We start from the raw sequence: 54,956 nt of genomic DNA on the forward strand, positions 1-54,956 counted from the left end.
AACGAACGGGGTTTCGGGCTGGCAGCGTGAAATTGAAATTTCAAACCGTGCCGCCCGCCGCAACGCGTCCGGTTGCGCCTGGGACGGCAATGGCAACAAAAAACCCGCCTTGCGGCGGGGCATCGGCGCAAATCAGCACCATGTGAAAAACTATAGCACAAGTGCCGGCACAAATGAAGATCGCCGAACGGATTTCGCCCGCAATCGCTGGTCAAAGCCATGCCGGCTTGGCACAGTCGGGCAAACAGGAGTCTCCGATGGCAAAGACCGCGCACGCGACGAAACCCAAGCCCTGGACCGAGATGGCGACGCATCTGGTCGACGTCGCGACCGGGCGCAAGCCGGCCGATCTCGTCATTCGCAACGGCCGCTGGGTGAATGTGCATTCGGGCGAGATCATCGCTGGCACCGACATCGCCATTGCCGGCGGACGCTTCGCCTATTGCGGGCCCAATGCCAGCCATGCCATCGGCCAGGGCACCAAGGTGGTCGATGCCGGCGGCCGCTATCTGGTGCCTGGCCTTTGCGACGCGCATATGCATGTCGAGAGCGGCATGGTGACGGTGACCGAGTTCTGCCGCGCCGTCATTCCGCACGGCACCACCTCGATGTTCATCGATCCGCATGAGATCGCCAATGTGCTTGGCCTGCCCGGCGTGCGGCTGATGCATGACGAAGCTGTCGCCATGCCGATCAACGTGCACGTGCAGATGCCGTCCTGCGTGCCTTCCGCACCTGGGTTGGAGCATGCCGGCGCCGAACTGACGGTTGCCGATGTCACCGAGGCGATGACCTGGGAGAACATCATCGGCCTTGGCGAGGTGATGAATTTCCCCGGTGTCGCCGCCAACGATCCGGTGATGTCGGGCGAGATCGCCGCGACCGTGAGGGCCGGCAAGACCGTTGGCGGCCACTATGCCTCGCGCGATCTCGGCCTGCCGTTCCACGGCTATGTCGCCGGCGGACCGGAGGATGACCATGAGGGCACGCGCGCCGAGGATGCGATCGCGCGGGTGCGCCAGGGCATGAAGGCGATGCTGCGACTCGGCTCGGCCTGGTACGATGTCGCTGCGCAGATCAAGGCGGTGACCGAGAGTGGCATCGATCCTCGCAATTTCATCCTGTGCACCGATGACAGCCATTCCGGCACGCTGGTGCATGAAGGCCACATGGACCGGGTGGTGCGCCACGCCATCCAGCAGGGGCTGAAGCCGGTGACGGCGATCCAGATGGCGACTCTCAACACCGCCCAGCATTTCAAGCTGGAGCGCGAGATCGGCTCGATTGCGCCGGGACGGCTGGCCGACCTGCTGATCGTCTCCGATCTCGCCGCCATGACCATCGACGAGGTCTATGGCCGCGGCATCAGGCTGGCCAAGGGCGGCAAGCTTGAGATCGACATTCCGGCCTATGACTATCCGAAGACGGCCAAGAACACGGTCAAGCTCGGCAAGAAGCTCAAGTCAGGCGACTTCGACATCGTGGCGCCCAAGGGCGCCAATGAGGTGCGGGTCAGGGTCATCGGCGTCATCGAGAACCAGGCGCCGACGCGGGCGCTGGAGGCCGATCTGCCGGTCGAGGACGGGCTGGTCGCCATGGACCGTCGCAACGACATCTGCCAGATAGCGCTGGTCGAGCGCCATCGAGGCACAGGCGGCGTCACCAACGCCTTCGTCTCCGGCTTCGGCTATATGCGCGACTGCGCCATGGCCTCCAGCGTGGCGCATGACAGCCATCACATCATCTGCGTCGGCACCAACAAGGAAGACATGGCGCTGGCCGTCAACCGGCTGGGCGAGGTTGGCGGCGGCGTGGTGCTGTTTTCAAAGGGCAAGGAACTGGCGCTGGTCGAAATGCCGATCGCCGGGCTGATGTCGGACGAGCGCGCCGAAATCGTCGCGGCCAAGGCGGAGGAGCTGACCGAGGCGATGCGCAAGATGGGTTGCTCGCTCAACAACGCCTATATGCAGCATTCGCTGCTAGCGTTGGTCGTCATTCCGGAGCTGAGGATTTCCGATGTCGGCCTGATCGACGTGACGACGTTTCAGAAGGTCGATCTTTTTATATAAGCTGTTCGGGGTATCCAAGCTCACTGTAGCTCTGCGTGGACTTTTGTAAGCGGAATTAGAAGAGATAGTTTTCAAATAAGGACACAGCAATCCCTAACACAATAGATCCAAAAAACGCGATATAGGCGCACATGTCGTTTCTATTTTCTATTTTTCTCCATCGTTGCGTATCCTTATCAAGGAGGTTGAAATAGACTAGAATACCAATAGCGCCTAAGCCAAATATCCACATCGAGTACGGCACGAGATAAAGTCCTTCACCCGCCGGTGGCGATGGTCAGCACCTTGAACGGGGTGGTGATGACGACTTCGGCCATGGAGCCGACGGCCTTGCCGATCCCCTTGCCGATATCGTCAAACTCGCCCGGATCGTTCGATCGCAGCGCAGCTGGTGTACGCAGTCGGTCACCGAGCAATTGCACCAGGATCGGATTGTCCGCGAACTTGGCATGGTTCAAACGGTCACCGCCCTTGGTCTTGGTCAGATCCGCCACGACCACGCCATAGCTGGCGAGGTCGGCCGCATTGCCGTAGTCACCGACGCGCGGCTTGTCGCCGGAGATGATGGACGACAGCTTCAGCGCACGGTCGTCTCCCGAAAGCAGGATGGCGAACGGCTTGTCGGGTTTGCCGTAGCGGATCATCTGTTTCTTGAAGACGTCGACATCGATATCGGGCGAGGCGAGGACGACATAGCCGAGCTTGCCGCCGAGATCGCGGTCGCCGGTGATGGCGAGCTGGCGCAGCGCCTCCATGGTCAGCCAGGTTCCCATCGAATGGGCGATGATGTCGATGCTCTTGACCTTTGTCTTGGCGAGCATCCTGAGCGTCGCTTCTAGATCGTCGCGCGCAGCGGTCGAGCTGTCCTTGTCGTAGATGTAACCGGTCGTCTTGCCGCTCGAGGCCCAGGAAAACAGCACCGGAGTGCCTGGGTATTTGGTGTCATGGGCGATCTGCGTCAGCCGGAAGACGCCGTCGTCGAAACCGTTGTTGAAGCCGTGCACGAACACCAGCGCGCGGTCGCCACTTATTGCGATGTTGCCGCCGACGGCGTTAGCAAATTGCTGCTGGTCCCCGTAGTGGACGACCTCGGTGGCGGTAAACTGCTTGGCCGGGTTGGAGTTGGCCGAACCCTTGGCGCGTTCGATGGCGCCGACCTGGTGAACCTTCGGCACGGTGACGTCGACGCGGGCGTAGTTGGTGGTCAGCGAACGATCGCCGTCGAACACCTGGCGCGGATCCTTGGTCGCCGGCTGGCGGGTGGTGGCGACGAAGATTTCGTGCGTGGCCGCGATGTCGGAGGCGGGCACCGACACCGTCGTCTTGTTCAGGAGGTCATGCGTGTTCCGGCCGGCGCAGCCGGTGACGGCGAGCGCGAACGCAAGGACGAGGACAGTCTTCCAACGCACGTTCACGCGAAATTCCCTCAAGGCGGCAAATATTAACGCCTCCGGCTATTCCGATAAAGCCAGAGGCCGGTCCGGTCCAGTTCAAAGTGGGCGCGGGGGGCAACTGCACGCTGCCCAATGAAGCCGTCAACTATTGCCCGAGCGCGCTGATGCGGTCGGTCACCGTCTGGTCGCTGGCAAAGCCGTCATCCTCGCGCAGCCGCTGGCCGATCATCTTCACCAGTTCGGGATTGTCGGCGAATTTGGTGTGGTTGAAGCTGTCGGTTCCCTTGACCTTGGAGAGGTCGACCACGGTGACGCCATAGGCGGCGAGGTCGGCGGCATCCTTGTAGTCGCCGACGCGCGGCCGCGAGCCGGCGATCAGGCCGGAGAGCCGCAGCGCACGGTCATCGTCGGAGAGCAGCAGGATGAACGGCTTGTCCGGCTTGCCGTAGCGGCGCATCTGGCTCTTGAACACGTCGACATCGATGTCGGGCGAGGCCAGCACCACATCGCCGAGCTTGCCGCCGAGATCGCGGTCGCCGGTGATGGCCATTTGGCGCAGCGTTTCCATGGTGACCCAGGTTCCGAGCGAATGGGCGACGATGTCGATGCGCCGCGCGCCGGACTGCTGCAGCATGCGCAAGGTCACTTCGAGCTGGTCGCGGGCGGCGCTGGCACTTTCCTTGTCATAGACATAGTCGGTGGTCTTGGCGCCCGAGGCCCAGGAAAACAGCACCGGGGTGCCGGGATAGCCGGAATCATGGACGATCTGGGTCAGGCGGTAGACCGCGTCGTCGAAGCCGGTGTTGTAGCCATGCACGAAGACCATGACGCGGCCACCGCGCGCGGCGATGTCGGCGTTGAGCGCACTGGAGAATTTCGGCTGCGCGTCATAGCCGACAACCTCGGAAGCCATGAAATATTTCGCCGGGTCGTTGGAATTGCCACGCGAACGGCGTTCGATCTGGCCGGTCTGGTGGATGCCGGGAACGGTGACGTTGACGCGGGCGTAGTTCAGCGTCGCCGAGCGCTCGCCGTCGAAAACCTTGTTGGGATCATCGGATTTCTTGCGCGTCGTGGCGATGAAGATCGAGTGATTGCCCGAGATTTCGGTCACCGGCGTGGACATGACGGCGCTGCCGAGCAGTTCCTCGGTTTTACGGCCGCCGCAGCCTGCCACAAGCAAGGCAAGCGCAAGAATGCAAATCGTCTTCAAACGCACGTCAAAATTCCACTTAAGCCCCAAAAGGGCCATCCACCCTCCGCGACACCTCCCGGACAGTGAGAGTGCGGCGGAAGTAAGTCGTGTCCAGCCTAAATGCGTTCAGCGCCGGGCCACAGTCATCGCACTGTTGCGCGAAAGCCAAAATGGCGGCAGGAACGCCGGTATGTTTGAGAAGGGCAGCACCTCGGGCTTCAGCCTGATGCCGAGCACATCGCCCATAAAAGCGCGGCGCGCCTCGATCCGGTGCCAGGCCTCGGGGTAACGGGCGGCGATCTCCTCGCGCAAGGCCTCATCCGCGAGCGCGATGCCGTCCTCGATGTTGGTGGTGAAATAGCTGGTTCCGGTCGCCGGAATGATGTCGACCTGCAGCGCCATGCCCGACCGCAGCTTGATGTCCGAACCGGAAAACACCGGCGAATGCATCCATTCGTCGATATGGACGAGATGGCCGGGATTGAGTGAGACGCCGAAGAACGGATCGCCTATGCGGTCATGCACGGCTTTCCACAGCGCACCGCCGGTAACGCCAATGCCGATGGTCTCGTACCAGTCGACGACGGCAGCGAAATAGGGCGCGACCAGTTTTTCGACATAGTCGCTTATGTCGTTGGGAAGCTCGGCCGCACTTTCGACCAGGAAGCCGGCGCGGGCATTGAGCGACCCCTGGATGCCATAGGCCATGGTGATCGGATCGCCGCGCTTGATGATGTCCAGGCGCGGGCTGGGCAGGCCGTAGGGCGCACGCTTGCCGGCGGACAGCATCGGGTGGCAGCACAAGGGCAGGCCGTTCATCCCCATCAGCTTCGCGGCCTGCAATTCGGTCATGCCGGGCTCGATACCGCTCAGCACGTTGCGCAGGCCTTGCGAGGAAAAGGTGGCGGCGAATTCGAAGGCTGCCAGCTGATCGGCCTCGTTGATGGCGCGCAGACCATCCATCGGGTTCATCAGAAGGTTGGCGGCGTTGATTACCGCGCCCTTGTCTCCGGCCAGTGTGCGAAGCGTGTCGGCGATGAAGGATGGCAGGTCGAGCGTCGCCTCGCCAAATCCGCCATCGCCGGGGCCGAACGGCTTCCAGCCGATGGCGCCGATTTTCTGGCCGCCCTTCAGGCCGCAGGCGGCAAGCGTGTCGGCGAGCGTGGCGGAGCGGTCGCGTGGCTGCGCCGGCAGCGAGAAGGTCTGGTAGAGGACGCGCTCATAGGGCCCGCCGCAGATTTCGGCGTAGCCCCAGCCCTCATTGCCGACGAGAAGTTTTGGCTGGCTGCCGGGGACGATAACCAGCAGCGTCTCTTCGAAACGCGGATCGTAGCCGCTGAGATAGGCGACATTGGCCGCATGCTCGCGGTCGCCATAGACGGCGAAGGCGTCGAGCCCGGCGTCAGTGCCGCGCGCCAGCAGAGCCTCGATGCGCGCTTCGTAGGTGCGGCGCTGAAGCAGCGGCATCACGGTCGACTCGCCGAACTCGGGAAGCGTGACGGTTTTCAKGGCGACAGCCGAAACAGGCATGGAACGGCGCTCCAGTGATTTTGATGGCGCATCGATGAAGGATCGAGCGATCGCATCGGTGGCTGCAAACGGCGAATTATGCAATAGGCGTTCGACATGTTCGGGTTCAAACGCCGCAGCTTCGCAAGCAGTGATTTTCTAGACCTTTCCAGGATCGAGCCCGGATCGCTGCTCGGCATCACCTGCGCCGGCAAGACGGACGGCGGCGGCGCCCAGGTCCATGCCGTGATGTCGGCGATCCTGTTTTCGCGGGCGGCTGGACTTGCCTATTTCCATTCGTCGTTCACTTCGGTCGATCACGGTGAGGAGCCGAAGGTTTTTGCGGCAAGGTGGGAAGCGGCCTTCAATCTCGGGCAAGGTGCTCCGGGCGTTCCCGATGGCGTGCCGATCATTTCGGGCGAGACCTTCAGCCAGGGCTATCGCGGCGCTCCGGCCGTTGTCGCACAGCAGCACTTCCACGGCTTTGCCGAGCGCAATCCTGATCTTTACAGCCAGCTGGCCGATGAGTTTCGCGCGCGGCTCGCCTTGCCGCAGCGAAGATTCGAGGTTCCCACGATCGCCGTTCACGTCAGGCGTGGCGATGTCGCCGGTGACGCTGCCCTTGCATCCCGACTGACCGACAACGCCAGCATCCTGCGAAACATCAGCCACGTGCAGCGCGACCACCCGCGGCACCGCGTCGTCATCTTCTCGCAAGGTGTCGAATCCGACTTTGGGCCATTGGCAGACAGCTGTTCGTTCGAGCTGAATTCAGATGTGTTTTCCACGATCTCGGCATTGATCGCGGCCGACTGCCTGATCATGGCGAAAAGCTCGCTGAGTTATGTCGCCGGCTTGCTGTCCAAGGGTAGCGTGTATTACGAACCGTTCTGGCATGGGCCGCTGTCGTCCTGGCGGGTTCTGCCGAAGCCGCCGGGCGCCTTGCGCCAGGCGATCTGGGGATGATTTCATGAACAGCTTTTCCGCCCGTGTTGGCGTCGCCGCTGCAGCGATCCGCGAAATCTTTCCCGAAACGCCGCTGCAGGAAAACGACTATCTGTCGAAGAAGACCGGGGCGCGGGTGCTGCTGAAGCGCGAGGACCTTTCGCCGGTGCGCTCCTACAAGATCCGCGGCGCCTTCAACTTCTTCCGCAAGGCGCTGGCCGCCGGCAACGAGGCCGAACTGTTCGTCTGCGCCTCGGCCGGCAACCATGCGCAAGGCTTTGCCTTCGTGTGCCGCCATTTCGGCAAAAAGGGCGTGGTCTTCATGCCGGTGACGACACCGCAGCAGAAGATCGACAAGACGCGGCTGTTCGGCGGCGATTTCGTCGAAATCAGGCTGGTCGGCGACTTCTTCGACGACTGCTATCGCGCCGCCTTCGAATTCACCGAAAGTTCGGGCGCGCATATGGTGCCGCCCTTCGACCACAAGGATATCATCGAAGGGCAGGCCACCGTTGCCTATGAGATCGCCGACCAGATGCCCGGCGCGCGCATGCCCGACATCATCATGCTGCCGGTCGGCGGCGGGGGCCTGGCGGCCGGGGTGACGCACTATTTCGCCGACCAGCAGCGCGAAGCCCGCTACGTCTTCTGCGAGCCGGCCGGCGCGCCGAGCCTGCATGAGAGCCTGGCCAGCGGCAAGCGTATCAAGCTCGCTAATGTCGACAATTTCGTCGACGGCGCGGCGGTGGCCGAGATCGGCCGCGAGCCATTGCGCCACCTCAAGGAGTTTGCCGCTGATGCTGTCCGTCTGATCCCCGAGAACCGGCTCTGCGCCACCATGATCGAAATGCTCAACATCGAGGGCGTGGTGCTGGAGCCGGCCGGTGCGCTGGCGATCGATGCGCTGAAGGATTTTTCGCGCAAGGAAATCCGCGGCAAGACCATCGTCGCGGTGGTGTCGGGCGGCAATTTCGATTTCGAGCGGCTGCCCGATGTGAAGGAGCGGGCGCTGCGCTTCGAGGGGCTGAAGAAGTACTTCATCATCCGTTTCCCGCAGCGGCCGGGTGCGCTGCGCGACTTCCTCGAAATGCTCGGTCCCGACGATGACATCGCCCGCTTCGAATATCTGAAGAAATCGGCGCGCAATTTCGGTTCGGTGCTGATCGGCATCGAAACCAAGGACCGGCGCAATTTCGACCTGCTGAAGGCGAATTTCGAGGCCGAGGGCGTGCACTACCAGGACATCACCGACAACGAGACGCTGGCCGGGTTCATCATATGAGCAGCACTGTGTTCGTCGCGCTGTTTTCCGGCATCAATGTCGGCGGCAACCGTATCGTCAAGATGGCGGAGTTGCGGGCGTTTTTCGAGGCGCTCGGCTTCACCGACGTCGCCAGCTATGTGCAGAGCGGCAATGTCGTGTTCCGCGCCAGGAAGGGCGACCCAGCCGCACTGACCAAACAGTTAGAGGCCGCCTTCGAGAAACAATGGGGTTTTCATTCGCGCATCATGGTGCGCGACCTCGGCTGGTTTGAGCGGCTGGTGAGCGAAAACCCCTATCCGGAAGTGGCCGGCGATCCGAGCAAGCTGCACGCCTATACGCTGGAGCGTGAGCCGACGGCGGACGAGATCGCCAGACTTGCCGAAAAATGCACCGGCCCCGAGAGTTTCGAGGTCAAGGGCGACGTGCTCTACCTCAAGGCGCCGGACGGGCTCGGCAAATCGGTGTTCGCCAACCTTCTTCCGCGCGTGCTCAAAGTGCCGGGCACCGCGCGCAACTGGCGTTCGGTATTGGCGCTGCTGGAGATGGCCGGCCAGGCCGGCGCAAAATAAGGGCTAAGTCGCCGAAGCCTGCTTCCATTCGAAGATCAGTTCTTCGCGGAAGGCAAAGCGCTTGATGTGATCGGCAACGACGCTTTCCAGCCGCTCCAGCGATCCGCCTTCATCCGTCGACACGGTGATGTGCAGCGCTGCCGCGTCGGCATCGAGAACCGTGCGGCCCAGCGTCAGATCGATGGTGCCATGGTTCGGATCGAACTCGACGGGAAATTTGTGTGCCCAGTGTTTGCACAACTGCTGCAAATAGCGGCTGGCGTGTTCGGTGGCGACATCGGCATGGCTGGACGGCATAAGCGAATTCCTTGGTCTGAGCGCTGGCTGTCGGCTGGGCGCGATGACCGCCTACATAGGTGGCGTGAGCCGGAATCGCAAAGGCGGCCGGCTTTAACCCCGACCGCCTCGCTTCAAGATGACGTGATTGCTTACCAGGTGCCGGTGTTCGGCATCGACGCCCACGGCTCGGCCTTGGGCTTGGCCGGTCCCTTCTGCAGCAGCTCGAATGAGATGCCGTCGGGCGACTTGACGAAAGCCATGTTGCCGTCGCGCGGCGGCCGGTTGATGACGACGCCACTGTCCATCAGATGCTGGCAGGTGGCGTAGATGTCGTCGACCTCATAGGCGAGGTGGCCGAAATTGCGGCCGCCCTTGTAGTCCTCCGGATCCCAATTGTAGGTCAGCTCGATCAGCGGCGCCTTTTCGGCGATGCCGCTCGCTTCGTCCTCGGACGCAGCGAGGAAGATCAGCGTGAAGCGGCCCTGCTCGTTTTCATAGCGGCGCACTTCCTTCAGGCCGAGCTTGTTGACATAGAAATCGAGCGAGACATCGACGTCGGCGACACGGACCATGGTGTGGAGGTAGCGCATGGGATTTCCTCGGGGATGTTTGGGTTGCGAGGCAACATAGAGTCCGCCCCGCCGAAGGGCAACGAGCATCGGACTTAAAAGCGCTCGCCGGTTCTGGAAAAGTCGGATTGCTCTGACAAAAGCACCCTGCCGACAAGTGGTTGCCGATTCCGGCAAAATCCGGCGCAAATTGCCGACCGGTTGGAGGTGCGATCGACCAGCGGTGCCGCCAACCGGCAACGCCGGCAAACAACTAATTAGGTATTCTTGTATCGAACCGTGAAAAAAGGCACGGCAGGTCTTGCACACCCCGGAAGCGGCGGTGTTAATCTGATGTCAAGAATCACTTGCGGTTTTCTTGAAAAAAAGGGGGCGTTCTTATGGGGGATAGGGCCTCTTTCACGAGGCGGGATGAGAACCTTGACGACGCCCTGAAGCGCGACAGTGGCGGCGACACCGCCGATCTGGTCGAAATCGCCGGCGCCATCAAATGGTTCGACGTGGCCAAGGGCTACGGCTTCATACTTCCCGATGACGGCTCTTCGGGTGACATCCTCCTCCATGTGACGTGTCTTCGAAAGGACGGTTTCCAGACTGCGCTGGAAGGCGCGCGCGTCGTGTGTCTCGTCAAGCATGGCGACCGCGGTCTGCAGGCGTTCCGGGTGCTGTCGATGGACACCACCACGGCGATCCACCCGGCCGAGATGCAGGAACAGCGCACCCATGTGTCGGTGACGCCGGAAAGCGGCCTCGAGCGGGCGCTGGTGAAGTGGTTCAACCGCACCAAGGGCTTCGGCTTCCTGACCAGGGGCGAGGGCACCGAGGATATCTTCGTCCATATGGAGACGCTGCGCCGCTACGGCATCACCGAGCTCAGGCCCGGACAGGTCGTGCTGGTGCGTTTCGGACGCGGTGACAAGGGCCTTATGGCTGCCGAGATTCACCCCGATATGGGCACCTTGCCGGTCGCGCATTAGGACGCGAGCATTCTGAGGAATTCGGGCCGACGAATTCGGGACGGCTCTCTTTCCTTGTTTTCTTGCTTTCACCACGATCTTATCCGAATACCTGAGGCCGCTTTGGGGATCATGGTTTCCGGTCGAGGATTTCAGATGGCGCACAGGAACTGGCTGACTGCGGGCGCGCTCTGCGTCATCGTTGCCGTGGCCGCCGGCGCCTACTTCTATTCGGGGCGGCCGACCGCGTCCCAGCAGGCTGCCGCCGGCGACAGCCAGGCGATGATCCTTCCCGTCGATCCGACACCGCTGGTGGTGGCGACGAAAGGCGGGGACAAATCCTTCACCATCGAAGTCGCGAACACCGAAGCGGAGCGCGAGGCCGGCCTGATGTACCGCCGGGACATGGCGGACGATCATGGCATGCTGTTCGTCTTCGAGATGCAGAAGCAGGTCGGCTTCTGGATGCGCAACACGCCGATGCCGCTCGACCTGATCTTTGTCGGCCAGGACGGCAAGATCCGCGCGGTCAAGCATGGCGAGCCGTTCTCCGATGCGGTCATCTCGCCAGGCGTGCCGGTGCGCTTCGTGCTCGAGCTCAAGGCCGGCATTGCCGCCAAAAACGGCATCGAGTATGGCGATCTGCTGCGCCATCCGGCCGTCGGCACGGCGCCCGGGCCTGGCATGCCGCCGGCAGACAAGGGTGACTCGCCAACGCCCGGCGCGGGTTGAATGGTGTCGATGCAGTTCTTTTCTCATGACGGGTTCGACCTTGCCTTTCTCGACCGCCAGCCGGCGTCGGGCAGTGGTGATCCGGTGCTGATGATCCACGGCTTTGCCTCCAGCCACTACGTCAACTGGGTGTCGCCGGGCTGGTTCAAGACGCTGAACGACGCCGGCTACCGCGCCATCGCCTTCGACAATCGCGGCCATGGCTCGTCGTCGAAGAGCTATGACGAGGCCGACTATACGCCGGCCAAAATGGCATCGGATGCGGCAGCGCTGCTCGACCATCTCGGCATCGGGCGTGCGCATGTCATGGGCTATTCGATGGGTGCGCGCATCTCGGCGTTCCTGGCGCTGTCCGATCCCGACAAGGTGGCGACACTGGTCTTCGGCGGCCTCGGCATCGGCATGGTCGACGGCGTCGGCGACTGGGATCCGATCGCCGAAGCGCTGCTGGCCGATGATCCGGCCGCCACCAGCCATCCGCGCGGCCGCTCGTTTCGCGCCTTCGCCGATCAGACGCGCAGCGACCGCCGGGCGCTGGCGGCCTGCATCGCCACCTCGCGCGAACTGCTCAGCGAGGATGACATGACGCGCATCGCCCAACCGACGTTGATTGCGGTGGGAACGACAGACGATATCGGCGGTTCGCCCGACGAACTGGCCGCTCTCATGCCGAATGCCAGGGCATTTCACATCGAAGGCCGCGATCACATGCCGGCGGTCGGCGACAAGACCTTCAAGCAGCGCGTGCTGGAGTTTTACGCCGAAAATCCGCTCTAGAGCGGATGGCAATTTTTTTGTTCACGCATGATCTTTTCCGAAAACCGGTTCCCACTTTTCGGGATCATGCCTAGGGGGCACTATGGCGCAATGGGGAAGGGGCGCGGACGCCGTGCCAGGCACGGTCGCGCGAACGACGTTCGGCAAACGTTCCGTTATACTGGCGCTGGCTGCTTTCGCTGCCGGAGCTGTTGCGATCGCCATCATGGTGGCGATGCCGAGCGACGCATCGCAACGCGCCCAGAACATCGGAACGGCTATCTTCGCGGCGGTGTTTCTGCTCGCCGGACCAATAGCGCACATCACCGGCGTGGTCTTCGGCGTGATGGCGCTGGCACGCGCCAACGACAGTCGCGGGCTTGGGCTCTTGGGGATTGTCCTGAACGGGCTGTCGGTGGCGGGCGGGCTGACGCTGCTGGCGGCAATGGCATCGACGATCGGCGCTTTTACGTGATTGCGCGCGACCCGCCGCCTTGCTGCTTCTCGCGGTGGTGCCGCTTTGGTTGATCTTCTCGTTACCTACATGGAAATGCGCCAGGCGGATCCGGCGCCCGCCCGCGCCAAGCCGGCTGCCGGCGCCTCGGTTGCGCTGGAGAGGCTGGACAGCGCCAGTTACATCAGCCTCTACCGCGCCGTCGGCGAGCCGGTGCAGTGGGACCAGCGGCTGCGCATGCCCGCAGCGGAGCTGGAGCGCCTGCTGGCGCTGCCCTCGACACACATCCACGTGCTGCGCGTCGAGGGCGCGGCCGCCGGCCTGTGCGAATTCAACGGCGTCGGCCAGCCTGACGTCGAGCTGGTCCATTTCGGACTGGTTCCCGCTTTCCATGGCCGCAGGCTCGGGCCGTTCCTGCTCGACCAGGCGCTTCGGGCCGTCTGGTCGCATGCGCCGCAAAGGATCTGGCTGCATACCGACACCTATGATCATCCGGCCGCACAATCGGTCTACAGCCGCGCAGGCTTCAAGGCTTACGCACAGCGCATGGAAACTTTTCCGGACTAATGCCGCGACAATGATCAGCCGGTCAGAGCTTCGATCGAGCGCGCTATGTTCTGCCTCGCCTGCGGTTCGAACCGCTGCCGGAATTCATCCGTGTGGAAAATGTGGTCTCGAGCGAGGAAAGTCTTCAGGACAGCGCCGCGGCCGGCGCGCCACATCGGCTCCTCGACCCAGGCATATTCGCGTCGGACCGCACGCTCATAGGCGTCGAACGCATCGGGCGCGGCGCCCAGGATCGACAGATCCATGTCGAGGAAAAGGCTGGCGTCCCGCAGCCCCGCCGCATCGTCGAACGACGGCAGCTGGTGCGTCGATGTGGCGAGGATCATCGCGCTGATGCGGCTCAAGCGTTCCGCATCGGTGCGTCCGGCCAGATCTTTCTCGGCAAGGGCCGCGCTTTGCGCCTCATTGTCCTTGGCCTTGCTGTCATAGACGGCGTCGTGGAACCAGATCGCGGCTTCGACGGCTTCGGGATCATGCAGCGACGCGCGATAGTCCTCGGCCAGCGCCAGCATCGCCTCGATATGTCTGAGGTTGTGGTAGTGGCGGTCCTCGGCCCGATAGAGCGCCGAGAGTAGCCGCTTCAGCGGTTCGTCGATCAAGGGCTGGTCTTTCAAGTTTGTCATCCGTCCAGTTAACCGATCTCAGCCCCCAGGAGTCAAAACCAATCATTTCAAACCTTGCGCGGGCAGGGGCTCTGGGGAATGTTGCCAATTCCATCCAACTGAGGAGGCTGACATGACGAATACCGTGCCGGGGAAGATCGACATGAAGCTCGAGGCCGTCATCATTGCCGTTGCGGATGCTGAGCGGTCCAAACAGTTTTATGGCGGCCTGGGTTGGCGGCTCGACGCCGACTTCGTCGTCGGCGATGCGTTCCGGGTCATTCAGTTCACCCCTCCGGGCTCGCCGTGCTCGATCCATTTCGGCAAGGGCCTGACGACAGCCGCGCCGGGTTCGGCCAAGGGACTTTACCTCGTGGTGTCCGATATCGTGGCCGCACACGCCGAACTCGTGGCGCGCGGTGTCGAGGCGAGCGAAGTGTTCCACCGTGCGGGGCCCGGGCAGCCGCCGGTCAGCGGCCGGCATCCGGAAGGGCGCAGCTATTCCTCCTATGTCACGTTCAGCGATCCCGACGGCAACAGCTTCATCCTGCAGGAAATCACCCAGCGTCTGCCTGGGCGCGTGGACGCCGGGGACACGATATTCACCTCGGTGGGCGAAGTTGCGACTGCACTGCGGCGCGCGGCGGCGGCCCATGGCGAGCACGAGAAGCGGACCGGCGGGCAGTATGATGTGAACTGGCCCGACTGGTATGCCGAACATATCGTGGCGGAACAGGCTGGAAAGCCGCTGCCGACCTGAAAGGCTCGGCATCGCGCGGGTCCGCTGGCCCGTTTCCTGGGAGGGCGGCGATCAAGGGTTCGTTTTCCATGGCGGCTTGAATCCGCGTGAACCAAATCCATTTGATGAAGCACTAAGGAAAATTGAGTTCAATCGTGCTATGATCTGGCCTATATGTGCGGCCGGATAACAAGCCGGCAGGCCGGAGACGTCGATGAACAGCATTACGATTGCCCGCCCCACAATGGTGCAGCCGGTCGACCCGATCTGGCGCTCGATCCGCGACGAGGCGATGGACGCGGTCAACCGCGACCCGCTTCTGGCGGCGTTCCTCTATTCGACCATCCTCAACCAGGAGAGCCTGGAAGAGGCGGTCATCCACCGTCTGGCCGAGCGGCTTGCGCATCAGGACATCGGTTCCGACCTCATCCGCCAGACCTTCAAGTCGATGCTGGCCGACGACAAGGAATGGTCGTCGATCGTGCGTGTCGACATCCAGGCCTATTACGACCGCGACCCGGCCTGCGACCGCTTCATCATGCCGGTGCTCTATTTCAAGGGTTTTCACGCCATCCAGACGCACAGGCTGGCGCATTGGCTGTGGAACCAGGGCCGCAAGGATTTTGCGCTCTATCTGCAGAGCCGCTCGTCCTCGGTGTTCCAGACCGACATCAACCCGGCCGCCCGCATCGGCAAGGGCATCTTCATCGACCACGCCACCGGCCTTGTCGTCGGCGAAACGGCGGTGATCGAGGACGATGTGTCGATCCTGCACGGCGTGACGCTGGGCGGCACCGGCAAGGCCGGCGGCGACCGTCACCCCAAGATCCGTTACGGCGTGCTGATCGGCGCCGGCGCCAAGATCCTCGGCAACATCGAGGTTGGCCATTGCTCGAAGATCGCGGCAGGCTCTGTGGTGCTGTCGCCGGTGCCGCACAACAAGACGGTTGCCGGCGTGCCGGCCCGCGTGGTCGGCGAGACCGGCTGCGACCAGCCTTCGCGCCAGATGGACCAGCTTTTGCCGTCGCAGTCGATGGACCAGGTCGTCAGCTTCGACATCTGATTTGCACGATCCGGTGTGCCGGGCTTGAAGTCAGGCTGCCGGGGGTGTTGCCCCTTAACTTCGCGTTCTATCCAGCCGGCTTGCCTTTACATCGCCATTGTCGACGTGCCAGAAGCGCGTTCCAACGAGCAAGCCCGACGATCGGAGAAGACTTTTGAAGCCGGACGAAATCAGAAAGCTGGACGCCTATTTCAAGCGCGTCTTCCAGAATCCCAAACTCGAAGTGAAGGCGCGGCCGCGCAAGGAAGATTCGGCCGAGGTCTATGTCGGCGACGAGTTCCTCGGCATCGTCTTCAAGGACGAGGACGACGGCGACTATAATTTCTCGATGGCGATCCTCGACATCGATCTGGCCTGAGCCAAAACTTTGCGGCTGACCGGACCTGCCATGGTGCAGGCCCGCGGCTTTCACAATCAGAAAATATGCAACGAATTCAGCCGGCTATCTCGCGGCCTTGAGGACGCGCGTGGCCTCGGCGACGATGGCCGCGTCGAGCGCCTGCCAGTTGCCCAGAAGTTCCCGGGGAAATCGGTAGGTCAGGCTGAGGCTGTCGCCGACCTGGATGTCGCGTTCGCAGGGCGCCAGCGATTCCTCGGCCGTCGGTCCGCTCAGGCAGCGGGCGACGAACGGATCCTTGCCGGGGCGGCCGGCAACCGCAAGCACCTCGTTGAGATAGCCTGATTTTTCGCTGAAGCCGTAAATCATCGTGCCGCCGGGGCCGGGCGTTCCGGGCTGGTCGATCAGCGCGCTGTAGATCGGCGCGAAACGGCCGCTCATGTCGCGCGACATCATTTGCGGTTCGAACGACAGGAAGATGATGTTTTTGGCCGTTCCCGTATGGTTGAAGTCGTCGCGGGCGGCTTGGCTGTAGCCGTCCATCTGAGGATAGCGCAGATAGAGGTCGAGGCGCGAAGCGAGGCCGTCGCGCCGCGCCTGCAGGAAGCGGATGGCATTGGACGGAACGGCAATGACATTGTTGCCGATCACCACACGATGGATCGTGGTGTCGTCGGTATAGCCGGCCATGGCGATCGAGCGGCCGAACCATGTGCCACCAAGGCTGATCGCCAGCGACAGCAGCGCAAGCGCGGCAAAGGCGTAAAACACCCGCTTCATCAGCACGGAATCGACGACGTTGAACTCTTCGGCGGTCGCTGCCTGCTTCATCGCAATCCCCACAATCGCCGCCCCTGTCCTTGGACGGCACACATGCCGCGGCATGGCTCTTGCAACGCGGCTGTCGGATGCGACTGTGCGATTTCATGGTAAACGGAAGGTAAAGATGAGCCTGCTGCTGCCCGTTCTCTTCGCTTTTGCCGTCGGGCTCACCGCCTGCGGACTTGCCGGCTCCGTGATGGAGCTGGCGGCGGGCCGCCGGCTTGCCTTTGCCGAGCCCTATGTGTCGCCAGCACACATCCTGCGCTCGCTGGCCGCAACCGCTTGCGCCGGGCCGTTCATGCTCGCCAACGATGCGCTGGATGCGCGGCGCGAAGGCCGTATTTCGACGCTGATGCTGATGTCCTGCGGCTGCACGGTGATGGCCTGGGCGCTGGCGCTGGGCATCGTGCTGATTGCCATTGCCTCGTGGGGCGTCGATTCACCAGGCGCGGTTCAGCTTCTGGTGGAAGCGCTGGACCGGTATCCCGTCTTGAACTGAAAACCGGTGCGCGGTTTCCTAGGAGAAACCGTTGCGCGATTTTCCCGGCTTTGTTTTAGGGTTCGTTCCGGCCTGAGACGAATCGGAGACGAAAAATGCCGACCTACGCGATCGACGGAAAGGCGCCTCGTTTCGAGGATGCCGACTCGAACTGGATTGCGCCCGACGCGACGCTGATCGGCGACGTCAAGGTCGGCCGCAATGCCGGATTCTGGTTTGGCGTGGTCATCCGCGGCGACAATGAGCCGATCGTCATCGGCGCCGACAGCAACGTCCAGGAACACACGGTGATGCACACCGACCCCGGTTTTCCCCTGACGATCGGGCAGGGCTGCACCATCGGCCACCGCGCTCTGCTGCATGGCTGCACGATCGGCGACAACAGCCTGATCGGCATGGGCGCCATCGTGCTGAACGGCGCCAGGATCGGCAACAACTCGCTGGTCGGCGCCGGCGCGCTGGTCACCGAAGGCAAGGAATTCCCCGACAATTCGCTGATCGTCGGCTCGCCCGCACGCGTAATCCGAACGCTGGACGACGCCGCAATCGCCAGGCTGCGCGTCTCGGCCGCGCATTACGTCGCCAACGGCAAGCGCTTCAAGGCCGGGCTGAAGACGGTTTGAGGCCGGCGTGACCGGTCTCCCGGTCGCGGGCGTTCAACTCACTGTCAGCCGCGTCCGGCCATCGCATCGCGCAACAATGAAGCGCCGTCTTCAAAGCCGGCTTTGTCGGCCTCCTCGAGGGCTGTCGTATAGTGATCGATCCGGGTTTTCAGCGCCGGGTCGGCGCCCATCGCCAAAAGCAGGCGGATCGCCTCGACACTGCGGATGGCCACCGCATAGTGAAGCGGCGTCCAGTCGTTCACGCCCCGCATGTTGGGGTCGGCGCCACCGTCGATCAGCACGCTGACGATTTCCAGCCTATCGGCTCGGTCGGTGGACAGCGCAGCAATGATTGCCGGAAACCCGCCGTCATCCCCGTAGTTCGGATCCGAGCCCGCATCCAGCAAGGTCGAGATAAACCCGACCGGGCTCCAATAAATCGCATATTCCAGCGGATGTCCGAGGCCGAGTTCGAACTGCATGCGCTCGTTAAACCATCCGGGCGAGCCGCCCAATGCCACGCCGAGCCCCTCGAAATCGCCGGCCTTGAACGCGTCGTCGATCGCCTTGAACAGGCGGTGGCGCTCGCACCGATCTTCCGGGATTTCCAACATCGCCGTGATCCAGACCAACGGCACATAGTGCTTCGATCTGGGTTGCGTGAAAAGGCGTGTCGCGATCTTCAGGTGCGCCTGGCGGCTCGATGAGATCAGTGACCTTTGGAAATCAAGCGCTCTTCGTGGTCTTCGTGGCGCACTTCTTGGCAACATTAGTGCTCAAATTGACATCGGACGGGTATTGGTCGCTTATTGTTGCAACTGAGACATGATCGTCAATCCGTAAATCTATGTCTTGGAGGTAGCTTACTAGCATGCCACCTGAGCTTGTCGTGCTGGCAGTTATTTTCCTTGCCGGCGTCCTTGCGGGCATGGTCTTGGAGCGTCGCCTGTCGAGGAAGCGGCGGCAAGCATGGAGGCAAAGGAACCGCGCGCGCTGGGCAAGAGAGCGCAGTGGAGGTGACATCCTTAGTGGATTGTGGGTCGCGCCGAAGCCTGTTTCAGCGCCGCCGAAGCCGACCGATGCCGCTGACCAGTTGCGCATTGTTATGAAGGCGAACTTCACTATTCAGCCGCTTCTCAACAGGAGCGAAGTGCGGGTCTTCAAGGAACTGGATCGCATGGTGATCGCCTGCAATCCGGGATGGCAGGTGATGGCGCAAGTGTCATTAGGCGAAATTCTGCGCTGCAAGGATGCCGACGCCTACAGCTGCATCAACTCGAAACGGGTGGACCTTCTTCTTGTAGATGAGAATTGTCTGCCGCGACATGCGGTCGAATACCAAGGCCATGCTCATCATCAAAGTGCGGCCGCAGCGCGCGATGCAGTCAAGAAGGAAGCATTGCGGCGAGCAGGCATCACCTATCACGAAATCGTTGGCGGCCAAACGACACCTTCCGAACTTAGGCGGCTGGTGGAGAAGCTCGTGGACAAGCCTTCGACGGCACAATAGCTCGCCCATGTTGGCGGCGTGATGCTCCCGTCTCGGGTTCGACCAAAACTGCTGCGGTAGAAATGGTGGAGCCGGCCCGGGGACGGGGCCGGCTCCTAAAACCCGGTCGTTGGGGACGGGGAGGGTGGGGACTCGACCGGGCTTTCTCGTTGCGTCCTGAGCGGACGTGATTGTTGTCGCGCGTCCTTGGTGGGCGCGATTTCTTGTTTCCGCGTCCTAGCGGACGCTGGCAACCGCGTCGGCGCGGCCGTCGTTGATCGTTACCCAGACGCCGGAATTCGTGTCGGACTGGCGCTTCAGATAGGTGTAGTCGGTGTCGGTCCAGGACAGCACCTTGGATTCCAGGTTGTCGAGGATGAACTCGCCGAGGCTGGTGCGCACGGTCAGCACCGCATGGCCGTCGCCATTCGGCTGGCGCGCCACCGTCATCAACAGATTGCCGGCGGGAACGCCGAGCGCCATCAATTCGCGGCGCTTCTCCAGCGCATAGTCCTCGCAGTCGCCGAAGCCGCTGTCGGGATAGGACCAGACCTCTTCCTTGCCCCACATCTCCATGTCGGTGCGCGGCACGATCCGGGTGTTGACCGAATTGTTGACGTTGACGATCGCCGCCCACAGCTTGCGGGTCAGTTCGACCGGCGCCTGCTTGGGCGTGCGCTGCGCGCATTCCTGCGGCAGCTTCTGACAGAATTCGTAATGACCGACCGGCTGTGTGGTGCGGCCGCCAGTGTGCATGTAGGCCGGCCCTGCTGCTTGCGCCGTTCCCCAAGCGGAAAGCTGCATCGCCATTGCCAAGAGCAACAGCTTGCCCCACGTCTTCGCCATTCGATTAGTCTCCCCGTTTGAGGAGACAATGACACGGGTCGATTTATTTCACGCAAAAACGCGAAGTAGACATTGAGTAAAACCCCAATAGAATAAGCGTAAAATTTGATCTATTTTAATATAAAATCGTTCAGGTCTCGACGCAAAAGCGGGGTGTCGGGGCGCGGATTTCAGCCGGAGCCGTGGATTTGCGAGGTGCCGAACCGCTACAAGAAGAAGCAGGCAAAATACCCGGCAACAAAAAACCGGCCGCGAAGGGCCGGTTCGTTTTTACTCTGTGTTTGCCGATCGTTCAGGCGCGCGGGGCGTTGAACTCGGAATCGAGCGTTTCCGGGCGCTGGATGACAGCGAATTCGATGGCGACGCCGTCCTCGAAATGACGCACCACCTGGCCACGCATGGTGCCGAGCATCACCTGGATGCCGAGCGCCGGCTTGACGTCGATTTCGATTGCCGCGCCCGACAGGGACAGGTCGATGATGCGGCACTGGTACTGGCGCCCGTCGGTGAGTTGCAGCACGCTGGTCGGGTTGCGCGGCGCCACGCGTTCGTGACGACGGTCTTCCGGCAAATCGAGCTCGTGCTTGTTGGCGAGCCAGGTCAATTGCGCGGCAAGCTTGTCCTTCTTGCGGTCCGAGGCAATGACGGTCATGGCAAAGCCGTCCTGCGAGGTGCGCGTCACCACGCCCTCGATGCGGCCGATATGATCGATATAGGCAATGATTTTTTCGCCCGGCATGCCGATACGCTCGGTGCGCAGTGCGACATTGCCTGGCGACATGTCGATCACCTGGCACGGGTGTTCGGTGCGGTCCTCCAGCATGAACCGTCCGTAGATCTTGACCCGGACGCGCTGAAAGTTACGCCTTTCGGCGCGGGACGGCGCATATTCGACCGCCGCTGACCTCATGACTGCCTACACCCCGTTGGCATTCCCGCGTCGTGCGTGGAACTTCACGCCGAAACGCTACAGCAAATCAGGTTAACAAAGGGGAAAAGCGGGTCGCCAATACTTAAGATCGTGCCCCTGGATTTGGGCCTAAAGTACGCTGCGTTTGAACGGATTCAGGCCACGCGCTTTTAGGCTTCTATTTTCATGCGTGCCGTTTTCTCAAAACCGGAGCCAGTTTTGAGCGCCATGCATTACCCCTCACGCCCTCCCTCGAACACGACGAGGTGGCGGATGCGCCGCGACCGACCGAGCGCCGAGATGGTCTCCGGTGCTCCGAGCTCGGTGGGAGCCAGCGAAGGAACGGATATTTCCGGCCGGTTTTTCAGGAACATCGGTTCCTTGTCGGGATCGATAACGCGGATAGTGTCGATCAGCGCGTCGGTGATCGGGTCGGCGCCCAGCCAGAACGGCTTTTCGACGGCGCTGATAACGCCGAGGCAGCGCGGGTTCTCGACGCCGCCGTCGAGCGGTAGCGCAAGCAGTTCGAAGCGGTTGGAACGGCCGTTGCGGCTGAACCCCTCATAGGTAATGAGCACCACGGACTTCTGCTCGAAGACGCCGTGAATGAGCCGCGACACCAGCCGCTGGTCCTTCCCGCGCCACAGCGAGGGAAACGAAAAACCCTTGAGTTCGCGGCCGTAGCCGGCGCAAAGCCTGGTGCCGGCAAGGCGGAACACCGCTTCGCCGCGCGTATCCCGTTCCAGGATGAACGTGTCGGCCAAAAGCGTCTTAATATCAGCCGGTTCGACCTCCGAACGCCTTGGGGCAGGACGCCGATCACGCAGCCGGTTCCAATAATGGAACAGCGTGATTGATCCGTTCTGGTTCATGGTAGTGAAACTCCGCGCAATCTGCCGTCTGATGGTCCCATCGGTGAACAGAAAGGGCGCCCTCCGATGACCTACATGCGTTCCGGAGCAGGATGCGTGCCAGCGTCGTTAACACTTGTTCACGGGTCGGGGACGTTAAGGTTAACAAGTGGTTTACGTTGCGCGCCGACGGCGGTCGTGGCACTTAGAAACCACTCCAGAAGCGGTCGTTTCGCGACGATCGACAGCACTTCGGTCAAGAATTTTAGGGGAGTAGGGGCCTCGACCAGCCGTTCAAGGGAAACCTTGGACGGCTTCTTTTTGATTCGCGCCCGGTGATTCGCGGTCGAGACGCGTTGCGGCCAGCCAACAGCTGCCAATCGCGCTCTTCGAAACGGTCGAGAGGGTGTACCTGTCTTCCCTGGCCTAGCCGCCGCTGATTGCCGTCAGGATAAAAACCTCGGTGCCGGGCGCGAGCCTGGTTTCCAGGGTCGCCTTCTCGCCATCGACGAAGACGTTCATATGGCGGCGGATGGCAGGGCGGGAATCGCACATCCGGTCGCGCATGCCGGGCCAGAGCGCGTCCAGCCCGTCGATCATTTCCTTTACAGTCGAGGCCGGCAGTTCGACCCGGCGCGGCGCGCCAGGAAACAGGTCGACGAGCACGCCCGGGAGCCGCGCGATGACATGGTGCACATTGCGGGCGGGGTTGTTCAACATTTTCGCTACTCGCCCACCACCATCGTCTCGACGGACAGAATCGTGGGCAGATGCTGAGCGATCTCCGACCAGTTCTCGCCTTCGTTGGCACTGGCAAAGAGCGAGCCGCCGCTGGTACCGAAATAAACGCCGGCCGGCTCGAGGCTGTCGGTCGCCATGGCCTGCCGCAACACGCCCGCATAGCAGTTCTCCTGGGGCAGACCCTTGCGCTCGTCGAGCCATGTGGCGCCCGCATCCTGCGTCTTCCAGACCGCCGCCTTCGCGTCCGGCACGTAACGGCCGGCGCTGTCGCCGTTGAGCGGCAGAAGGAAGAGCGTGTCGGCGTCGCGCGGATGCGTGGCCGCGGGAAAACCAAAGGTCGAGGGAAGGCCCTTCTCGATGCTCTGCCAGTTCTTGCCGCCATCGTCGGAGCGGTACATGCCGCAATGGTTCTGCTGGTAGAGCCGGTCGGGCTTGCCGGGCGCCATCACCAGGCAGTGCACGCACTGGCCGAACTCCGGATAGTTTTGTCCTTCGGGCAGGAAGTCGGCGCGGGTGCCGCGGTTGCGCGGCTCCCACGTCTTGCCGCCGTCCCAGGTGTGGAATACGCCCGCGGACGAAATGCCCACCCAGATCTTCTCCTCGTCTCTGGGGTCGGTGACGATGGAATGGAGGATGAGGCCCGCGCCGCCCGGGTTCCAGTCCTTGCGGCTCGGGTGGTGCTGCAGGCCCTCGATGTGGCTCCAGGTGGCGCCGCCGTCGTTTGAGCGAAACAGGCCGGCCGGCTGCACGCCGGCATAGAGGCTGCCGTTGCGCCTGGCGAGGCTCCACACTGCCTTGACCGGTTCCTCGCCAGCCGCATAGGCGAGGCCCTCGCTGGAATGCGTCCAGGTCTGACCAAGGTCGTCCGACTTCCAGACCGCGGGACCGAACCATTCGTTGCCGCCGGCGCCGTAGATCGCGCCGGTCTCGGGGTCGCCAACGACATGGTTCATCGGCCAGTGCTCGCAGAACGGACCGCGCAGCGTCCACGACCCGCGCTTGCCATCGCTCTCAGCGATGAAGGCGCCTTTTTTCGTGCCGATGAGCACGAGGATTTTTTCTGGCATTTTCTCCTCCCGATTGTGTCCCTTTCATCAAGGACGGCGGAGCGCGGGCCTAGCCGACAGGGCCAACGACTTTTTTTGCAGTCTAAACCCGTCAAGGCCAAGGCGAGAAGATCTGCAGCCCAGGGCAGTTTCAACCGAAGCATCCTTGCTCTAAAGCTCGCGGAACGAATCCCTGGACCCAAGCGAATGAGCGAACCGACAAGCCCCGCCGAGACCGAACACAGCGAGGAGGCGCCGCCGCCGCGCCGCGAGCCGGTGTTCAACCTGCCACCGGTGGTGCTGGCGGTGATCGGCATTTGCGTCGCCGTTTTCCTTTTGCAGCAATATGTGCTGACCGAAGAGCAACAGATAACATTGCTCACCGACGGCGCCTTCATCCCCGTCCTCTACACCGGCCAGTACGGCTTCGACTGGTTTCTCTTCACCCGCCCTTTCACCTATGCCTTCATGCATGGCGGCCTTGCCCACATTGCCATCAACATGGTTGCGCTGGCCGCCTTCGGTTCGCCGCTGGCCAACCGTCTCGGCTGGTTCTGGTTCGCCCTGTTTTTCGCCGCCACCGGATTGGCCGCGGTGGTGCTGTTTTGGGCTGTCCATCCCTACGGCGAAGCGCCGCTGGTTGGCGCTTCCGGGGCGATATCGGGCATGATGGGTGCAGCGGCGCGTTTCGGGTTCCGTACCGACCGCTCGTCCGGCAGGGCCGCCTTTGCCGGTCCCGTGCTGCCGATCGCAATCGTTCTGCGCATGCGCGGCGTCGTCAATTTTCTCGGCGCCTGGATGGTCATCAATCTCGTCACCGGCCTTTACGGTCTCGGGCTCGGTGAGGCCGGCCAGATCGCCTGGGAGGCGCATATTGGCGGCCTCGTTGCAGGCTTCTTCGGATTGCGCTGGTTCGACCGGCGCTGGCAGGCGCCTGAATGGGAAATCCCCAACGACCAGCACACCCCCGACGAGCGCTCCCCCCACTAGCGCACTTGAAATGCAGCCGATCACGGCGCACGATGTTCACTCTTATGTGAAGCCGGTCAGGGGGGAGCTGGCTAGCCAAGCAGGAGGAGGAGGACGCCATGACGGTTAAGGCAATTCTCGAGAGAAAAGGCCATGACGTGTTCACGCTCGGGCCGAATGAAAAGCTGAGCGAGGCCATTCGAATCCTGGCCGACCACAAGATCGGTGCACTGGTCATCACCAATGGCGATCGCAAGATCGTCGGTATCCTTTCCGAGCGTGACATTGTGCGGGTCGTTGCCAAGGAAGGCGCTGCCGCACTCGACATTGCGGTGCGCTCGGCGATGACGCCGAAAGTGAAGATCTGCAATGAGAACCATACGGTCAACGAGGTCATGGAGATCATGACCAAAGGCCGTTTCCGCCATCTGCCGGTGGAAAAGGACGGGATGCTCGACGGCATCGTGTCGATCGGCGATGTGGTCAAGCGCCGCATCGAGGATGTCGAGCGCGAGGCCGACGAAATCAGGGCCTACATCGCAACGGCTTGACAAAGAAACCGCCGACCGGAAGGCCGGCCGGCGGTATTTTGTGTTTGTTTTACGCAACTCCGGACGGAAAACCGCTCACACTTTTCCTGGAGTTGCTTATCGGTTGTCGAGTTCGGAGCGGACGAGTTGCAGTCCGCGCCTTGTGATGCGGTAGGGCCCGCCATCGCAAGACGAAACCGCCTTCCTCCGCCTCAGTTTCCGAAACAGATCGAGGTCGACGCCTGGATAGTGCCAGCCGTCTCGCGTCATGCATTTGACGTTGGCGATGCGTTTCTTGTCGTTCTTTTCAACTTCTATGCGCCCGCCCTGTGCGAGCAGGTGCAGGATGCGCTGTTCAGTGCGCGAAATGTCCATTGGAGAAATTCCCGGGAAAACGAAAAATGCCGCCGCCGCGAAGCTTCGCGGCACGGGGTTTCAGGTCTTCTTGCCCTGCCTCGCTACGAGGTCAGGGTCTTACCGGGACTGAGCGTAAGTGGACATCCACTCTCCATTGGGATGTGCGTCCTATAGGCGAGAGCGGCTGAAAAGGCCAGACTGCGGCTTTGGCCTTGTCTCTTTTGGCGGTTTGCACTAGCGAAGTTTCACATCCAAATATGCGTTCGCGCATATTCCAAAGTTTCCAATTCGCAGGCCACCATGACCCTCATCGACACCCGCACGCCCGACGCCAAGCGCCTGATCCCCGGCGCCACCGGCGATTGGGAAATCATCATCGGTCTCGAAGTGCACGCGCAGGTCATCTCGGAAGCAAAATTGTTTTCCGGCGCTTCGACCGCTTTCGGCGCGGCCCCCAACGCCAATGTCAGCCTGGTCGATGCGGCCATGCCGGGCATGCTGCCGGTGATCAACGAGGAATGCGTCAAGCAGGCGATCCGCACCGGCCTCGGGCTGAAGGCGCAGATCAACCACAAGTCGGTTTTCGACCGGAAGAACTATTTCTATCCGGATCTGCCGCAGGGCTATCAGATCTCGCAGTTCAAGCAGCCGATCGTCGGCGAGGGCACGGTGATCGTTTCTGTCGGCCCCGACCGCCAGGGCGAATTCGAGGACATCGAGGTCGGCATAGAGCGGCTGCACCTGGAGCAGGATGCTGGCAAGTCGATGCACGACCAGCATCCGACCATGTCGTATGTCGACCTCAACCGTTCGGGCGTGGCGCTGATGGAGATCGTCTCCAAGCCTGACCTGCGTTCCGGCGACGAGGCCAAGGCCTATGTCACCAAGCTGCGCACCATCATGCGCTATCTCGGCACCTGCGACGGCAACATGGACGAAGGCTCGATGCGCGCCGACGTCAACGTCTCGGTGCGCCGGCCCGGTGGCGAGTTCGGAACGCGCTGCGAGATCAAGAACATGAACTCGATCCGCTTCATCGGCCAGGCCATCGATTTCGAGGCGCGCCGTCAGATCGCCATCCTCGAGGACGGCGGCAAGATCGACCAGGAAACGCGGCTCTACGATGCGGTCAAGGGCGAGACGCGCTCCATGCGTTCGAAGGAAGAGGCGCATGACTATCGCTATTTCCCCGACCCGGACCTTTTGCCCCTGGAATTCGACCAGGCCTATGTCGATGCGCTGGCCAAAGACCTGCCCGAACTGCCCGACGACAAGAAGGCGCGGCTGGTCTCTTCGCTCGGGCTGTCGACCTATGACGCCTCGATCCTGGTGTCGGAAAAGCCGATCGCCGATTATTTCGAGCAGGTGGCCTCCGGCCGCGACGGCAAGCTCGCCGCCAACTGGGTCATCAACGATCTGCTCGGCCAGCTCAACAAGGCCGGCAAAGACATTGAAAATGCTCCTGTCACACCCGAGCAGCTCGGTGCCGTCATCGACCTTATCAAGGAAGGCACCATCTCCGGCAAGATCGCCAAGGATCTGTTCGAGATCGTCTGGAACGAGGGCGGCGATCCGCGCCAGCTGGTCGAAAGCCGCGGGATGAAGCAGGTCACCGACACTGGCGCCATCGAGAAGGCGGTCGACGAGGTCATCGCCGCCAACCCCGACAAGGTCGAGCAGGCGCGCGCCAAGCCGACCATGGCCGGCTGGTTCGTCGGCCAGGTGATGAAGGCCACCGGCGGCAAGGCCAATCCGCAGGCGGTCAACGACCTGGTAAAGGCCAAGCTCGGTATCGAGTAGGGCGATGTTCGTCCGCACCGCCAGCGAGCGCGACCTTGCCGCCGTCCGGGCGCTGCTGGTCGAAACTTGGCATGCGACTTACGACGCCATCTATGGCGCCGAGCGGGTGAGAGAAATCACCGACGACTGGCATTCGATCGCGTCGCTCAAGGCGCGGCTGACACGGCCGAACTCCGAATTCCTGGTCGCCGATGACGGCAAGCGCATTGGCGGCATGGCTTTCGCCGCCGCCACGACGGATCCAAAGACCGTGTTGCTGAATCAGCTCTATGTGCTGCCCGCCTGCCAGCGGCAAGGCATCGGCCAGGCCTTGCTGGACGAGGTCGAGGCCAGCTTTCCGGAGGCACAAACGCTGCGCCTTGAGGTGGAAGAAGCGAATATAGCGGCCATCGCCTTTTACCGCTCGCAGGGGTTTCTGCCTGTCGGCAAGACAGCCGATTGCGGCGGCAATTCAGGGTTGCCGGCGCTGGTCTTCGAGAAGTCGCTGGGATAGGTGGCTGGCGGCGCGGATCAGGCCGAGCGCAGCGGCGGCGTCAATTCGCGCATCAGGAGTTGCAGCTCGCGCTGGTCGCTGGCGCCGGTCTTGTCGAAGATGGTCGCCAGTTGCGACTTGATCGTGCCGTCAGAGACGCCGCTGGCAGCCGCGATTTCGCGCCGCGTCCGGCCGGCGAAGACATGGCCGGCGACGCGCTTTTCCGCCGCGGTCAATCCGAACAGCGCCGCGATCGCTTCCAGCGCCGGCACGGGTGCTGCGCCGGCGGCGGCAATGAAGATGGCGGCTGCGGCGCGCTGCGACATGCGGGCCGAAATGTCGCGTCGCGCCAGCGGCATGACATGCGCCACCGCCGGTGCCATGGACCGGACCAGGGGAATGTTGATGCCTGACGGTCCGAGCGCGAATTCGTTGCGGGTGCCGAGCTGGACGGCGCGGCCGATCGCGGTGTTGGCATTGGCGTAGGCGAAGGAGAGCTGGCCGCGCACCGAGGACACCGAGGTGTTCTCCGTGAGCAACGCTTCGGCTGCCGGGTTGGCGAAGATGATCTGCATGTCGTCGGCGACGATCAACACCGGATGGGCGAGGCTCTCGATAGTCGAGCGGAAGATGTCAGCCTTGCGCCGCTCGGCCTCGAACAGGTCGCCGATGGCCACTGCGCGCCGGACGTGAGGTGCGAGCGTCGAAATCAGGTCGAGATCCCTTGCCGAAATCTGGGGCCTGTCCTTGTCGGTTACCACCATCAGCGTGCCGGTGCGCGCCGGCTGCTTCATCAGCGCCACCCAGAAGAAATCGTCGAGCCGGTTGGGTTCCACCCACTCGCGCACGATGCGGCTTTCGATCCAGTTCTGCCGCGCGTCGGGGCCTTGCAGCGCATAGATGCTATCGACCGTGAACGGCATGTCGATGTCCATCTTCGGCAGTGCCTTGAGGAAAGGCGCCTCGCAGGCGTAGTCGCGCTGCAGCGGCTCGAGCAGGGCCGGATCGCCGCAAGACATCGAAAACCGCGCCGAATTGCTCGATGTGTCGACGACCGCCAGCATGGCAAGCCGGCCGATCGCCAATTTGCAGATTGATTCCAGCGTCGACTGCCACCGGCCGACATCGGCAATCGAATCGTAAATTGCCTCCACGATCTGCGGCAGAGCGCGACCGTTGATGTTGGGCTGGATAGACATAGAGCCTCGTTTGCATCGCAGCGTAGTGGCGGGTCACACATTATCTCTGCCCGAGGTAACACAACATTGCCGGGTAGGCCGCGTCTGTGAAACATCTCACAGCGACGTTCTGGTGTGTTGTCGTTACCAGACCAGCCGATATGGCCCTGAATGGCCGCTGTTTACGGGCGCTCGCGCCAAGCTTCGATACAAATCAAAGTGAACGAATTTGGAATTTTTTCAGGGAATAAATGAGGAGACTTCCACATTGTCGATCAGCCTGGTCCTGCCAAGCCAGGCCGCGGCGAGGAGGCGGCCCTCGCTGTCACGCCGCCAGGGGGCAAGGGTCAGGCTTTCGCGCGCGGCGACATAATCGACGCGGTCGAAGCCCGCCTCGAGAAGCGCGGCGGCGGCCTTTGCGGTCACGCTGCTTTCTTCGGTGCCTGCCGCAAGCTCCACCGCTGCCTGGCGCAGGATGACGTTGAGCTGGCGTGCGACACCGAGTTCGGCGGCGCCGAGATAGGCATTGCGCGACGACATTGCGAGGCCGTGCGCGTCGCGCACCGTCGGCGCGCCGACAATCTCCACCGGCAGGTCGAGATCCCTGCAAAGCTTTCGCACGACGCAAACCTGCTGGTAGTCCTTTTCGCCAAAAATGGCGCGATCGGGCAGGGCTTGCAGGAAGAGCTTCGCCACGACAGTGGCGACGCCCTCGAAGAAGGTCGGCCTGAAATCCGATTCCAGCCCCGAAGACGGGCCGCCGACCGAAATCCTGGTCGCGAAACCCGCCGGGTACATTTCGGAAACCGTCGGCGTGAAGGCAAGATGGGCGCCGGCCTGCGTCAGCCGATCGAGGTCGCGGGCCAACTGGCGCGGATATTTGTCGAGGTCTTCGGTGGGGGCGAACTGGGCGGGATTGACGAAGATCGAGACGATGCAGCGATCGGCCGTCGAAAGCGCGGCCTCGACCAGTGAGATATGGCCGTCATGCAGCGCGCCCATGGTCGGCACCATGGCAACGCTGAGGCCGTCACGCCGCCAGTCGCGGATCGCGACGCGGAGGGCAAGCACAGTGTCGACGACAACAGGCTGGTTCATGCGTTGTCCTTGCCCGCTGAAAAGACGTGGCCCGGTCCGGGAAAGGTGCGACTGCGCACCTCTGCCGCATAGTGCGCGGCCGCATCGGCGACCACGCTGCGCAAATCGGCGTATTCCTTGACGAATTTCGGCACCCGGTCGACCGTCAGGCCGATCATGTCGTCGATGACCAGGATCTGGCCGTCGCAATCGCTGCTGGCGCCGATGCCGATGGTCGGAATGGCGATGCGCCGGGTCAGCTCGGCGGCAACGGTCTCGACCGTGCCTTCGATGACAAGCGAAAACGCGCCGGCCTTCTCGACCGTGTCGGCGTCGCGCATAAGGGCTGCGACGTTCTCCGGTGTGCGGCCCTTGATCTTGTAGCCGCCGTCCTTTTCCACCGACTGCGGCTGCAGGCCGATATGGCCCATCACCGGAATGCCGGATGCGACGATCGCCGCGATCTGGCTGGCGACCTCGACGCCGCCTTCCAGCTTCACCGCCTGACAGCCGGTTTCCTCGGAGATGCGGCGCGCCGAGGCAACGGCTTGCGAGACTGACGTCTCATAACTGCCGGCCGGCATGTCGATCACCACGCAGGCCTTTGCCGAGCCGCGCATCACCGCCTGGCCATGGGCGATCATCATGTCCAGCGAGGCGCCGAGCGTGGTCTTGTGGCCGTGCAGCACCATGGCAACGCTGTCACCGACCAGGAGAAGGTCGACATGGTCGTCGAGCAGGCGGGCAACGGGATAGGTGTAGGCGGTCAGACAGACAATCGGCACGCCGCCCTTGCGGGCGCGAATCGTCTCCGCGCTGATCCTGACGGCAGCGTTTGGGGTCATTCCTCACCTCCCGCAGCCGGCGTTGACCATCGCCGACTGCGCAGAGCTTTAGGAACACACAGCCGGCTTGGCAAGCGTGCTGTTCGCAGTTGCGAAATGAACGAAGCGATGCCCAAGCTTTCGCCACGCCTTCAGTGCCGCAGGTGCCGCAAAACCCTTGCCTTCGCGATGACCTGACGCCATAAGCAGGGAAGCAGGCACCGCCGCGCGCGCCGCGAGGATTTTTGATGAAAACCTTCCTTACGCAGTTTTTCACGTGGTGGAACGGCCAGACGCTGGGAACGCGTTTCAACACCTGGCGTCACGGCACCAAGGTCGGCCAGGATGCGACCGGCAATGTCTACTACGAAGGCGGCGTCGATTCGGAAGGCCGCACCCGCCGCTGGGTCATCTACGCCAACTATTCGGAAGCTTCGGCAATCCCCCCGGGCTGGCACGGCTGGATCCATCACCGCGTCGATGTTGCGCCGCCGAGCGACGACTATCGCCCGCGTGAATGGGAAAAGGCGCACGAGCCGAACCTCACGGGGACACCTGCCGCCTACCGCCCGAAGGGTTCCGTGCTCACCAATCAGCACCGTCCGCAGGTGACGGGCGACTATGATGCGTGGACGCCTGGTTCTTGACCGCCGGGCGGTCTTTTGTCGCCACAATTGGCGTTTAGCTGCTTGATGGTATGACAACGGCGAATAGCCTTGGGCGTGACAGAATCACCCGGGCCCAAACCACCGGTATCTCCGCATGAACATTTTCAGCCTGACATCGATGGCCGGACTGACGGCAGTTGCCGCTGTTGCCATGTTCCCGACCGCGTTTGCGGCGGCCCAGGAGCCTGCCGCGGCGCCGGCAATCTCGGAACGCATCACCAACCCGGTCGCCGAATTCGCCGGCATCGACAAGATCACCGGCCGCATCATCACCTTCGACGTCTATATCGACGAGACGGTTCAGTTCGGCGCTTTGCAGGTGACGCCGCGCATCTGCTATTCGCGGCCGGAAAACGAGGAACCGAAGACCGATTCCTTCGTCGAGGTCGACGAGATCACGCTGGACCGCAAGATCCGCCGCATCTTCACCGGCTGGATGTTCGCCGAAAGCCCCGGCCTCAACGCCGTCGAGCACGCCGTCTATGACGTCTGGCTGAAGGGCTGCAAACAGAAGTCAGACGTGCCGCCGCCCGACGCGGCCAAGGCCGAGACACCCAAGGTCGACACCTCCAAGCCGAAGCCGGCCGCTGCTCCGGCGGCGGAACAGCCGGATCCCGCGGACCCCGACGCGACCAACACCAACTGATCCCCTTCGGAACCGTCATGGCCACCATGCGTTGGTCCATCGACGACCGCGCATTTAAGCGCTTGGAGGGTTGTGTGATGTCGGACAGCAAGCGGATCACCGCCAGCAAGAAAGACCTGCTCGAGCTCGAAAAGGGCTTCTGGACGGGCGACTCGGCTTATTACGCCGCCAATGCCGACACCGAATGCTTGGTGGCATTTCCTGAGATGGCTAAGGCGATGGACAATGCCGACCTCGCCAAGACGGCGACCAAGCCCAACCGCTGGCGCGATCTGCAAATCGAGCTCAAAGGCATCATCGAGCCCGGCAGCGACATTATCATGCTGACCTATGAGGCTCATGCGATACGAGAAAACGGCGAAGCCTACGCCGCGCTCGTCAGCACCGGCTACGTCCACCGCGTCACCGGATGGAAGATGATGTTCCATTCGCAGACGCCGATGGATGCTGGTACAAAAGGCTGATCAGCCTGCGGATATCTACTCGGTGATATCTATCCCGTGCTCGGCCAAGGCAGCGAATATGTCTTCGAGTTCGACCGGACCGAACTCATCGGGGAGTAGCGCGTTGATGTCCTCGAGGGTGACGACTTCGCTGCCCTTGCTGATGAGCGCTTGAACAATCCGTTGGACCTCCAGACCAAGGCTGCTCGACATCGGACGCTCCTCGGTCAGGGATAGAAAACAGCCTCGCCCTTCAGCGCGTCGGCGAGCATCTTCTCGTATTTGCCGCGCGGCACGTCGACCGCGCCGAAGCGCTTGAGGTGTTCGGTGGTGAATTGTGTGTCGAGCAGCGCAAAGCCGCGCGCCTTCAGGCGCTCAACCAGATGATAGAGGCAGGTCTTCGACGCGTCGGTCTCGCGGGCGAACATGCTTTCGCCGAAGAACACCCGGCCGAGCGAGACGCCATAGAGGCCGCCGACCAGCCGCTCCTCCCGCCAGGCCTCGACCGAATGGCAATGTCCCAGCCGATGCAGTTCGACATAGGCTTCGCGGATCGGCGCGTTGATCCAGGTCGAGCGGCGCTCCTCGCGCTTTTCGGCGCAGCCGTCGATCGTCGCCTCGAAATCGAAGTCGAAGCGGATGTCGAACGGGTGCTTGCGGATCGTCTTCTTCAGGCTCTTCGGCGTGTGGAAACCGTCGAGCGGGATGATGCCGCGCGTTTCCGGCCGGACCCAGAACACCTCAGGGTCCGAAGCGCTCTCGGCCATCGGAAAGACGCCCGAGGCATAGGCCTTGAGCAAAAGGTCGGTCGGGATGCGATAGCCGGGCGCGTAGGGGCGGGTCATCGCATGCTCGCGTTATTCCTCTTTGGCCAGGTACTTTTCCAGCCAGTGGATGTCGTAGTCGCCATTGGCGATGTCGGCATTGCCGACGAGGTCGCGAAACAGCGGCAGCGTCGTCTTGATGCCGTCGACGACGAATTCGTCGAGCGCCCGGCGCAGCCGCATCATACATTCGACCCGGTTGCGTCCATGCACGATCAGCTTGCCGATCAGGCTGTCGTAATAGGGCGGGATCTTGTAGCCGGAATAGACACCGGAATCGACGCGGATACCGAGGCCACCCGGCGTGTGGAAATGCGTGATCGTGCCGGGCGAGGGCGTGAAGGTGCGCGGATCCTCTGCATTGATGCGGCATTCGATGGCATGGCCGTTGAACTTGATGTCTTCCTGGCGCACCGAAAGCCCGCCGCCGGAGGCGACGCGGATCTGCTCATGGACGAGATCGATGCCGGTGATGGCTTCCGTCACCGGATGCTCGACCTGCAGGCGGGTGTTCATCTCGATGAAGTAGAACTCGCCATTCTCGTAGAGGAACTCGATGGTGCCGGCGCCGGAGTAGCCGAGGTCGGCAATCGCCTTGGCGCAGATACCGCCGATGCGGGCGCGCTCCTCGGCATTGAGGGCCGGCGAGGGCGCCTCTTCCCAGACCTTCTGGTGACGGCGTTGCAGCGAACAGTCGCGTTCGCCGAAATGCACGCCGCGGCCGGCGCCGTCGCCGAACACCTGCACCTCGATGTGCCTAGGCTTTTGCAGGTATTTCTCGATGTAGACGGCGTCGTCGCCGAAGGCCGCACCGGCTTCCGTGCTCGCTGTCTGCAAGGCGACCTCAAGGTCGGCCTCGGTAAGGGCGACCTTCATGCCGCGCCCGCCACCGCCGGCGGACGCCTTGATGATCACGGGATAGCCGATCTCGGCGGCAATGCGCTTGGCTTCCTTTTGATCGGTGACCGCGCCGTCCGAACCTGGCACCACCGGGATGCCGAGGCGCTTTGCGGTGCGCTTGGCCTCGATCTTGTCACCCATGATGCGGATATGGTCGCCGGTCGGGCCAATGAAGGTGATGTTGTGGGCGGCCAGAATGTCGGCGAACTTGGCGTTCTCCGACAGGAAGCCATAGCCCGGATGCACGGCGTCGGCGCCGGTGATCTCGCAGGCGGCGACGATCTGGTGGATGTTGAGATAGCTGTCGCGCGACGGCGGCGGGCCGATGCACACGCTCTCGTCGGCAAGCCTGACATGCATGGCGTCCGCGTCGGCGGTCGAATGCACCACCACGGTCTGGATGCCGAGTTCCTTGCAGGCGCGCAGCACCCGAAGCGCGATTTCGCCGCGATTGGCGATGAGGATCTTCTGGAACATCCTGTCCGCTCTACTCGATCACGACGAGCGGCATGCCGTATTCGACCGGCTGGCCGTCCTCGAACAGGATCGCCGTCACCGTGCCGGCGCGCGGCGAAGGGATCTGGTTCATCGTCTTCATCGCCTCGATGATCAGCAGCGTCTGGCCTTCCTTGACCTTCTGGCCGACCTCGATGAAGGCCTTGGCGTCGGGCGAGGGAGCGAGATAGGCGGTTCCGACCATTGGCGAGGGGACCGCGTTCTTGGACTGATCAGCCACTGCTGGTGCGGCAGCTGCACTTGCCGCGGGCTGTGCCGCCGGCGCATAGCCTGCCTGAGGTGCGGCAATGGCGTGAACGGCGGCCGGCGCCTGGCGCGATACGCGCACCTTCAGGTCGCCGAGCTCGACCTCGATCTCGGTGAGGTTGGTGTCGTTCAGTATGCCCGCCAGGTCGCGGATCAGTTGCTGGTCAACACCGGTCTTCTTTATCGACATTTTCGAGCCTTCTGTTTGTTGGCCGGTCATAGGCGTGCCGCCAGCGCCTGCAGCGCCAGCGAGTAGCCAAGCGGCCCGAACCCGCAGATCGTGCCGACAGCGACCGGCGCGACCATGGAGACGTGGCGGAATGGTTCCCGCGCGTGGATGTTGGAGAGGTGAACTTCGGCGACGGGCAGCGGCGCGATGGCGCGGATGGCGTCGTGAATGGCGATCGAGGTGTGGCTGTAGGCACCCGGATTGATGACGATGCCGGCAGCTTTGTCGCCGGCTTCCTGGATCCAGTCGACGAGGTCGCCCTCATGGTTCGACTGGCGAAAATCGATCTCGAGGCCAAGTGCGGCGCCCGTCTGCTTGCAGTCGTCAGCGATCGCGGCAAGCGTCTTGCCGCCATAGATGCCCGGCTCGCGCTTGCCAAGCGCGTTCAGGTTGGGACCGTTCAGGACGAAAATCGTTTTCAAAAATGCCGACCTTTTCCGGCGCCGGCCTCAAGCCGGCGCGCAGGGCCTTCTATAATGGGCATAGACGCCCGCGGAAAGAGCGCAAGTGCGATCTTTCACTGTCCACAACAGGCCGAAATGTGCCCGTGAGAGATAGGCCCGAGCGCAAGATCAGAGCGCGGCTTTCGCCGCCTCGATCTTTTCGGCCAGCACTTCCTGGCCGAGCGCGCCGAACACCACTTCATTGCCGACGACATAGGACGGCGTTCCGGTGATGGCCAGCTTGTTGGCGAGGTCGAAGGTCTTGGAGAAAGCCTCGGTGATGGTCGGGTCCTTCATCTTCTCGCGCAACTCCGCCTCGTCGGCGCCGAGCGACAGCGCCGCCTTGATGGCTGCCGCCTCGGTGGCGCGGCCCTGGCCGCCGAGCAGCGCATTGTGGAACTCGCCGTATTTCTCCGGATGCATCAGGTGGAAGGCCATCGAGACGACGCTGGCCTTTTGCGAATCCGGACCGAGGATCGGGAATTCCTTGAGCACGAAGCGCAGGTCCGGATCGGACTTGGTCAGTTCACGCATGTCGTCGATGGCGCGTTTGCAGAAGCCGCAATTGTAATCGTAGAACTCGACGATGGTGACCTTGCCCTTGGGATTGCCGACGACGCCGTCGAAGGCCGAGTTGAAGATCTCATCCTTGGCCTTGGTAATGACGCCGAGTGCGGCAATGCGCTGCTCTTCCTTCTGCTTGGCCTCGAGCGCGTCCTGCACTTCGAGCAGCACTTCGGGGTTCTTCAGGAGGTAGTCGCGGATGATGCCCTCGACTTCGGCACGATCGATCTTGGTGTCGGAGGAGGCGGTCTGCACGGTCTGCGCCGTGCCGGCCTTTGCCACCTGTGGACTGCCGGCGACGAACCCGAAAGCCAGCATGGCAAGAGCAGCCGCCACTCCCGTCGTGCCTAGCAATATTGCCTTGTTCATCGTCTGATCCTCTTACCGGTTCCGGTCTGTTTTGGTCGCTGCGAGCGACCGGAAGGTTCACTTCTTGAGTTTGCCTGAAGGGTTGTAGTTTATGATGTCCTGCGCGCGAATCCAGCCGGGCTCGCCGCGCTTCAAGTCCTTTTGCGCGCGCATGGCAAAGATTTTCGCATTCTTGTAGTCGCCGGAATAGAAATGGCCCTCGGCGGTGGCGAGCTCCGCCGCCGGGATGTTGCCGAGTTCGCCATAGGCCTGGGCAAGATAGCGGTATCCGACCGTGTTTTCCTTGTCACGACCGAGACCATTGTTGATCTGCACCACCGCCTTCTTCAGCGAATCGGGCGTGCCCTCAGCCATCAGCGCCTGGCCGAGGGAGACGGGCAACAGGCCCGACTTCACCGGATCGAGGCTGACCGCCTTGGCATAGGCATCCGCCGCATCCTTCGGCTTGTTGGCCTTCATCAGGATGTCGCCGCGCAATTCCTGGAAATAGGGGTTCTTGGGCTGTTCCTTGATCAAGGCATTGGTCCTGGTCAGCGCCGCGCCCAGATTGCCGTAGAGATAGGCCATCTGCGCCTCGCCATAGCGCGATGCAAGGCTGCCCGGATTTTTGCGCATCAACCGCGTGGCCGCGGCCTGGCCGCCCATATAGGCGGCGATCTTGATGCGCATCATGTCGTGGCGCTCTTGCAGGGCCGGCGGATCGACCTTGCCGACATTGGGGCTCTGCTTGACCAGCACTTCGAGATTGGCGATGCGCTCCTGCGGCATGGGATGGCTGATGCGGTAGGGATCGACCTGCGTGCCGGACAAGGACAGCGCGTTCTGGAAGCGGGCGAAGGTCTTCAGCATGCCCATGCCGGACTGGCCGGTGGCATTGAGATAGGTGATGGCCGAGCGGTCGGCGGTCGACTCTTCGGTGCGCTGATAGGCAAGAATGCTGCGCTGCGCCATCTCGCCGCCACCGGCGGCGACGCCCATACCGGCGCCGGCAAGGCCGCGGCTGTTGGTGGTGGCACCGGCAACGATGGCGCCGGCGCCGAGCAGCGTGGCGATGATGGCCATCGTCTTGGCGCGCTCGAGCTGGTCGCGCAATTTCTGCTGATGGCCGCCGGCGATATGGCCGGCCTCGTGGGCGATGACGCCGATGATCTCGTTGGGCGTTTCGGCCTGCATCAGCGCGCCGGTGTTGATGAACAGCCGGCGCCCGGTGACGAAGGCGTTAAAACTCTGATCGTTGACCAGGACGATATCGACGCCGTCATTGGCAAGGCCGGCCGCCTTGAAGATCGGCCGCGCATAGTCGCGCACCAGCGCCTCGATCTCGGCATCGCGCACCACCGGCACACCTTGCGCAAAGGCGGTGACCGAGCCGGAGATGGCGACGGCGGCGGCAAGCAAAAGCGTCGCGAAGCCGCGCGCTGTCTTCCCGATGGAAGATTTGGAAATCGTCGATTTGGGTCGGCTCAGCATGAGGTCCACTGGTAAACGAGCGGGCGAATGATGAAAAGAGTCGGCACCGAAACTAGCTGAACTTGTGATCCCCACATCAATCGGGCATTTGTGCGGCGCTGCGACCCGGGTTGATGACGTGGGGCGGCGGGATCGGTCGGAAGAGTGAGGTCAAATGGTTGTTTCGCTGTCGCGCCGCGGTGAAGTCGAGCCGTTTCATGCCATGGACATCCTGGCCGAGGCCAACCGGCTGAAGGCGACAGGCGTGCCTGTCATCTCCATGGCCGTCGGCCAGCCATCCGATCCTGCGCCGGTCGGGGTCAGGGAAGCCGCAACGAATGCGTTGAAGATCGGCCGCATCGGCTATACCGACACGCTCGGCCTGGTCGATCTGCGCAAGGTGATCGCCGCGCATTATGGCGACCATTACGGGATCGATGTCGCACCGAACCGGATCGCCGTGACGACAGGATCGTCGGCAGCCTTCAATCTGGCCTTCCTGGCGATGTTCGATCCGGGCGACCGCGTCGCCATCGCAGCACCCGGCTATCCCGCCTACCGCAACATCATGGCGGCGCTCGGCATCGAGATCGTCGAGATCGAACTCGGCAGCGACGCCTATCTGCATGCCGAGCATCTCAAGGCCGCACATCGGGAAAAGCCGCTAAAGGGCGTGCTGTTCGCCAGTCCGGCCAACCCGACCGGCGCTGTCATTCCCGCCGATGAACTGTCGGCGCTTGTGAAGACAGCCGAGGAACTCGGCATCGCGGTGATTTCAGACGAAATCTATCACCGGCTGGCCTATGCCGCGCCCGACACCACGGCGCTGGCCTATGGCTCCGGGGCGACGGTGATCAATTCCTTCTCGAAATACTATTGCATGACCGGCTGGCGCATCGGCTGGATGGTGCTGCCGGACGCCCTGGTGCGGCCGATCGAGCGCATTGCCCAGAGCCTCTACATCTCGCCGCCGGAGCTGTCGCAGATCGCCGCGATCGAAGCTTTCAAGGCGACGGAAGAGCTGGAAGCGGTGAAGGCGCGCTACGCCTGGAACCGCGAGCTGTTGATGCAGCGCCTGCCGGAGCTCGGCTTTCCGCTGGCAGCCCCTATGGACGGCGCCTTCTACGCTTTCTGCGATGTCACCCGGCATACCAATGACAGCATGGCCTTTGCGCGCAAAATGCTGGCCGAGGCGCATGTGGCGGCGACGCCCGGCCGTGATTTCGATCCGCTGGCCGGACACCGCACGATGCGCTTTTCCTATGCCGGCAGCCATGACGACATGGTCGAGGCGATGGCGCGCATCGAGCGCTGGCTGAAATAGCGGGGACGAACATGCCGGAACTGGAGCAAGCGCTGGCCGAAGTTGCCACTGAGATGGCTGAGCGAGCCGATCGCGGTGACGTCGCCACTTACATTCCGCAGCTCGGCAAGGTCGATCCGAAGAAATTCGGCATTGCCGCCGTTACCAATGACGGGCGCGTGCTTGTCGCCGGCGATGCCGACGAGGCGTTTTCGATCCAGAGCATTTCGAAGGTTTTTACGCTGACGCTGGCGCTCGGCAATGTCGGTGACGCACTGTGGCAGCGTGTCGGGCGTGAGCCCTCAGGCAATCCGTTCAACTCGATCGTCCAGCTTGAGCATGAGAACGGCATTCCGCGCAATCCGTTCATCAATGCCGGCGCCATCGTCGTCTCAGACATATTGCTCGCCGGCCACCAGCCGCGCGAGGCGATCGGCGAGATCCTGCGCTTCATCCAGTTCCTTGCCGATGACGAGACGATCATCATCGATCGCGAGGTCGCAGCGTCCGAACGCGCCACCGGCTACCGCAACTTTGCGCTTGCCAACTACATGAAATCATTCGGCAATCTCAACCATGCGCCGGAACTGGCGCTGGGCGTCTACTTCCACCATTGCGCCATCGCCATGAGCTGCCGGCAACTGGCGCTGGCCGGCCGTTTTCTCGCCAATGGCGGCAAGAACCCGGCGACCGGGCATTCCGTGGTGTCGGCAGAGCGGGCGCGGCGCATCGGCGCCATGATGCTGACCTGCGGCCACTATGACGGTTCCGGCGACTTCGCCTTCCGTGTCGGCATTCCCGGCAAGAGCGGCGTCGGCGGCGGCATTTTGGGGATCGTTCCGGGTGTCGCCTCGCTCGCCGTGTGGTCGCCGGGCTTGAACGCCAACGGTAATTCCAAGCTGGGGTCGATCGCGCTGGAAAAGCTGGCCAGGGTGATGAACTGGTCGATCTTCGCACCCTAGGACTTACCGATATTCAGGTGAGGCCGGCCTGCGAATGGCGGCTTCCTGCGCTTCCGGTGCTCACGTACTTTAAGTACGCTCCGCTCCGGTTCTCGGTATCAGCCATTCTCGACTCGGCCTGACCTGAATCTCGGCAAGTCCTTACGCCGCGCACACAACAAAAAATCCCGCGTCGTGGTTTGAACGACGCGGGATTTCCTGTCAGAAATCCATCTTAATCAGCTGAAAAGCTTAGAAAAAGCCCTTCCGCTGCCACCAGCCGGCGCGCTTCGGCTTTTCCTCGGCCTTGGCCTCGTCGGCAACGCTGGAGGAAACCACCGGCACCACCGGGGTATCCGCCGCCACGGCCTTGCGCCGGGTCGGTCGAGCAGGCGCTTCCTCGTCGACTGGAGCGACAGGTGCAGGCGTCTCCACCTTGGCCGGTGCGGCTTCCTCGACCGGCGCAGCAGCCGGCACTTCGGCCACCGTCTTGGCGGAGACTTCGGCTACGGCCTTCTTTGCCCTGGAGGCACGCTTCTTCTTCGGCTTCTCGGCCGGAGCGTCGTCGTTCGCCGCGGCGGGAGCCGCAGCGTCTTCAACCGCTACCGCAGCGACCGGTTCGCTTACCGCCGTTTCGGCTTCAGCGGCATCGGCCACCGAGACGTCAGCGGTTTCGCCTGCCTCGGCCTCAGTGCCGTCTTCGCGGCGATTGCGCTTGCCACCGCGCTTGCCGCGCCGGCGCTTCTTGCCCTGGGCGTCGTCCGATGCTTCCACGGTTTCGACGGCGCCGACTGGGGCTTCGTCGTGCTGTGCTGCATCGTCATCGCCTGCTTCAGCGGCCACGTTGTCGCTTGCAGCAGAGACCGAAGCACCTTCGGCGGCGTGGCCATGCTCGCGGTCGCCATGGTCGCGGTCGCGATCCTTGCCGCCGCGCCGTCTGCGGCGCTTGCGGCGCTTGCGGTCACGACCTTCGCCGTCCTCGGCCGATCTCGGTTGCTGCTGCTGCGACTGCGGCTGCGCCTGGCGCGGCTGCTCGGCCTGCACCACAACCTCTTCGTCTTCCTCCTCGATGACGATTTCGTCCTCGGGCTCTTCCGGCTCGACATAGGCGGGCAGGCTGCGCTGCTCGACAAAGCCTTCCGGCTTTTCAGCAATAGCGCCGCGGAAGATCGCATAGTGCTGCACACCGACCGTGTCATCAGCCTCGATGGTGATGGTCAGGCCGAAGCGGCTTTCGAGTTCCACCAAGGTGCCGCGCTTGTGGTTGAGCACGTACAGCGCGGTCGCCGCCGGCGTCCGCACCGTGATGTGGCTGCGCGAATCCTTGAGCAGGAATTCCTCGATCGCCCGCACCACCATCAGCGCCACCGACGAATCGGAGCGCACATGGCCGGTGCCGCCGCAATGCGGGCACGGCTTCATGGTCGATTCCAGCACGCTGGCGCGGATGCGCTGACGCGACATTTCCATCAGGCCGAAATGCGAGATCCGGCCGACCTGGATGCGCGCTCGGTCGTTCTTGAGGTGATCCTTCAGCCGCTTCTCGACGGAGCGGTTGTTGCGGTTCTCCTCCATGTCGATGAAGTCGATGACGATCAGGCCGGCGAGATCGCGCAGCCTCAACTGCCGGGCGACTTCTTCGGCCGCTTCGAGGTTGGTGTGAAGCGCGGTATCCTCGATCGAGTGCTCCTTGGTGGAGCGGCCCGAATTGACGTCGATGGCGACCAGCGCTTCGGTCTGGTTGATGATGATGTAGCCGCCGCTCTTCAGCGTCACCTGCGGCTGCAGCATGCGGTCAAGCTGCGCCTCGATGCCGTTGCGCACGAAGATCGGCGTCGTGTCGCGGAACGGCTGAACCACCTTGGCGTGGCTCGGCATCAGCATGCGCATAAAATCCTTGGCCTCGCGATAGCCTTCCTCGCCGGAGACAAGAATCTCGTCGATATCCTTGTTGTAGAGGTCGCGCACCGAGCGCTTGATCAGGCTGCCTTCCTCGTAGACGAGGGCCGGCGCAGTGGATTGCAGCGTCAGATTGCGGACATTTTCCCAAAGCCGCATCAGATATTCGTAGTCGCGCTTGATCTCGGCCTTGGTGCGGCTTTCGCCGGCGGTGCGCAGGATGACGCCCATGCCCTGCGGCACTTCGAGATCGGCAACGACCTCCTTGAGGCGCTTGCGGTCGACCGCGCTGGTGATCTTGCGCGAAATGCCGCCGCCGCGTGCCGTGTTGGGCATCAGCACCGAATAGCGGCCGGCAAGCGACAGATAGGTGGTGAGAGCCGCACCCTTGTTGCCGCGCTCTTCCTTGACCACCTGCACCAGCAGGATCTGCCGGCGCTTGATAACTTCCTGGATCTTGTACTGGCGGCGTACCGGCTTGCGGCGGTTGCGCACTTCTTCCAGCGCATCCTCGGCGCCGACCGATTCAATCTCGTGGTCGTCCGGATGCGAGGACTGCACCTCTTCCAGCATGCCGCGATCATTGTCGCTGGAGGTGGCTTCGCCGCTGTGATCGGCGGACGCGGCTTCGCTGCTTGCCTCGCTGGACGGCGTTTCGTCAGCGGTCTCAGCCGCCGGAACTGCTTCAGAGATCACATCCGCTTCGACGCTTGCCGCGATGGATGTCGGGCCGCCTTCGGACGGTTCGGTCTCGGACGTCTCGCTGTTGCCGTGCTCGGCGGCGTGATCGTCATGTTCGGCGTTGTCGGCCGAAGCATGTTCGGAAGCGGGCTGGGCGTCTTCGGCAACAGCCTCGCTGCCGGCATCGCCGTGTTCGCCGCCTTCATCATCGCTGCCGGCGTCGCGCTTGTGTTCGCCACGCTCGCGGCCTTTGCCGCCGCGCCGACGGCCGCGCCGGCCGCGATCACGGCTCTGGCGGTCGTCGCCGTCATTGTCCTCGTTCTCCTCGTCCTCGGCTTCCTGCGCTTCGGCGCGCAGCAGAGCCTGACGGTCGGCGACCGGGATCTGGTAGTAGTCGGGGTGTATTTCACTGAAGGCGAGGAAACCGTGACGGTTGCCGCCATATTCGACAAAGGCTGCCTGAAGGGAAGGTTCGACGCGCGTTACGCGGGCGAGATAGATGTTTCCTTTGAGCTGCTTCTTGTCCTGGGATTCAAAGTCGAATTCTTCGATACGGTTACCGCGGATAACGACAACGCGTGTTTCCTCCGGGTGGGAGGCGTCTATCAGCATTTTGTTGGGCATTATTTCGTTTCCCCCCGGCAGCCGCCAGCCGCAGCTTGCGAGGTAAAGCCCGCTGCTGCGTGTCTGTGATGTGGGTGCCGGATGTCTGGATGGTTGCTGGCCGCCGCTTGAGCGCCATGGCGGTGCCGCCCGCAGCCAAAATGGCGCGGTTTGATGCGGACCTTTCCATGATTGCGCTTGAAGCCATCGTCACCAGCAGAACCTTTTGAACCAAAGCCCGGACGAACCGGACCAGCTTGTTTGCTCATACAGAGCCGGCACGGGAACAAACCCGGCCGTTTTCCTCACGCAGGCGATTCCCCCGCCACGGGCGCACACCTGCGAAATTCGTCGCGATCACCTGAAGCCTTTTCGCTGGAAGCGAAAGGAGCCGCCTTTCATCTGACCTGTAGCAGGAAGCTGCGGGAGAAGCGGTTCCAGGATTGCAGTGATCCACCATCGCTTTTATGATTTGACGGGGTGGAAGGCAACCCCGATTTCGGATGCCGGCAAAAAGCGGTGCCGTTGGGGAAGCTCAGGCCTATTCCTCAATGAAAAGGCTTGGTTAACCTTCTCTGGATACCAATCGTTAATCGAGTCTGCGGCCTGACCGGCATTTCGACCAACCACGCGGGCGCAAGGCGCCAAACCGGGAGCGACTGCAAAGAGATGGGACTGGCGGGCACCACAGACAAGGGCCATGGCCGTGCAGGCCTTTTGCTGCGCGCTGCAGGTGTGCTTTTGCTGCTGGCCCTTTGCTTCGGTTTTGCGCCGATTTCCAGCGCGGCCGATGCGCCGCTCGGCGCCACCGCCTACAAGATGGCGGGCGACGCCACCAAGATGCGCATCGTCATCGATTTCGACCGCGAGCCCGACATCAAATGGTTCCTGCTGCGCGGCCCCAACCGGCTGGTCGTCGACCTGCCGCGCACACGATTCGCCATCAGCGCGAAGGACGCCAAGGCACGCGGCCTGGTCAAGGCGGTTCGCTATGGCGACCAGGGCGAGGGATCGCGGCTGATCCTCACCGGCAAGGGGCCGTTCTCGGTCGACAAGCTCGACGTGCTCAAGAATGATGACGGAACCGGCTACCGCATCGCCATCGACATGTCGGCGGCCTCCGACCGGGAGTTCGACGAAGCCCTTGCCAACCAGGCGCTGACCACCGGCTCGACGGTTTCCACCGACAAGGGCGCCAGGGTCGGTACCGGGCCGATCTCCAATCCCGGGCATCGCTTCACTGTCGTCATCGATCCCGGCCATGGCGGCATCGACGGCGGCGCCGAAGGCCTCAACGGCACCATCGAGAAGAACGTCACGCTCGCCTTCGCCACCGAATTGCGCGACAAGCTCGCCGCCGTCGGCAACTACGACGTGTTCATGACGCGCGACACCGACGAATTCCTGCGCCTCGACGACCGCGTGCGCATTGCACGCCAGCACGAGGCCGACCTGTTGATCTCGATCCATGCCGACACGATCAGCGTCAAAGGCATTCGCGGCGCCACCGTCTACACCGTCTCCGACAAGGCATCCGACCCGGAAGCGCAGGCGCTGGCCGACCGCGAAAACCTCTCCGACCAGTTCGCCGGCATGGTGATCAAGGACGACAACAAGGAAGTCACCGACATTCTGATCGACCTGATCCGCCGCGAGACGCATAATTTCTCGATGAGCTTTGCCCACACGCTGGTCGGCCAGCTGTCCACCAGCGTCGGCCTGATCAACAATCCGCAGCGTTCGGCCGGCTTCAAGGTGCTGAAGGCGCCCGACGTGCCTTCGGTCCTGGTCGAACTCGGTTATCTCTCCAACGCCAAGGACGAAGCGCAACTGCTCGACGCCGACTGGCGCGGCAAGGCGGCGCAGAGCATCACCAACGCCGTCGCCTTGTTTGCCTCCGCCAAGATGGGAACGGGAACCGGGGGCTGAGATGACCGCCGCCGCCTACAACCGCAGGCAGCGTTGCAAGACGACAACACAAGTCGGTTTTATTTCCGGCAATGGTGGGCGAAACCCACGCGCTGCCCCATTTTGTCCACATGGTGGCGACATGGGTTTTCCATCACGGATCGGGACCGTTGCGAAGGCTTGCGCGAAAGGCGGCTTCGTCTAGGAAATTCCCGAACCTCGGACTGGAGCGGGCATGATTCGTCTCATTGGCTATTTCTTTGGTATCGGCACGACGCTGGCGCTTATCGTCGCCGCGGGCGTGGCGATATACATCAGCCATCTGTCGAAGGACTTGCCCGACTACGAAGTGCTGGCCAAGTACGAGCCGCCGGTAACCACGCGCATCCATGCTTCGGACGGGTCGCTGATGGCCGAATATGCGCGCGAACGGCGGCTCTATCTGCCGATCCAGGCGGTTCCGGACCGGGTCAAGGCGGCGTTCCTGTCGGCCGAAGACAAGAATTTCTACAACCACCCCGGCATCGACATCACCGGGCTTGGCCGTGCCATCTACGTCAACCTGCAGAATCTGGGTTCGGGCAGACGCCAGGTCGGCGCCTCGACCATCACCCAGCAGGTGGCGAAGAACTTCCTGCTGACGTCCGACCAGACCTACGAGCGCAAGATCAAGGAGATGATCCTGGCCTTCCGCATCGAGCAGGCCTATTCGAAGGACCGCATCCTCGAGCTCTACCTCAACGAAATCTTCTTCGGCTTCGGCGCCTATGGCGTTGCGGGCGCGGCGCTGACCTATTTTGACAAGTCGGTCAACGAACTCACCGTCGCGGAAGCCGCCTATCTGGCGTCGCTGCCGAAAGGCCCCAACAACTACCATCCCTTCAAGCATGCCGACCGCGCCATCGAGCGCCGCAACTGGGTCATCGACCAGATGGTCGAGAATGGTTACGTGACGCGCGAGGAAGGCGACAAGGCCAAGGCCGAGCCGCTCGGCGTGACGCCGCGCCGCAATGGCTCCTATCTGTTCGCGGGCGAATATTTCACCGAGGAAGTGCGCCGCCAGATCATCTCCCGCTACGGCGAGAACGCACTCTATGAGGGCGGCCTGTCGGTGCGCACGACGCTCGATCCGAAGATCCAGCTCATCGCCCGCAAGTCGATGCAGAACGGTTTGCTCAAATACGATACGCTGCGCGGCTATCGCGGACCGGTGACGCATATCGATGCTTCCGGCGACTGGGGCGTAGCGCTGGGCGCCGTCAAGGGGCTGGAAGACGTGCCGGAATGGTCGCTTGCCGTCGTCCTCGACAGCTCGGAGACCGGCCTTTCCATCGGCCTGCAGCCGACGCGGCAGATTTCAGGCGATATCGTCAAGGAACGCGTCGAAGGCACCGTCAGCAAGGAAGACATGAGCTTTGCCATGCGCCATGTGGTCGATGGCAAGACGGTCAAGGCCAAGTCGCCGGCCGACGTGCTGCAGCCGGGCGACGTCATCTTCGTGCAGAAAAACGAAGGTTCGGAAGGCGCCTACACGCTGCGCCAGGTGCCGGAAGTGGAGGGCGGCCTGATCGCCATGGATCCGCATACCGGCCGCGTGCTGGCCATGGTCGGCGGCTTCTCCTATGCGCAGTCGGAATTCAACCGCGCCACGCAGGCGATGCGCCAGCCCGGATCGTCGTTCAAGCCGATCGTCTATTCGGCAGCGCTCGACAATGGTTACACGCCGGCCTCGGTGATCATGGACGGACCGATCACCATCCAGAGCGGCAACACGACCTGGACGCCGAAGAATTATGACGGCACGGTCGCCGGTCCTGCGACCTTGCGCTCCGGCATCGAAAAGTCGCGCAATCTGATGACGGTGCGGCTCGCCAACGACATGGGCATGAAGCTGGTGGTGGAATATGCCGAGCGTTTCGGCGTCTACGACCATCTGGCGCCGTACCTGCCGATGGCGCTGGGCTCCGGCGAGACGACTGTCATGCGCATGGTGTCGGCCTATTCGATCATGGCCAATGGCGGCAAGTCGATCAAACCATCGCTCATCGACCGCATCCAGGATCGCTACGGCAAGACCGTGTTCAAGCAGGACGAACGCGGCTGCGAAGGCTGCAACGCGTCCGAATGGAACAACCAGCCCGAACCGGAACTGGTCGACAATTCCGAGCAGGTGCTCGACCCGATGACCGCCTACCAGATCACCTCGATGATGGAAGGCGTCGTCCAGCGCGGCACCGGCGCCACCATCGCCGAGCTTGGCCGCCACATCGCCGGCAAGACCGGTACGACCAATGACGAGAAGGACGCTTGGTTCATCGGCTACACGCCGAACCTCGTCGTCGGCCTCTATATGGGCTTTGACACGCCGAAAGGGCTTGGCAAGGGCGCGACCGGTGGTGGTCTGGCGGCGCCGATCTTCAAGGACTTCATGCGCGTGGCGCTGGACGGTACGCCCAATGTCGACTTCAAGGTGCCGGAGGGCATGAATCTGGTCGCCATCAACCGCAAGACCGGCATGCGTGCCGCGTCGGGCGATCCCGGCACCATCATCGAGGCCTTCAAGCCCGGCACCGGCCCCGCCGACAGCTATTGGGTGATCGGCATGGGCGCCGACGGGTCCAATGGCGCCGGCGGACCGCTTTCGCCGCAGGCGACGGAAGCCATCCAGGCGCCCGGCGGCGGCCTTTACTAGCATCTGACAGCTCGAAATGGGCCGGCGGTCTTATTCTAGACCGTGACCTTTTCCGAAAACCGGTTTCCACTTTTCGGGGTCACGGTTGAGCCGGCCCATTTCGCTTTACAGGCGGCGGTGCCGTGCCTATGTATCGCGCCGACCCAAGCGCCACTTCAAAAACAGGACAGAACAACCAGCCATGCGCGCGGAAACGCAGAACATTGTCGACGAGATCAGGCAGGCGATAACCCTGCTGAGGAGGCATCTTTGACTGGGATCAGGCCATAAAGCGGCTTGAATACCTGAATGTGCGGGCCGAGGACGCCAGCCTCTGGAACGAACCGCTGGAAGCGCAAAAGCTGATGCGCGAACGCCAGGGCCTCGAAGAGGGCATCGCCGCGGTCAAGGGCCTGACCCAGGCGCTCGAAGACAATATCGGCCTGATCGAGCTTGGCGAGGAAGAGGGCGACGAAGGCGTCATTGCCGAAGCCGAAGCCGCCATCCGCTCGATGCAGGGCGAGGCCAAGGCCCGCCAGGTCGAGACGCTGCTCTCGGGCGAGGCAGACGCCAACGACACTTATCTCGAAGTCCACGCCGGCGCCGGCGGCACCGAGAGCCAGGACTGGGCCTCGATGCTGTTGCGCATGTATACGCGCTGGGCCGAACGCCGCCGCTTCAAGGTCGAAGTACTGGAAGTCCATGACGGCGAAGAGGCCGGCATCAAATCCGCTACGCTCTTGATCAAGGGCCACAACGCCTATGGCTGGCTGAAGACCGAATCCGGCGTCCACCGCCTGGTCCGCATTTCGCCCTATGACAGCAATGCGCGCCGCCATACGTCCTTTTCCAGCATCTGGGTCTATCCGGTCGTTGATGACCGGATCGAGATCGATGTTTCGGAATCGGATGTGCGCATCGACACGTACCGCTCGTCCGGTTCGGGCGGCCAGCACGTCAACACGACGGATTCGGCGGTCCGCATCACCCATATTGCGACGGGCATTGCGGTCGCCTGCCAGGCAGAACGCTCGCAGCACAAGAACAAGGCGAAGGCGTGGGAAATGCTGCGTTCGCGCCTCTACGAGGAAGAGCTGAAGAAGCGCGAAGCGGTGGCCAATGCCACCGAGGCGTCGAAGAGCGACATCGGTTGGGGTCACCAGATCCGCTCCTATGTGCTGCAGCCCTACCAGCTGGTGAAGGATTTGCGGACCGGCGTCGAAAGCACCAGCCCGTCCAGCGTGCTCGATGGCGATCTCGACGACTTCATGGAAGCGTCGCTGTCGCAGCGTATCGAAGGCGGCGCGGGCGAAGCGGTGGCGGACCTGGATTAGGATACGTCCGTATTCGGTGAGGCCTGCCTCACCGGAAACACTTCCAGGGTTGTGCGAAGGAGGAACCATGGTTCGCAAGCTCAGCGGAAAGTGCTTTTGCGGCGCGGTCCACTATGAGGTGGCCGACGAATTCGTCTATGCCGCGAACTGCCATTGTTCGAACTGCCGGCGCACCACCGGTTCAGCCTTCAAGCCGTTCGCCGGCATCGAGCGCGACAAGTTCGCCCTTGCCGAAGGGCATCACGGGCTCATCCATTTCGGCGACGACAGCGGCCACGACGCGCATTGCAGCCGCTGCGGCTCGTTGCTCTATTCGCTGGTGCGCGACGGCGCCTACGTCCATGTCGCCATGGGCACGCTGGTCGACGATCCGACGATCCGGCCGACCGCGCATATTTTCGTCGGCTCCAAGGCGCCGTGGTTCACCATCGCCGACGACCTGCCGCAATATGAAGGGCATGCCGACGGCTGACGACTTCAGGCAATCTGCCGTTAACCGTTCGTTAACCAAGCCGGCGCACCCTTTTGGACGGCAGATGTCGGCGCGCGGGGTGCGGCACTGTAGGACCTATGCACTTCTTGCGCCGACCAAGGAATCAGCCCAGCATCTCGGGCTGAGGGGTGAAAAAGCATTTATGGCCGGGCGCGGCATATCTGCGAGCTGACGATTCGGCCACGGGGAAGACACGTTCCAAGAACGGGCAAGCAAATGCTTGATGCTCGCTTGAAAGGAACGTTTCCATGTCTGCTGCCATAGTCCGATCGGCCAGAGCCGTTCAACCGGCTGGCCGACTTCTGTTTTCCCTGTTTGCGACAGCGATGTTCGCGATCGCGCTGCCGATGTCATCTGCCTTCGCGCATGACGCCAAGCCGACGGCGGCCAAGCCGCAAGGTTGGAGTTATCCCTTCGCCTGCTGCGCCAACTATGACTGCCGCACCACCCATACGGGCGAGGTGCTGGAAAAGCCCGAGGGCTATGTCATCGCCGGAACGGGGGAGGTCGTTCCGATGAGCGACAAGCGGGTCAAGGATAGCCCGGACGGCGATTTCCACTGGTGCGCGCACCAGGCTGGTCTCGACGCCGGCAAGACGATCTGCCTGTTCGTGCCGCCCCGTTCCTACTGACGGCAAGCCAGCGTTCCAGCCATCGTTGCTGACAGACAGTTGTCAGGAGCCTTCCTTTATGGTGCCCTTGCCGCATAGGGCGGGCAACGGAGAGGAAGCTTCATGACCATCAAGGCCAGCTGTCACTGCAAGGCGACGACATTCGAGGTTTCGCAGGCGCCAGAGACAGTAACGCAATGCACCTGCTCGTTCTGCTCCAAGCGCGGCTCGCTGTGGGCCTACTACGTCCCGTCGCAATTCAAGCTCACCAGCTCGCCGAAAAACGTCTCCGTTTACCAATGGGGATCGAAGACCGTCAAACACGGGTTTTGCGCCATTTGCGGCTGCGGCACCTTCACCGAAACGCCGGACTGGTCGACCGGCAAACCGGACTTCGACAATCCCAAGATCTCAGTCAATTCACGGCTGTTCGACGATTTCGACCTCGACAAGGTCGAGGTGGTCGTCATCGACGGCAAGAACCTCTGGTAAGCCGGCGCCAAACGCCGAAGCTAATGCATGTCGCTCAAAAGTGGCCCCGGTTTTTGAGAGAACGACATGCGTCAAAACGAGGACCTAAAGCGCGTCGCATGAATCCGTTTCTGCGCGACGCGCTTTAGAGTGGCGCAAGCGGGAAAAGCCGCTTTCGCCGTTCCGTTTTTCGCCGTATTTCATGGTACAAGACCCGTGGAAGGGCTGATATGCGCGGGCCGCAAAGGCCGCGGTTTGGAGAGGGACGTTATCTCATGAAGAAGACTGTGCTCGTCGCCGTTGCGACGGCTGTGCTGGTGAGCGCCTGCACGACCACTGATCCATATACGGGTGATCAGAAGATTTCCAACACCGCGGCCGGCGCCGGCCTTGGCGCACTGGCGGGTGCCGGTCTCGGCCTGCTTGCCGGCGGCAACGACCGCCGCAATGCGCTGATCGGCGCGGGTATCGGCGCGCTGGCCGGCGGCGCCATTGGCGCCACGATGGACCAGAACGAGGCTGAACTGCGCCGCCAGCTGCAGGGCACCGGCGTCAGCGTCACCCGCACCGGCGACCAGATCATCCTCAACATGCCGTCCGACATCACCTTCAACGTCGACCAGGATGCGGTGAAGCCCGGCTTCTACCAGGTGCTGAATTCGGTGGCGCTGGTGCTGAACAAGTTCCGCCAGACCACGGTCGACGTGTTCGGCCACACCGATTCGACCGGTGGCGACGAGCACAATTTCGATCTATCGCAGCGCCGTGCATTGGCGGTCGCCAACTATCTGTCGGGACAGGGCGTCGATTCGCGCCGCTTCGCCGTCACCGGCTTCGGCAAGACCCGTCCGATCGCGTCCAACGCAACGTCGGCCGGCCGCGCGCAGAACCGGCGCGTCGAGATCCAGCTTTCGCCGCTCACCTGACCAGGTCGGCATCGACATGCGAAGGCGGCCCCGCAAGGGGCCGTTTTTCATTTTGGCTCCTCTGGTCCGCCATAAGATCTAAAGAATTAGAGTTTTCTAATAATAGCTTTCCGCAGACCTTGGAAAGGATTAGCATTGGCGCCGTTCCAGAGGGGATGGGGCGGTACAAACGGCCGCGCAATCATTCACTTAGCCGGCCCCGGTCCTGCACGGCCAGATAACGAAATCTGGGAGGAATGCATGACAAGAACGGCTCGTCTCGGGCGTTTCGGCGCCCTCGTTTTGACAGGTCTGGTCTCTGCCTGGTGCGTGGGCGCCACGGCTCGAGCCGAGGACGCCAACAAGGCCGACATCGAAGCCTTGAAGAAATCGCTGGCCAAATATGAGGACTACACGGCCGCCATCCGCGACCTTTATCTGTCGACCGAAGGTTGCGTCTACTTCAACGGCGAAAAGATACCCGGCACGATGGACTATCCAAAGGGCGCTATGGGCATCCATTTCGTCAATGTTCCCAGCGTCGGCCAGAAACTCGACCCAATGAAACCCAATGTCTTGATCTACGAGCCGACCAAAAAAGGCTTGAAGCTGGTAGGCGTGGAATGGCTGGTGCCGCTGACGCCGGACGTCAAGGAAGCCCCCAAGCTATTCGGCCAGAAATTCATGGGACCGATGGAAGGGCACTATCCGCTCATTCCGAAGGAGTTCGTCCACTACGACCTTCATGCCTGGCTGTTCAGGGACAATCCGAACGGCATGTTCAGCCCGACGAACCCGAAGGTGAAATGCAGCAAGGCCGAGTTTCCGATGCTGGAAAAGCCGACCAAGATGATGCCCGGCCCGATGTGACGGGACAGAAATGATCGCGCCAGGCAAGCCGGGTGATCGGTTAGAGAAACCGAAAACCGGAAATCAGACCTTGGCGACGATCTTCATGAAGGCCGGCATGTCATCGCCGAAGCCGACGGTGCCGTCATTGTCGTCGCCGCCGCGGTTGTTGCGGGCAGGGCGGCTGTTGCTGCTGGCGCGTTGCGGCCTGGTGTCGCCGCGTTCGGGAGCACGGTTCTCGTTGTTGCGATCGGAAACCTTGCGCTCGCTGTTTTCGGACCGGATCGCTTCCTTGCGCTGACGCCGTTCGCCGATGTCGGCGACCGCAGCTTCAGCCACGACCGGCTGTTCCTCGCGTGCGGCTTCTGCCGGGGGAGCTTCGCTGGGCTTGGCGTGGCGCTCGCGTGGCTTGCGCTCGCCGCGATCTTTGCGGTCCTCGTCCTTGCGGCCGGCGCGTCGCGGCGCGCCACGGCCACGGCGGGGCGCTTCGTCCTCGCCGCCTTCGCTGGCGACGACCGTCGACAGGTCGCCGTCATGCCACTCGATCTTGTTGCCGATCAGCCGCTCGATGGCGTCGATGTATTTGGTGTCCGACTTGGTGGCGATCGTGAAGGATTTGCCCGAGCGTCCGGCACGGCCGGTGCGGCCGATGCGGTGGACATAGTCCTCGGCATGGATCGGCACATCGTAGTTGAAGACGTGGCTGACATCGGGGATGTCGAGGCCGCGCGCGGCGACGTCGGATGCCACGAGATAGCGCAATTTGCCGTCGCGGAAATTGGCCAGCATCTGCATGCGGGCGCGCTGGTCCATGTCGCCATGCAGGGCGCCGGCGTCGAAATCATACTTCAACAGCGAGCGGAACAGTTCCGACACTTCGACCTTGCGGTTGCAGAAGATGATGGCGTTCTTCAGTTCGGCGTCTTCGGCCTTCATCAGATTGCGCAGCGTCTCGCGCTTGTCCCACGGCTTCGAGCCCGACTTGACCAGGCGCTGGACGATATTGGTGGCAGCGGACGCGGCCTTGGAAACCTCGACGCGCACCGGCGCATGCAGGAACTTTTCGGTGAGCTTGGTGATCTCCGGCGGCATCGTCGCCGAGAAGAACAGCGTCTGCCTGGTGAACGGGATCATCTCGCAAATGCGCTCGATGTCGGGGATGAAGCCCATGTCGAGCATGCGGTCGGCTTCGTCGATGACGAGGATCTCGACGCCGTTGAGCAAGAGCTTGCCACGCTCGCGGTGGTCGAGCAGGCGGCCGGGCGTCGCGATCAGCACGTCGGCGCCGCGCTCCAGCTTCTTGTCCTGTTCGTCGAAGGAGACGCCGCCGATCAGGAGCGCGATGTTGAGCTTGTGGTTCTTGCCGTAGCGGACGAAATTCTCTTCGACCTGCGCGGCGAGCTCGCGCGTCGGCTCGAGGATCAGCGTGCGCGGCATGCGGGCGCGGGCCCGGCCTTTTTCCAGGCGGGTCAGCATCGGCAGCACGAAGGAGGCGGTCTTGCCCGTGCCGGTCTGGGCGATGCCCAGAATATCCTTGCCGAGCAGCGCATGCGGGATGGCGCCGGCCTGGATCGGCGTCGGCTGCGTGTAGCCGGCATCGGTGACTGCGGAAAGGACCTTCGGCGACAGGCCGAGGTCTGAAAAGGTCAACGCTTCTTGAGCGGTCGTGGTGTCTGAGGACAAGTGATGTTGTCTTTGGCTGGTTCGGGGAAGCGCAACGGCATCCGTCGCGGCAAGCACAGCGTGCCTGCAAGATTGGTATTGCGATTAGGCGCAAGCCCGCGATTTGTCAACAGAAACGGGCGGGATTGGCACGATTGTGAAAACGTAAGCTTAATCGCGATGCTTAATCAGGTAGTCTTTTTTTGCGCCGGCTCAATAGCGAAACTGCTCGGCGAGAATGCGTTCGTTCCACGAATGGTTGGGGTCAAACAGCAGCGTCGCCGTCGCGCTGAGCGATTCCCGGACCGTCACCGAC

At 62.6% G+C, this 54,956-nt stretch carries 59 protein-coding genes (1 of these 59 cut by a window edge); 32 read left to right on the plus strand and 27 right to left on the minus strand.

The annotated features are described in order from the left end of the window. Positions 1–257: 257 nt before the first annotated feature. The gene (ade, locus tag AC1DYJ_RS12945) at positions 258–2,069 is read left to right on the plus strand and encodes an adenine deaminase (RefSeq protein ID WP_477281335.1); all 1,812 of its coding nucleotides are present in this window, start codon (positions 258–260) and stop codon (positions 2,067–2,069) included. 257 nt (positions 2,070–2,326) lie between these two features. Here the strand turns inward: ade and AC1DYJ_RS12950 are convergent, their stop codons facing one another. From AC1DYJ_RS12950 to AC1DYJ_RS12960, 3 genes are all read right to left on the minus strand, one after another. Then, positions 2,327–3,484 carry an alpha/beta hydrolase gene (locus AC1DYJ_RS12950; RefSeq protein WP_477281337.1) on the minus strand — a complete coding sequence of 386 codons (1,158 nt, stop codon included), beginning with the start codon at positions 3,482–3,484 and terminating at the stop codon, positions 2,327–2,329. A gap of 124 nt (positions 3,485–3,608) precedes the next feature. Continuing rightward, the gene (locus AC1DYJ_RS12955; protein WP_477281338.1) at positions 3,609–4,715 is read right to left on the minus strand and encodes an alpha/beta hydrolase; all 1,107 of its coding nucleotides are present in this window, start codon (positions 4,713–4,715) and stop codon (positions 3,609–3,611) included. 69 nt (positions 4,716–4,784) lie between these two features. Next, positions 4,785–6,188 (minus strand): aminopeptidase P family N-terminal domain-containing protein, encoded by a 1,404-nt coding sequence (locus AC1DYJ_RS12960; protein WP_477426099.1) that lies wholly within the window; start codon positions 6,186–6,188, stop codon positions 4,785–4,787. Positions 6,189–6,284: 96 nt separating this feature from the next. Here AC1DYJ_RS12960 and AC1DYJ_RS12965 point away from each other — a divergent pair, with 96 nt between their 5' ends. From AC1DYJ_RS12965 to AC1DYJ_RS12975, 3 genes are read left to right on the plus strand one after another with little or no spacing between them, the layout of a single operon-like run. Then, positions 6,285–7,133, plus strand: coding sequence for an O-fucosyltransferase family protein (locus AC1DYJ_RS12965; protein ID WP_477281341.1), 849 nt, complete (start codon positions 6,285–6,287; stop codon positions 7,131–7,133). A gap of 4 nt (positions 7,134–7,137) precedes the next feature. Continuing rightward, positions 7,138–8,394, plus strand: coding sequence for a threonine ammonia-lyase IlvA (gene ilvA / locus AC1DYJ_RS12970; protein ID WP_477281342.1), 1,257 nt, complete (start codon positions 7,138–7,140; stop codon positions 8,392–8,394). Continuing rightward, positions 8,391–8,945 (plus strand): DUF1697 domain-containing protein, encoded by a 555-nt coding sequence (locus AC1DYJ_RS12975; RefSeq protein ID WP_477281344.1) that lies wholly within the window; start codon positions 8,391–8,393, stop codon positions 8,943–8,945. Before ilvA ends, AC1DYJ_RS12975 begins: the two co-directional genes overlap by 4 nt. Positions 8,946–8,948: 3 nt before the next feature. Here the strand turns inward: AC1DYJ_RS12975 and AC1DYJ_RS12980 are convergent, their stop codons facing one another. Continuing rightward, the gene (locus AC1DYJ_RS12980) at positions 8,949–9,242 is read right to left on the minus strand and encodes a DUF2218 domain-containing protein (RefSeq protein WP_477281346.1); all 294 of its coding nucleotides are present in this window, start codon (positions 9,240–9,242) and stop codon (positions 8,949–8,951) included. A 131-nt stretch (positions 9,243–9,373) separates the two neighbouring features. After that, the gene (locus tag AC1DYJ_RS12985) at positions 9,374–9,814 is read right to left on the minus strand and encodes a VOC family protein (protein WP_477281348.1); all 441 of its coding nucleotides are present in this window, start codon (positions 9,812–9,814) and stop codon (positions 9,374–9,376) included. Between the two features lie 359 nt (positions 9,815–10,173). On the opposite strand from AC1DYJ_RS12985, the gene AC1DYJ_RS12990 reads away from it, so the two are divergent. From AC1DYJ_RS12990 to AC1DYJ_RS13010, 5 genes are all read left to right on the plus strand, one after another. Further along, positions 10,174–10,770: a cold-shock protein gene (locus AC1DYJ_RS12990; protein WP_112563409.1), complete on the plus strand. Its 597-nt coding sequence runs from the start codon at positions 10,174–10,176 to the stop codon at positions 10,768–10,770. A gap of 135 nt (positions 10,771–10,905) precedes the next feature. Further along, entirely contained in the window at positions 10,906–11,481 is a 576-nt protein-coding gene (locus AC1DYJ_RS12995) for a DUF192 domain-containing protein (protein ID WP_477281350.1), read from the plus strand. A gap of 9 nt (positions 11,482–11,490) precedes the next feature. Beyond that, a complete protein-coding gene (locus AC1DYJ_RS13000; protein ID WP_477281352.1) occupies positions 11,491–12,258 on the plus strand; it encodes an alpha/beta fold hydrolase in 768 nt (255 codons plus the stop codon). An 82-nt stretch (positions 12,259–12,340) separates the two neighbouring features. Further along, the gene (locus tag AC1DYJ_RS13005; protein WP_477281354.1) at positions 12,341–12,712 is read left to right on the plus strand and encodes a hypothetical protein; all 372 of its coding nucleotides are present in this window, start codon (positions 12,341–12,343) and stop codon (positions 12,710–12,712) included. 45 nt (positions 12,713–12,757) lie between these two features. Further along, positions 12,758–13,258, plus strand: coding sequence for a GNAT family N-acetyltransferase (locus tag AC1DYJ_RS13010; protein WP_477281356.1), 501 nt, complete (start codon positions 12,758–12,760; stop codon positions 13,256–13,258). Between the two features lie 14 nt (positions 13,259–13,272). Here AC1DYJ_RS13010 and AC1DYJ_RS13015 read toward each other — a convergent pair whose 3' ends face one another. Next, a complete protein-coding gene (locus tag AC1DYJ_RS13015; protein ID WP_477281358.1) occupies positions 13,273–13,881 on the minus strand; it encodes an HD domain-containing protein in 609 nt (202 codons plus the stop codon). 112 nt (positions 13,882–13,993) lie between these two features. On the opposite strand from AC1DYJ_RS13015, the gene AC1DYJ_RS13020 reads away from it, so the two are divergent. The 3 genes from AC1DYJ_RS13020 (at position 13,994) to AC1DYJ_RS13030 (ending at position 16,020) form a co-directional block, all read left to right on the plus strand. Beyond that, positions 13,994–14,620, plus strand: coding sequence for a VOC family protein (locus tag AC1DYJ_RS13020; protein WP_477281360.1), 627 nt, complete (start codon positions 13,994–13,996; stop codon positions 14,618–14,620). Between the two features lie 193 nt (positions 14,621–14,813). Then, on the plus strand, positions 14,814–15,662 hold the full coding sequence (gene cysE / locus AC1DYJ_RS13025) for a serine O-acetyltransferase (protein WP_454574060.1): 849 nt from the start codon (positions 14,814–14,816) through the stop codon (positions 15,660–15,662). A gap of 154 nt (positions 15,663–15,816) precedes the next feature. Then, complete coding sequence (locus AC1DYJ_RS13030) at positions 15,817–16,020, plus strand: DUF3126 family protein (protein ID WP_006200852.1); 204 nt, start codon at positions 15,817–15,819, stop codon at positions 16,018–16,020. Positions 16,021–16,104: 84 nt separating this feature from the next. Here AC1DYJ_RS13030 and AC1DYJ_RS13035 read toward each other — a convergent pair whose 3' ends face one another. Then, the gene (locus AC1DYJ_RS13035) at positions 16,105–16,830 is read right to left on the minus strand and encodes a hypothetical protein (RefSeq protein ID WP_477281362.1); all 726 of its coding nucleotides are present in this window, start codon (positions 16,828–16,830) and stop codon (positions 16,105–16,107) included. A 115-nt stretch (positions 16,831–16,945) separates the two neighbouring features. Between AC1DYJ_RS13035 and AC1DYJ_RS13040 the strand changes: the two genes are divergently transcribed. Together AC1DYJ_RS13040 and AC1DYJ_RS13045 are read left to right on the plus strand one after the other, a co-directional pair. Then, positions 16,946–17,320 (plus strand): DUF6949 family protein, encoded by a 375-nt coding sequence (locus AC1DYJ_RS13040; RefSeq protein ID WP_477281364.1) that lies wholly within the window; start codon positions 16,946–16,948, stop codon positions 17,318–17,320. A gap of 95 nt (positions 17,321–17,415) precedes the next feature. Then, complete coding sequence (locus tag AC1DYJ_RS13045; protein WP_477281366.1) at positions 17,416–17,943, plus strand: gamma carbonic anhydrase family protein; 528 nt, start codon at positions 17,416–17,418, stop codon at positions 17,941–17,943. A gap of 44 nt (positions 17,944–17,987) precedes the next feature. On the opposite strand, the gene AC1DYJ_RS13050 is transcribed toward AC1DYJ_RS13045, so the two are convergent. Then, positions 17,988–18,536 carry an ankyrin repeat domain-containing protein gene (locus AC1DYJ_RS13050; RefSeq protein ID WP_477426101.1) on the minus strand — a complete coding sequence of 183 codons (549 nt, stop codon included), beginning with the start codon at positions 18,534–18,536 and terminating at the stop codon, positions 17,988–17,990. Between the two features lie 257 nt (positions 18,537–18,793). Here AC1DYJ_RS13050 and AC1DYJ_RS13055 point away from each other — a divergent pair, with 257 nt between their 5' ends. After that, positions 18,794–19,432, plus strand: coding sequence for a DUF2726 domain-containing protein (locus tag AC1DYJ_RS13055; RefSeq protein ID WP_477281370.1), 639 nt, complete (start codon positions 18,794–18,796; stop codon positions 19,430–19,432). Between the two features lie 216 nt (positions 19,433–19,648). Here the strand turns inward: AC1DYJ_RS13055 and AC1DYJ_RS13060 are convergent, their stop codons facing one another. From AC1DYJ_RS13060 to AC1DYJ_RS13080, 5 genes are all read right to left on the minus strand, one after another. After that, positions 19,649–20,257, minus strand: a complete 609-nt coding sequence (locus AC1DYJ_RS13060; protein ID WP_477281372.1) for a transglutaminase-like cysteine peptidase — start codon at positions 20,255–20,257, stop codon at positions 19,649–19,651. A 292-nt stretch (positions 20,258–20,549) separates the two neighbouring features. After that, positions 20,550–21,167, minus strand: coding sequence for a PilZ domain-containing protein (locus AC1DYJ_RS13065; RefSeq protein ID WP_477281374.1), 618 nt, complete (start codon positions 21,165–21,167; stop codon positions 20,550–20,552). Positions 21,168–21,400: 233 nt separating this feature from the next. Further along, positions 21,401–22,039 (minus strand): PAS domain-containing protein, encoded by a 639-nt coding sequence (locus AC1DYJ_RS13070; RefSeq protein WP_477281375.1) that lies wholly within the window; start codon positions 22,037–22,039, stop codon positions 21,401–21,403. A 405-nt stretch (positions 22,040–22,444) separates the two neighbouring features. Further along, positions 22,445–22,738, minus strand: coding sequence for a MoaD/ThiS family protein (locus tag AC1DYJ_RS13075; RefSeq protein WP_477281377.1), 294 nt, complete (start codon positions 22,736–22,738; stop codon positions 22,445–22,447). 5 nt (positions 22,739–22,743) lie between these two features. Beyond that, entirely contained in the window at positions 22,744–23,826 is a 1,083-nt protein-coding gene (locus AC1DYJ_RS13080; RefSeq protein WP_477281379.1) for a WD40/YVTN/BNR-like repeat-containing protein, read from the minus strand. A gap of 186 nt (positions 23,827–24,012) precedes the next feature. On the opposite strand from AC1DYJ_RS13080, the gene AC1DYJ_RS13085 reads away from it, so the two are divergent. Next, positions 24,013–24,795, plus strand: coding sequence for a rhomboid family intramembrane serine protease (locus AC1DYJ_RS13085; RefSeq protein WP_477281381.1), 783 nt, complete (start codon positions 24,013–24,015; stop codon positions 24,793–24,795). 98 nt (positions 24,796–24,893) lie between these two features. After that, complete coding sequence (locus AC1DYJ_RS13090) at positions 24,894–25,325, plus strand: CBS domain-containing protein (protein WP_477281383.1); 432 nt, start codon at positions 24,894–24,896, stop codon at positions 25,323–25,325. Between the two features lie 96 nt (positions 25,326–25,421). Here the strand turns inward: AC1DYJ_RS13090 and AC1DYJ_RS13095 are convergent, their stop codons facing one another. After that, positions 25,422–25,679: a YjhX family toxin gene (locus tag AC1DYJ_RS13095; protein WP_112564315.1), complete on the minus strand. Its 258-nt coding sequence runs from the start codon at positions 25,677–25,679 to the stop codon at positions 25,422–25,424. 282 nt (positions 25,680–25,961) lie between these two features. On the opposite strand from AC1DYJ_RS13095, the gene gatB reads away from it, so the two are divergent. Next, on the plus strand, positions 25,962–27,461 hold the full coding sequence (gatB, locus tag AC1DYJ_RS13100) for an Asp-tRNA(Asn)/Glu-tRNA(Gln) amidotransferase subunit GatB (RefSeq protein ID WP_477281385.1): 1,500 nt from the start codon (positions 25,962–25,964) through the stop codon (positions 27,459–27,461). 4 nt (positions 27,462–27,465) lie between these two features. Continuing rightward, positions 27,466–27,954: an N-acetyltransferase family protein gene (locus AC1DYJ_RS13105; protein ID WP_477281387.1), complete on the plus strand. Its 489-nt coding sequence runs from the start codon at positions 27,466–27,468 to the stop codon at positions 27,952–27,954. 17 nt (positions 27,955–27,971) lie between these two features. Here the strand turns inward: AC1DYJ_RS13105 and AC1DYJ_RS13110 are convergent, their stop codons facing one another. The 3 genes from AC1DYJ_RS13110 to panB all read right to left on the minus strand — a co-directional run bounded on the left by AC1DYJ_RS13110 (position 27,972) and on the right by panB (position 31,033). Next, entirely contained in the window at positions 27,972–29,132 is a 1,161-nt protein-coding gene (locus AC1DYJ_RS13110; protein ID WP_477281389.1) for a helix-turn-helix transcriptional regulator, read from the minus strand. Between the two features lie 219 nt (positions 29,133–29,351). Next, positions 29,352–30,209, minus strand: coding sequence for a pantoate--beta-alanine ligase (gene panC, locus AC1DYJ_RS13115; protein WP_477281391.1), 858 nt, complete (start codon positions 30,207–30,209; stop codon positions 29,352–29,354). Beyond that, positions 30,206–31,033, minus strand: coding sequence for a 3-methyl-2-oxobutanoate hydroxymethyltransferase (panB, locus tag AC1DYJ_RS13120; protein ID WP_477281393.1), 828 nt, complete (start codon positions 31,031–31,033; stop codon positions 30,206–30,208). The genes panC and panB overlap by 4 nt, the downstream gene beginning before the upstream one ends. A 227-nt stretch (positions 31,034–31,260) precedes the next feature. Between panB and AC1DYJ_RS13125 the strand changes: the two genes are divergently transcribed. From AC1DYJ_RS13125 to AC1DYJ_RS13135, 3 genes are all read left to right on the plus strand, one after another. Continuing rightward, the gene (locus AC1DYJ_RS13125; RefSeq protein WP_477281395.1) at positions 31,261–31,659 is read left to right on the plus strand and encodes an NADH:ubiquinone oxidoreductase subunit NDUFA12; all 399 of its coding nucleotides are present in this window, start codon (positions 31,261–31,263) and stop codon (positions 31,657–31,659) included. A gap of 115 nt (positions 31,660–31,774) precedes the next feature. Further along, a complete protein-coding gene (locus AC1DYJ_RS13130; RefSeq protein ID WP_477281397.1) occupies positions 31,775–32,326 on the plus strand; it encodes a DUF2155 domain-containing protein in 552 nt (183 codons plus the stop codon). 77 nt (positions 32,327–32,403) lie between these two features. Continuing rightward, the gene (locus tag AC1DYJ_RS13135; protein WP_477281747.1) at positions 32,404–32,790 is read left to right on the plus strand and encodes a hypothetical protein; all 387 of its coding nucleotides are present in this window, start codon (positions 32,404–32,406) and stop codon (positions 32,788–32,790) included. A 15-nt stretch (positions 32,791–32,805) separates the two neighbouring features. Here the strand turns inward: AC1DYJ_RS13135 and AC1DYJ_RS13140 are convergent, their stop codons facing one another. From AC1DYJ_RS13140 to AC1DYJ_RS13170, 7 genes are all read right to left on the minus strand, one after another. After that, positions 32,806–32,982 carry an RNA polymerase sigma factor region1.1 domain-containing protein gene (locus AC1DYJ_RS13140; RefSeq protein ID WP_477281398.1) on the minus strand — a complete coding sequence of 59 codons (177 nt, stop codon included), beginning with the start codon at positions 32,980–32,982 and terminating at the stop codon, positions 32,806–32,808. Between the two features lie 14 nt (positions 32,983–32,996). Next, on the minus strand, positions 32,997–33,614 hold the full coding sequence (gene aat / locus AC1DYJ_RS13145) for a leucyl/phenylalanyl-tRNA--protein transferase (RefSeq protein WP_477267686.1): 618 nt from the start codon (positions 33,612–33,614) through the stop codon (positions 32,997–32,999). Between the two features lie 12 nt (positions 33,615–33,626). Then, positions 33,627–34,970, minus strand: coding sequence for an acetyl-CoA carboxylase biotin carboxylase subunit (gene accC, locus AC1DYJ_RS13150; RefSeq protein ID WP_477281400.1), 1,344 nt, complete (start codon positions 34,968–34,970; stop codon positions 33,627–33,629). Positions 34,971–34,980: 10 nt separating this feature from the next. After that, on the minus strand, positions 34,981–35,445 hold the full coding sequence (gene accB / locus AC1DYJ_RS13155) for an acetyl-CoA carboxylase biotin carboxyl carrier protein (protein WP_477281402.1): 465 nt from the start codon (positions 35,443–35,445) through the stop codon (positions 34,981–34,983). Positions 35,446–35,471: 26 nt separating this feature from the next. Further along, complete coding sequence (gene aroQ / locus AC1DYJ_RS13160) at positions 35,472–35,906, minus strand: type II 3-dehydroquinate dehydratase (protein WP_477281404.1); 435 nt, start codon at positions 35,904–35,906, stop codon at positions 35,472–35,474. Positions 35,907–36,056: 150 nt separating this feature from the next. Continuing rightward, positions 36,057–36,860 carry a DsbA family protein gene (locus AC1DYJ_RS13165; RefSeq protein ID WP_477281405.1) on the minus strand — a complete coding sequence of 268 codons (804 nt, stop codon included), beginning with the start codon at positions 36,858–36,860 and terminating at the stop codon, positions 36,057–36,059. 57 nt (positions 36,861–36,917) lie between these two features. Further along, entirely contained in the window at positions 36,918–38,330 is a 1,413-nt protein-coding gene (locus AC1DYJ_RS13170) for a M48 family metalloprotease (protein WP_477281407.1), read from the minus strand. Between the two features lie 154 nt (positions 38,331–38,484). On the opposite strand from AC1DYJ_RS13170, the gene AC1DYJ_RS13175 reads away from it, so the two are divergent. Further along, entirely contained in the window at positions 38,485–39,633 is a 1,149-nt protein-coding gene (locus AC1DYJ_RS13175; RefSeq protein ID WP_477281409.1) for a pyridoxal phosphate-dependent aminotransferase, read from the plus strand. Between the two features lie 11 nt (positions 39,634–39,644). Then, complete coding sequence (locus tag AC1DYJ_RS13180; RefSeq protein WP_477281410.1) at positions 39,645–40,574, plus strand: glutaminase; 930 nt, start codon at positions 39,645–39,647, stop codon at positions 40,572–40,574. Positions 40,575–40,805: 231 nt separating this feature from the next. On the opposite strand, the gene AC1DYJ_RS13185 is transcribed toward AC1DYJ_RS13180, so the two are convergent. Further along, the gene (locus tag AC1DYJ_RS13185; protein ID WP_477281412.1) at positions 40,806–43,757 is read right to left on the minus strand and encodes an Rne/Rng family ribonuclease; all 2,952 of its coding nucleotides are present in this window, start codon (positions 43,755–43,757) and stop codon (positions 40,806–40,808) included. Positions 43,758–44,405: 648 nt separating this feature from the next. Here AC1DYJ_RS13185 and AC1DYJ_RS13190 point away from each other — a divergent pair. The 8 genes from AC1DYJ_RS13190 to AC1DYJ_RS13225 all read left to right on the plus strand — a co-directional run bounded on the left by AC1DYJ_RS13190 (position 44,406) and on the right by AC1DYJ_RS13225 (position 52,999). Continuing rightward, complete coding sequence (locus AC1DYJ_RS13190) at positions 44,406–45,665, plus strand: N-acetylmuramoyl-L-alanine amidase (protein ID WP_477281414.1); 1,260 nt, start codon at positions 44,406–44,408, stop codon at positions 45,663–45,665. Positions 45,666–45,879: 214 nt separating this feature from the next. Continuing rightward, a complete protein-coding gene (locus AC1DYJ_RS13195) occupies positions 45,880–48,336 on the plus strand; it encodes a penicillin-binding protein 1A (RefSeq protein ID WP_477281416.1) in 2,457 nt (818 codons plus the stop codon). Between the two features lie 181 nt (positions 48,337–48,517). Next, positions 48,518–49,649, plus strand: a protein-coding gene (gene prfB / locus AC1DYJ_RS13200) for a peptide chain release factor 2 (protein WP_096445560.1) whose coding sequence is annotated in 2 segments (ribosomal slippage) — positions 48,518–48,583 and positions 48,585–49,649 — 1,131 coding nt in all. Because the reading frame shifts where the segments join, the coding sequence is not laid out codon by codon here. Between the two features lie 67 nt (positions 49,650–49,716). Continuing rightward, a complete protein-coding gene (locus AC1DYJ_RS13205) occupies positions 49,717–50,121 on the plus strand; it encodes a GFA family protein (RefSeq protein ID WP_477281418.1) in 405 nt (134 codons plus the stop codon). Positions 50,122–50,390: 269 nt separating this feature from the next. Further along, positions 50,391–50,774 carry a hypothetical protein gene (locus AC1DYJ_RS13210; RefSeq protein WP_477281420.1) on the plus strand — a complete coding sequence of 128 codons (384 nt, stop codon included), beginning with the start codon at positions 50,391–50,393 and terminating at the stop codon, positions 50,772–50,774. Between the two features lie 102 nt (positions 50,775–50,876). After that, positions 50,877–51,245 (plus strand): GFA family protein, encoded by a 369-nt coding sequence (locus AC1DYJ_RS13215; protein ID WP_477281422.1) that lies wholly within the window; start codon positions 50,877–50,879, stop codon positions 51,243–51,245. Positions 51,246–51,499: 254 nt separating this feature from the next. Further along, positions 51,500–52,150, plus strand: a complete 651-nt coding sequence (locus tag AC1DYJ_RS13220) for a YiaD family glycine zipper/OmpA-like lipoprotein (RefSeq protein WP_477281424.1) — start codon at positions 51,500–51,502, stop codon at positions 52,148–52,150. A gap of 240 nt (positions 52,151–52,390) precedes the next feature. After that, entirely contained in the window at positions 52,391–52,999 is a 609-nt protein-coding gene (locus tag AC1DYJ_RS13225; RefSeq protein WP_477281426.1) for a hypothetical protein, read from the plus strand. Between the two features lie 63 nt (positions 53,000–53,062). Here the strand turns inward: AC1DYJ_RS13225 and AC1DYJ_RS13230 are convergent, their stop codons facing one another. After that, positions 53,063–54,661, minus strand: a complete 1,599-nt coding sequence (locus AC1DYJ_RS13230; RefSeq protein ID WP_477281428.1) for a DEAD/DEAH box helicase — start codon at positions 54,659–54,661, stop codon at positions 53,063–53,065. Positions 54,662–54,853: 192 nt separating this feature from the next. Beyond that, positions 54,854–54,956, minus strand: partial view of an NAD kinase gene (locus tag AC1DYJ_RS13235; RefSeq protein ID WP_477281430.1) — the 3' end only. 665 nt of this gene lie beyond the right edge of the window; 103 of the gene's 768 nt are visible here — the last part of the coding sequence; its start codon lies off the right edge, out of view; its stop codon occupies positions 54,854–54,856.

Source organism: Mesorhizobium sp. P2_B11 (genome assembly GCF_056404855.1).

Excerpts from the sequence above, each read along its gene's own strand:
- AC1DYJ_RS12985 (WP_477281348.1), bottom strand. The coding sequence starts at position 9,814 with ATGCGCTACCTCCACACCATGGTCCGTGTCGCCGACGTCGATGTCTCG.
- aat (WP_477267686.1), bottom strand. The coding sequence starts at position 33,614 with ATGACCCGCCCCTACGCGCCCGGCTATCGCATCCCGACCGACCTTTTG.
- AC1DYJ_RS13125 (WP_477281395.1), top strand. The coding sequence starts at position 31,261 with ATGAAAACCTTCCTTACGCAGTTTTTCACGTGGTGGAACGGCCAGACG.
- AC1DYJ_RS12990 (WP_112563409.1), top strand. The coding sequence starts at position 10,174 with ATGGGGGATAGGGCCTCTTTCACGAGGCGGGATGAGAACCTTGACGAC.
- AC1DYJ_RS13055 (WP_477281370.1), top strand. The coding sequence starts at position 18,794 with ATGCCACCTGAGCTTGTCGTGCTGGCAGTTATTTTCCTTGCCGGCGTC.
- AC1DYJ_RS13130 (WP_477281397.1), top strand. The coding sequence starts at position 31,775 with ATGAACATTTTCAGCCTGACATCGATGGCCGGACTGACGGCAGTTGCC.
- gatB (WP_477281385.1), top strand. The coding sequence starts at position 25,962 with ATGACCCTCATCGACACCCGCACGCCCGACGCCAAGCGCCTGATCCCC.
- accB (WP_477281402.1), bottom strand. The coding sequence starts at position 35,445 with ATGTCGATAAAGAAGACCGGTGTTGACCAGCAACTGATCCGCGACCTG.
- AC1DYJ_RS13185 (WP_477281412.1), bottom strand. The coding sequence starts at position 43,757 with ATGCCCAACAAAATGCTGATAGACGCCTCCCACCCGGAGGAAACACGC.
- panC (WP_477281391.1), bottom strand. The coding sequence starts at position 30,209 with ATGAACCAGCCTGTTGTCGTCGACACTGTGCTTGCCCTCCGCGTCGCG.
- AC1DYJ_RS13165 (WP_477281405.1), bottom strand. The coding sequence starts at position 36,860 with ATGAACAAGGCAATATTGCTAGGCACGACGGGAGTGGCGGCTGCTCTT.
- AC1DYJ_RS13035 (WP_477281362.1), bottom strand. The coding sequence starts at position 16,830 with ATGAAGCAGGCAGCGACCGCCGAAGAGTTCAACGTCGTCGATTCCGTG.
- accC (WP_477281400.1), bottom strand. The coding sequence starts at position 34,970 with ATGTTCCAGAAGATCCTCATCGCCAATCGCGGCGAAATCGCGCTTCGG.
- cysE (WP_454574060.1), top strand. The coding sequence starts at position 14,814 with ATGAACAGCATTACGATTGCCCGCCCCACAATGGTGCAGCCGGTCGAC.
- ilvA (WP_477281342.1), top strand. The coding sequence starts at position 7,138 with ATGAACAGCTTTTCCGCCCGTGTTGGCGTCGCCGCTGCAGCGATCCGC.
- AC1DYJ_RS13190 (WP_477281414.1), top strand. The coding sequence starts at position 44,406 with ATGGGACTGGCGGGCACCACAGACAAGGGCCATGGCCGTGCAGGCCTT.
- panB (WP_477281393.1), bottom strand. The coding sequence starts at position 31,033 with ATGACCCCAAACGCTGCCGTCAGGATCAGCGCGGAGACGATTCGCGCC.
- AC1DYJ_RS12965 (WP_477281341.1), top strand. The coding sequence starts at position 6,285 with ATGTTCGGGTTCAAACGCCGCAGCTTCGCAAGCAGTGATTTTCTAGAC.
- AC1DYJ_RS13140 (WP_477281398.1), bottom strand. The coding sequence starts at position 32,982 with ATGTCGAGCAGCCTTGGTCTGGAGGTCCAACGGATTGTTCAAGCGCTC.
- AC1DYJ_RS12955 (WP_477281338.1), bottom strand. The coding sequence starts at position 4,715 with ATGGCCCTTTTGGGGCTTAAGTGGAATTTTGACGTGCGTTTGAAGACG.
- AC1DYJ_RS13205 (WP_477281418.1), top strand. The coding sequence starts at position 49,717 with ATGGTTCGCAAGCTCAGCGGAAAGTGCTTTTGCGGCGCGGTCCACTAT.
- AC1DYJ_RS13220 (WP_477281424.1), top strand. The coding sequence starts at position 51,500 with ATGAAGAAGACTGTGCTCGTCGCCGTTGCGACGGCTGTGCTGGTGAGC.
- AC1DYJ_RS13225 (WP_477281426.1), top strand. The coding sequence starts at position 52,391 with ATGACAAGAACGGCTCGTCTCGGGCGTTTCGGCGCCCTCGTTTTGACA.
- AC1DYJ_RS13040 (WP_477281364.1), top strand. The coding sequence starts at position 16,946 with ATGAGCCTGCTGCTGCCCGTTCTCTTCGCTTTTGCCGTCGGGCTCACC.
- AC1DYJ_RS13135 (WP_477281747.1), top strand. The coding sequence starts at position 32,404 with ATGTCGGACAGCAAGCGGATCACCGCCAGCAAGAAAGACCTGCTCGAG.
- AC1DYJ_RS13005 (WP_477281354.1), top strand. The coding sequence starts at position 12,341 with ATGGCGCAATGGGGAAGGGGCGCGGACGCCGTGCCAGGCACGGTCGCG.
- AC1DYJ_RS13090 (WP_477281383.1), top strand. The coding sequence starts at position 24,894 with ATGACGGTTAAGGCAATTCTCGAGAGAAAAGGCCATGACGTGTTCACG.
- ade (WP_477281335.1), top strand. The coding sequence starts at position 258 with ATGGCAAAGACCGCGCACGCGACGAAACCCAAGCCCTGGACCGAGATG.
- AC1DYJ_RS12980 (WP_477281346.1), bottom strand. The coding sequence starts at position 9,242 with ATGCCGTCCAGCCATGCCGATGTCGCCACCGAACACGCCAGCCGCTAT.
- AC1DYJ_RS13175 (WP_477281409.1), top strand. The coding sequence starts at position 38,485 with ATGGTTGTTTCGCTGTCGCGCCGCGGTGAAGTCGAGCCGTTTCATGCC.
- AC1DYJ_RS13050 (WP_477426101.1), bottom strand. The coding sequence starts at position 18,536 with ATGTTGGAAATCCCGGAAGATCGGTGCGAGCGCCACCGCCTGTTCAAG.
- AC1DYJ_RS12995 (WP_477281350.1), top strand. The coding sequence starts at position 10,906 with ATGGCGCACAGGAACTGGCTGACTGCGGGCGCGCTCTGCGTCATCGTT.
- AC1DYJ_RS13215 (WP_477281422.1), top strand. The coding sequence starts at position 50,877 with ATGACCATCAAGGCCAGCTGTCACTGCAAGGCGACGACATTCGAGGTT.
- AC1DYJ_RS13015 (WP_477281358.1), bottom strand. The coding sequence starts at position 13,881 with ATGACAAACTTGAAAGACCAGCCCTTGATCGACGAACCGCTGAAGCGG.
- AC1DYJ_RS13080 (WP_477281379.1), bottom strand. The coding sequence starts at position 23,826 with ATGCCAGAAAAAATCCTCGTGCTCATCGGCACGAAAAAAGGCGCCTTC.
- AC1DYJ_RS13105 (WP_477281387.1), top strand. The coding sequence starts at position 27,466 with ATGTTCGTCCGCACCGCCAGCGAGCGCGACCTTGCCGCCGTCCGGGCG.
- AC1DYJ_RS13075 (WP_477281377.1), bottom strand. The coding sequence starts at position 22,738 with ATGTTGAACAACCCCGCCCGCAATGTGCACCATGTCATCGCGCGGCTC.
- AC1DYJ_RS13170 (WP_477281407.1), bottom strand. The coding sequence starts at position 38,330 with ATGCTGAGCCGACCCAAATCGACGATTTCCAAATCTTCCATCGGGAAG.
- AC1DYJ_RS13045 (WP_477281366.1), top strand. The coding sequence starts at position 17,416 with ATGCCGACCTACGCGATCGACGGAAAGGCGCCTCGTTTCGAGGATGCC.
- AC1DYJ_RS13070 (WP_477281375.1), bottom strand. The coding sequence starts at position 22,039 with ATGAACCAGAACGGATCAATCACGCTGTTCCATTATTGGAACCGGCTG.
- AC1DYJ_RS13210 (WP_477281420.1), top strand. The coding sequence starts at position 50,391 with ATGTCTGCTGCCATAGTCCGATCGGCCAGAGCCGTTCAACCGGCTGGC.
- AC1DYJ_RS12975 (WP_477281344.1), top strand. The coding sequence starts at position 8,391 with ATGAGCAGCACTGTGTTCGTCGCGCTGTTTTCCGGCATCAATGTCGGC.
- AC1DYJ_RS13095 (WP_112564315.1), bottom strand. The coding sequence starts at position 25,679 with ATGGACATTTCGCGCACTGAACAGCGCATCCTGCACCTGCTCGCACAG.
- AC1DYJ_RS13000 (WP_477281352.1), top strand. The coding sequence starts at position 11,491 with ATGCAGTTCTTTTCTCATGACGGGTTCGACCTTGCCTTTCTCGACCGC.
- AC1DYJ_RS13065 (WP_477281374.1), bottom strand. The coding sequence starts at position 21,167 with ATGAGGTCAGCGGCGGTCGAATATGCGCCGTCCCGCGCCGAAAGGCGT.
- AC1DYJ_RS13020 (WP_477281360.1), top strand. The coding sequence starts at position 13,994 with ATGACGAATACCGTGCCGGGGAAGATCGACATGAAGCTCGAGGCCGTC.
- AC1DYJ_RS13110 (WP_477281389.1), bottom strand. The coding sequence starts at position 29,132 with ATGTCTATCCAGCCCAACATCAACGGTCGCGCTCTGCCGCAGATCGTG.
- AC1DYJ_RS13180 (WP_477281410.1), top strand. The coding sequence starts at position 39,645 with ATGCCGGAACTGGAGCAAGCGCTGGCCGAAGTTGCCACTGAGATGGCT.
- AC1DYJ_RS13195 (WP_477281416.1), top strand. The coding sequence starts at position 45,880 with ATGATTCGTCTCATTGGCTATTTCTTTGGTATCGGCACGACGCTGGCG.
- AC1DYJ_RS13085 (WP_477281381.1), top strand. The coding sequence starts at position 24,013 with ATGAGCGAACCGACAAGCCCCGCCGAGACCGAACACAGCGAGGAGGCG.
- AC1DYJ_RS13060 (WP_477281372.1), bottom strand. The coding sequence starts at position 20,257 with ATGGCGAAGACGTGGGGCAAGCTGTTGCTCTTGGCAATGGCGATGCAG.